The following is a 57,671-nucleotide window of genomic DNA, read 5'->3' on the forward strand; positions in this document are numbered from 1 at the left end:
TTACAAATAACTGCATTTAATAACTCTCCTACAACTTAACTTGCCAAGCAATGGTTTCATTCGCGCGAATAGGCACCACTTCGTCGTTACCAAAAGCCATGGTGGCCGGTACAGTCCATGCGGCTTTAACTAGGGTTATTTTATCAGTGTTTACCGGTAAATTATAAAATTTAGGACCATGTAAACTAGCAAAACCTTCAAGCTTATCAAGCGCACCGGCTTGTTCAAATGCTTCAGCATATAACTCGATAGCAGCATGTGCGGTGTAAGCACCGGCACAACCACAGGCATTCTCTTTTGCATGTTGTGAATGCGGCGCAGAATCTGTACCTAGAAAAAATTTATCACTGCCACTGGTTGCCGCGGCAACTAAGGCGTCTTGATGAATATTACGTTTTAATATTGGCAAACAATAATAATGTGGACGAATACCGCCCACTAACATGTGGTTACGATTAAATAATAAATGATGAACGGTAATGGTTGCGGCTACGTTGTCACCCGCTGCTTTAACAAAATCAACCGCATTTTTGGTGGTGATATGCTCTAACACTATTTTTAATGTCGGATGCTTTGCCACTAGTGGCCGCAATATAGTATCGATAAAGACCGCTTCACGGTCAAAAATATCAATATCGTGACTGGTTACTTCGCCATGCACCAACAACGGCATGTTCTCGCCTTCCATCGCCGCAAATACGGGGGCAAGATTGTCGATGTTAGTTACGCCAGATGAAGAATTTGTTGTGGCTCCTGCTGGGTAAAGTTTGGCCGCATAAACAATACCTGAGGCTTTTGCCGCTTTAATATCTTCTGCGCTGGTTTGATCGGTTAAATACAACACCATTAGCGGTTGGAACTGTGCACTCGGCTTTGCCGCCATAATACGCTGATGATATTGACGCGCTAATTCAGCATTGGTTACCGGTGGTACTAGGTTTGGCATAATAATAGCGCGGCCAAAATAGCGGCTAATATCAGCAACTGTGTTATTTAAGCTGGCGCCATCGCGCAAATGTACATGCCAGTCGTCTGGTCGAGTAATGGTTAATGTGGTCATTTTCTTTCCTAATGTCATCTATTCATCTGCTACTGCCGTTAGTAGGCAATATGGCTTATCACTTATTAGCTTAGCTTGAGCTAATACTAGTATTCGTCTTCTGAGCTTTCTGAACTTTCTGTGCTTAGCCCTGACGTTATGCCTTGGCCTTGGCTCGCGCTCTGGTTAGCATTACTTTCTAATAACGCTAGTAGTTGATCTTTTAAATTTGGCGGCACTTTATAAATGGTAATACTTTCATTGGCTGGATTATAAACCACATCTTGGCCAAAATGACTACGCTCGAAACTTAAACTGATACCGTTACCATAACCCGCATATTTAGTGACTTTATTTACTATGGCCTGATCATGAGGAAACGATTCCTCAATGGGGTATGATTGCTCTTGGCAAAACTTATAAAAGTCTTGGCCGCTCTCTTCGGTTTTAATCACATCACTTATTTCTTGCAATGAAACATCTTGCGCCGACTCTTTTTGCTCTTTGCAGTAACTTAAGAGTTCTTTACGACTGTGTTGTTTTTCATTGGCGTCAAATTGATTAACCGCAACATAATCTTCAACCGCTTGCACTAAAGTTTGGGTTTGTTCTTTTGAGTTTAAGCCTTCTTCACAGCTTAAAAAATCTAAGAAAAAGTCAGACACTTTTCTGCCCGCGCGACCTTTAATAAAAGAAATATAACGGTTACCTTGGGCATTATTCTGATAATCGAATAAATCGATACGAGCCGCTAACTGAAGCTTATTGGTATCAAGGTGTTGATCAGCTGAAATATGTAAATCACCGTCAACTGAATAATGTTCAGAAATAGGAATTATCGCCGCCAGTAAGTAGCGTCCACCCATATATTCGTAATGACAAACAATTAAATAACCGGTTTCTGCCAGGTCATATTTTTCTAATTCATTTTTAAGTAAATTTCCCGCTTGGCTACTAAATTCATGAAAACTTTGTGAATCACCTAAATAGCTTTCCATAATATCAACAAATCGGGCTTTGTCGCCTTGGGCTGGCATAGCAGAAAAATGTCCGTAGGCCTTACTGCCTTTGCTGTTGTAAATTTTATGTAGTGCATCAACAAAACTTTCAATTTTGCTGCTAGCTGCAACATTCTCAGGACCTAACCTGAGTACAACTTCGCCAGTTTCTTCTTTTTTGGTTAAAAAATGCAGTGCAATATTCGAAATTATTAAGCTCATAGATAAAGGTCAGTATTATATTGTTCGGGCATTTGATAAACTTATGTCTGTTTATTAAATTACCATTAAGTGTATAAGATGCCCATTGTATCCAAGTATTCCAACGAACGTGTAGAAAAAATTATTAAAGATTTGCTTGATGTACTCGTTAACGAGTCTGCAACCCCTGATCTAGCGCTAATGTGCCTAGGAAATACCCTAACAGAAATTATTACAAATAATGTGCCGAAAAAGGAACGAGAGGCAATAGTAGACAATTTTACCAAGGCATTAAAACAATCTATACAAAATTCTAAATAAAACGTATAAATAATTAGCGACATTCATAAAAAATAATAAGAGAATTAAACGACGCAATGGTTTCATTTGAATCAAAACCCTATAGTAAGCGACTATTACAGTTAATTAGCTGGAGCCACTGGTTCACTTTTTTTAATATTATTGCGGCGATCTTATTATCGTCAATTTATGTATTTAGTGAAGCAATGCCTGACACTTTGTTAGGGCAAACCTACTTAGTCACCACTTGGTTAAGCCATATAGCTTTCTTAACTTTTATGAGTTTTGTGCTCATTTTGTTTCCAATCACCCTGTTGTTTCCTCGAACCCGATTTATTCGGGTGGTCGCTTCTATCATTTTTAGTGCCCAGTTATTGCTTTTACTGCTCGACGCATTTATCTATACCCGCTTAGGCTATCATTTAAATATTTCATCAAGTGCGCCCATACTTGACCTTATTAATAACGAAATACAACAAAATAGCCGAGCGTTCTGGTTTGTTAGTCTAGTATTGACCATGGTGATATTATCGTTTGAACTGATAGCGTCAAATTATGCTTGGAAGCACCTAAAAGAATTACAAAAAACTATTTTTGCGCGCTTTATCGTTATTCCTCTGGTGAGCTTTTTCTTTTTTAGTCATATTATTCATATTTGGGCTGATGCCAACCTGGAATATGACGTATTACGCCAAGACACAGTATTGCCCTTGTCTTATCCATCAACCGCCAAAACCTTATTAACCAAATACGGTATGTTCGATCAAGTGGATTATATTGCCCGTCGCACTAGCCCGCTTGCCTTTACAGATGCCGTACCCCAGTACCCGCTTTATCAAGGCCAATGTCTCAATGACACCAAATTAAAACAGTCGGTTTTCATGGTGATTACAGATCAAATATTGCAAACTCAACAACTAGATAAAATAAAACAAAGAGCCAAGCAAGGTGTACTATCGCTAGACAATCATATTGATAACGCGTCACCAAAAGAAGCCTGGTTTAACTTGTTTTATAGCTTGCCAAGTATTTACAAAAAAGCCTTGTTCGAACAGCAAGCACAACCGCTATTATTTCAAATTATGGCTCAGAAAAATTTAGCCACATCACTTACTATTGTCGGTGAAGACCACAATGAAGCCTCAGTCATTAATACCGATGGTTTGTTAAGCCTGACCCATAAACTATTTCCAACAGTAACAAAACTAGCCGATATATCGAGTTTGATATTTGCGGATAAACTCAATAGTTATGCCCCAGGTTTACACGTGTTTTATTTTAAAGGTAACAATAGCTATCAGTTTGAACTGTTTTTAGACGCTTTAATGTCGGTGCAAAATAACCAACGAGGCGATAAGCAACTCAAGGATATCCTTTGGATCAGCTCTATTGGTAATAGCACCACAGAAACAAGTTTATCGATTAAACCTGCGTTACTGGTTTTACCGGCAAGTAAAAATAGATCGATTGATAAACTCACGAGTCATATGGATATGCAACCTACGCTGATTAAAAACTGGCTAAACTGCAATATTAAAGCAACCAGCTATAGCAACGGTACTGATATCAAAAAATTAAATAATGACCGTATTATTGCTAATACCATGGACAACGGCATTGTAGTGTTTAATAAAGATAAATCGATGTTTGTTGATCAAAATGGTAACTTTCAAAGTTATTCTATTCAACTGGCCGCCCCTATTACGGCAAAGCCTGATTTTCCATTAATGATTGATGGTGTTCACTTTATTAAGCAATTTAGTAAACAATTCGATGAACAAGTGGATAAACAATTGAATAACGTACAATAATTAGACGCTTAGCTCAATTGATGATGTTTTTTAATTGCATTCGAGCGATAAATCATTAATATAGCCCACATAAGCTTTTATCCCCATTAAGCTTATCAATCGGGGTATAGCGCAGCTTGGTAGCGCGCGCGTCTGGGGGACGTGAGGTCGCAAGTTCGAATCTTGCTACTCCGACCACATTTCAACTATTAAAGCCCTGTTTTTACAGGGCTTTTTTGTAACTGTTATATGTTAACTCGATGTAATACCCAGTTGATTAATTATCTACTCATGTTTTATCGCTTATTGACCAAGATAAATGACCAAGATAAACCTTAACAGCTAATTTTAGGTATATCTCGCCACTTACTCGTAAAGCTTGGCGAAAGAAATTCACGTCGCATATGCCACTTATCAATTTTACCTTGTGCGGCTAATTGCAAAGTATCATTACCGTAACGATTATTTATCCCGTCATAACAGCGCATCAGCTCTGGATCATCTTCATTTAGCGAAAACAAATCACCTTGTTGAAATTGAGTATTTTCAAGCTCAATGGCTCCTACCCCACAACGATAAAAGTTAACACCGCCGGCATAAACACAATCAAAAACGGCTGATATAGCGTTCGCGATACTTAGGGTGTTATCTGTTGCCACTAAAAATTCATAAATTATCGATTTGTGGTAATAATTATCATCATGAGGGGAGCTAGCAGCGGATATCACCAGACGTTTTACGCGCGAATGCTGTTGCCTTAATTTACGACCTACAATGGCGCCGTGGCTCACTAAAGCCGCTTTTAATTGATGTTCTTCATTTATCCGTTGACCAAAGCTTCTAGTGGAAAATATTTCTTTTTTTGCCTGCTTAACTTCATCCCAGTTTAAACAAACCATACCGTTTAACTCGTTAACCGTTCGTTCAACCATAACGCTAAATTGGCTGCGCATAGTTTTAGGTGACTGGTTGGCTAAATCCCAGGCGGAATTTATTCCCAACACGTTTAAACGCTTGCCTAATCGACTACCAATACCCCAGACGTCAGTAACCGCCATTTTTGATAATATGTCTTTACGTGACGTGACATCATCCACAACTGCCACACCGTTATAGCCCGGCAACTTTTTAGCCGCGTGGTTTGCGGCTTTCGCTAATGTCGGCGTTGAGCCAAAGCCAACACCCACCGGCAAACGCGTTTCCTGCCAAACCGCACGTCGTATTTCATGGCCATATTTATGCCAATCATTAATAATTTGGTTATAGTTTTTAAATTGTAGAAAAGACTCGTCAATCGAGTAAACATATTGGTTATCGCAGAAACGGCCAATAACATTCATCATTTTGTCACTGAGATCCGCATATAGCTCATAGTTAGACGAGCGAACAACCACATGGTGTTTGGCTAAAAAATGTTTAATTTGAAAATAAGGTTTAAATTTTGGTATACCTAAACGCCGACCAATTGGACACACAGCACATATACAGCCATCGTTATTTGTTAGTACGACCACAGGCCGATTTCTGATTGAGGGGTCAAACACCTTCTCACAAGACGCGTAGAAAGATACGGCATCAACTAACGCATACATGCGCTTAACTCCCTTAGCTGTCGATGCAAACGAATTGAACGGGTAACGACTCCCTCTATTTGAAATTCATCCTCAGGTGTAATGCTGACCGGTTGATGCTTGAACGATGCGGATAATAGCCTAGCGTTCTTTTTATCAATAAGTTTACAAGTAAAACAGCCATTGTAATTCGCCACAATAACATCACCATCTTTTACTGGCTCGCTACGATCGACTAGCAATAAATCACCATCAAAAATGCCAACCTCTTGCATCGACTGCCCTTGCGCCAAACCGATAAAAGTGGCATCGGGGTGTGCTATCAAGAGTTGATCTAACGATAAGCAGAGTTCTTTATATTCAGCTGCAGGTGATTCAAAGCCGGATATACCCGCCTCAATAAAAATCGGAATAACTTTCATAAAATACAACCTATACTGTACATTTAACCAGTATAGGTTAAGGCGTAAAATTGAGGAAGCTTTTTGTTAACTGCTCATGCCGTTTTTCTGATGGATAAAGTAAAGTTATCGCTTGTCACTTTGTCTACATTAACTTTGTTTAAATTAACTTTGCTCTAAATTATTTTATAACTCAGTATCAAGCACAACTTGACTGAAACTTCACCACGCCCTTTTAACCTGGCAATTTTAAGTGTTAGTTTACTAAAGTACTACAAGCTACTAGACTAAAGTGTAATAGCTCATTTTTTTATATATTATTTACTAAAATTATATATTATTTTATTAAAATGTAATTGCACACCACGTAATATATTGTTTATTATAATGTTATGGAGCACATAATAAATGTACCTTAATGAAAAATAAAATAAAAACCACTAAACCAAGCACTGCCAGTGAATCCCGTCGTTTGAATGCTCTAAAAAAACCAGAAAATATTGTCGGCATTGGTGCTTCTGCTGGCGGTTTAGAAGCATTGGAAGATTTTTTTACTCAGGTCAAAACGCCTTCCCATATGGCGTTTGTTGTTATCCAGCACCTAGACCCCTCTCACAAAGGTATTATGGCTGAGTTATTGCAACGTACTACGCAAATGATAGTCAAAGAAGCTAGCAACCACATGAAAGTAGAGAGAAATTGTGTTTATGTAATTCCTCCTAACAAAGATTTATCCATTCTGCACGGCTCATTATTTTTGTTTGAGCCCGTGCTGAATAGCGGATTACGCTTACCGATTGATTTTTTCTTTCGATCGCTTGCCAGTGATCAGCGCGAACATGCTGTGGCTGTTATTCTTTCTGGCATGGGTTCTGACGGCACCCTAGGTTTGCACGCCATTAAACAAAATGCTGGACTGTCTCTGGCCCAGTCGCCCGAATGTGCAAAATTTTCTTCCATGCCTCAAAGCGCCATTAATGCAGAATTAATCGACATCATTGCCCCCGCTAAAGAATTACCCGAACATATACTGAGTGGGCTCAAACATGACCATCGTATTGCCTCAAAGGATATTGAACCAAAGTTAGAAGTCAAATCAAAAAGTGCATTGGAACAGATCGTTATTATCTTGCGTGAACGCACGGGAAACGACTTCTCACTGTACAAGAAAAACACCATCTACCGTCGTATTGAACGGCGTATGAACCTACATCAACTTGAAGATATAGCGCTTTATGCGCGTTATCTGCGCGAGAATCCACAAGAACAAGACCTATTATTTAAAGAACTGTTAATTGGGGTAACCAATTTCTTTCGCGATAAAGACGTTTGGGCGCAACTCAAGTCAACCTCGCTGCCAGCACTATTAGAAAATTATCCTGAAGGTAAAGAACTTCGAGCTTGGGTTACCGCCTGCTCGACCGGTGAAGAGGCTTATTCACTCGCCATGACTATGATGGATGTCTTAGATGAGATTAAGCCTAAAGCGCGTTTTAAACTACAAATTTTTGCGACCGATCTTGATGAAGATGCTATCAATATTGCCCGGCAAGGCTTTTATCCAGCAAGCATTGAGGCGGATATAACGCCCACACAATTGGCGCGTTATTTCATTAAAGATGATAGAGGTTATCGTATCAATAAGAAGATACGTGACATGATCATCTTTGCACCCCAGAATATCATCATGGATCCACCATTTACCAAGTTAGATATTGTTACCTGCCGTAATCTGCTAATTTACCTTGGACCAGAATTACAAAAAAAGTTAATTCCATTGTTCCACTACGCATTGAATTCTCATGGTATTTTGATGTTGGGCAATGCCGAAACCATAGGTAATTTTACCAACTTGTTCTTAGCACTTAACGATAGTGCACGGATTTTTACCCGTATCGATATTTCCAAAAAACGAATGGATGTCGACTTTCCCTCAAGGATATTTCCTGTTATATCTTTGATACACAATGAACCCAAGAGAACCCGCGACATGAGTAAAGACATCATTAACCTACAAACGCAGGCAGACCAAATCCTACTACAAAATTACTCGCCTGCAGCGGTATTGGTTAATGCTGCCGGTGATATTATGTATATCAATGGTCGCACGGGTAAATATTTAGAAGCCTCGGCGGGTAAGGCCAATTGGAATATTCACGTGATGGCGCATGAAGAACTCCTCATGCACCTTAACCTCGCGATGAAAAAAGCGCAGACACAAGAAGCGCCAGTTATTATTGAAAACCTGATGGTAGGCAAAGAAACCATTAACTTAACGGTGCAAGCCATTGCTAAGCCAAAAGCTTTAATGGGTTTGCTGATGGTGGTTTTTACCAAGGTGTTAGCACCGACCGCGCAGCCGAGTAAAAATCGGGGTAAAGCAGCAGAAAATAATCAGCTAGAACTGCAACATGCGCGCGATGAGATAGAAGCAACTCGCGAACAAATGCAGGCGGCACAAGAAGAACTCAGGTCCACCAATGAAGAGTTACAATCAACCAATGAGGAATTGCAATCCACCAATGAAGAATTGACCACTTCTAAAGAAGAAATGCAGTCAATGAATGAAGAGTTGCAAACGGTTAATACCGAACTACAATCTAAAGTTGATGATTTGTCATGGGTCAACAACGACATGAAAAACTTGCTTAATAGCACAGAAATAGCAACGGTGTTTCTTGATAATGGGCTACGTGTAAGACGATTCACCAACTACGCCACCCACCTATTTAAGCTGATCCCTGGTGATGTCGGTCGACCACTGTCTGACATAGTTACTGAGCTCGATTATACTTCACTACAAAAAGATGCGCGGGAAGTGTTAGACACACTGATTTTCATAGAAAAAGAAATAACCGCCAGCAATGATCGTTGGTTTAAGGTGCGTATTATGCCTTATGCCACACAAGAAAACGTGATTGACGGCGTGGTCATTACCTTCACTGACATTAGCGAAGCCAAGCTGCTTGAGTCACAGTTACGTGAAGTGAATCCAACTATATGAACGATCCTACACAGCCAACCAAACGGTTAGTCAAACTCTCACCCCAAGAGTTACGCAAGCTTGCTGAAATACAAGTGAAAAAAAACAAGGACAACAAACAAGCTGCTCTTAACGAAGCTAGTGTTCAAAAACTGTTACACGAACTGCAAGTTCATCAAATTGAATTGGAGATGCAAAATGATGAGTTACAGCAAGCGCGGATAACTGAACAATTACATTATCGCTACACTGAGTTATTTGAGTTTGCACCCATTGCTTATTTTATTTTTGATCAGAGAGGTAAAATTACTCAGGTCAATTTACGAGGTTCGAACTTATTGGGTATCGAACGCGTTCACTTAGTAGGAAAAAGCTTTGTCAACTACATCACAATACCCCATCGCAATAATTTTAAGGATTGTCTGGCAAAAGTATTTCAGCATAAGGGCATACAATCTTTTGAGATATTAGTTCACGCTAACAATACAACACGTTGGCTAAGTATCGAAGCTAATCTGGGCATTACAGGTATTGACTGTCTTGCTGCATTGATTGACGTTACCGAAAAAAAACAAGCTGAGAATGAGCAAAAACTGGCCGCCAGTGTTTTTACTTATGCTAGAGAAGGCATCATGATTACCGATAATAAATCTAATATTATCGATGTTAACGACAGTTTCACCCGTATAACAGGTTATAGTCGTGAAGAGGCTATTGGGCAAAACCAACGTTTTCTCCAATCAAGCAAGGAGACCCCTGAGTTCTTTTATGGCATTTATCAAGCACTGAAAAAAGATCGCAATTGGTCTGGTGAAATTTGGAACAGACGTAAGAATGGTGAAGTGTATGCTGAAATGGCTACGATTAGTGCGGTCTGTAATGAGCATGGTATCGCGACCCATTATATCGCCTTAGTTAACGATATCACCCCGATGAAAGAGCATCAAAATCAACTAGAGAAAATAGCACATTACGATGTATTAACTAACTTACCTAATCGAGTATTGCTAGCTGACCGATTATCTCAAGCCATGTTACAGTGCAGTCGTCACAAGCATTTACTGGCAGTGGTTTTTCTAGATTTAGACGGTTTTAAAGCGGTTAATGATACGCACTGTCATGACGTAGGTGATGAACTACTTATTGCCCTCTCAGTTCGTATGAAAGAGGCGTTACGCGAGGGTGATACCTTAGCCCGTATTGGTGGTGATGAATTTGTGGCTATATTAACTGATTTAGACAAAGTTGAGGATTGCGAGCCGGTATTAGAACGCTTGTTGTTAGCCGCGTCTGAGCCAATTACTGTCACTAATGTTATCTTCCATTTATCAGCTAGTATTGGCATAACAATTTACCCACAAGATAATGCCAATGCTGACCAGTTGGTACGCCATGCCGATCAAGCTATGTATGTAGCTAAAGGGTCAGGTAAAAATTGTTATCATTTGTTTGATACCGCTCAAGATGACGCGGTTAAAATGCATCAAGAAAACCTAGAAGCTATTCGTAATGCCTTAGACCATCATCAATTTGTACTTCATTATCAGCCTAAGGTTAATTTGAAGACTGGCATAGTGACAGGTGTTGAAGCGCTTATTCGTTGGCAACATCCTCAACGAGGGTTATTAAACCCTATTGATTTTTTACCCGTTATTGAAAATAACCCGATGAATATTGAGGTGGGTGAATGGGTTATTGATAGCGCACTGACACAAATCAGCGAATGGAAAAAAATGGGTCTGAGCCTCCTAAACATAAGCGTAAACATTGCTGCGGTTCAATTACAACAGTCTAGCTTTACACAGACCTTAACCTCATTACTCGCAGCCCACCCCGATGTTGAACCTCGCTATTTAGAACTAGAAGTGCTGGAAACCAGTGCGTTAGATGATATTAACCATATCTCAAACATCATGCATGACTGTATCGCGCTGGGTGTAAACTTTGCCTTGGATGATTTTGGCACCGGTTATTCATCACTCACTTATCTTAGGCGTTTACCCGCCAGCATGATTAAGATAGACCAGAGTTTTGTCCAAGACATGCTAATTGACGTTGAAGATTTGGCCATTGTTGAAAGCGTAATAGCTTTAGCTAAGTCATTCAAACGTGGCGTAATTGCTGAAGGCGTTGAATCAATTGAACATTGTAAGGCTATACTAGAACTGGGCTGTGACTTAGCTCAAGGTAATGGTATTGCCAAACCTATGCCAGCAAGCGATATTCCTGCTTGGGTTAATCAGTGGAATCCTGATGTGAGTTGGCAAACGCAATAAGCTTAAAAACCTCGCAGTAACAGGTCTTTTTTTCTATAAAAGTTCAGGTAACCTTAGGCCCACTTTATGGCTGCAGCACTTCATGGTTGTAGCACTATATTCAAAAACCAAAGAAAGAGCTTATCGCCAACAAATTTATTAATTTTTCACCTGTAAATACCCTAGGTAGTCATCTCCTTCATTGTCGCCAATATCATAAACTAGCGATTGTTTGACAACATGCGATTGTATTCTCTCCTGCCTTACCGCCATTTAATAGCAATCACATTAAGTTATTGCTCACTTGTGAAGGGTATCAATTAGCATGGTCTGACTTGGCAAAAATTGCTGGTTTTCCAGTAATTTCTAACAAATCGATACGCTTTAGTAGCGGAATACGATTCGCAGAAATGTCAGCAATAGTGACACCATCTAGCACATCCATAAATGCATGAGTTGCTTCCTGAATTTTTTTAGATAGCTTGCAAATACCAATCAACGGGCAGGTGTTTTTCTCAGGGTTAAAACACTCCACTACATCTAATGGCCCTTCGGTAAGACGCACAACATCACCGACAATGATCTCTTCTGCCGGGCGGCTTAACCGAAAGCCACCATTACGTCCTCGCACTGTTTCTAAATAACCGGCTTTGCCTAGCTCGTGCACCACTTTGACAATGTGCGGGCGTGACACGCCATGAATGAAAACCACGTCATCTACCCGCACTAGTTCAGGGGCTTTAAGTGCGGCCAACTGTAAACAACGCATCGCATAGTTGGTATAACTGGTTAATTTCATCAGGTGCTCTCTATTTTTATGTTGGGCTTTTATTGATTGTCACATTTAAAAGTTATATTTTCAATATTGCTTTTATTGCCACATCAGTTTAACATATATTTAAAATACAACTTATATGAGCACTATAGTTATGTTGGAAAGCTTCACTGCGGAGACCCTTGCCAGAATGCAGTTTGCATTCACTGTCACCTTCCATATTATATTCCCAGCCTTTTCGATCGGAGTGGCCAGTTATCTAGCGGTATTGAATGGCTTGTGGCTAAAAACACATGATCAAACTTACCTTTTTTTGTTTAACTATTGGAAGAAAATTTTCGCGGTTGCCTTTGGCATGGGCGTAGTTTCCGGTATTGTGATGTCGTATCAATTTGGCACTAACTGGTCGGTGTTTGCAGATAAAACTGGGCCAATACTTGGGCCACTTATGGCCTATGAAGTACTCTCTGCCTTCTTCTTAGAGGCGGGTTTTTTAGGCATCGCTTTGTTTGGACGTGAGCGCGTGGGTAATGGACTACACATGTTCGCTGTTTGTATGGTCGCCTTTGGTACTTTGATGTCAGCCACTTGGATTTTATCGGTCAACTCGTGGATGCAAACGCCTGTTGGCTACAGCATTAATGACGTAGGGCAATTTATTCCAGAAGACTGGTGGCAGATTGTCTTCAACCCTTCTTTTCCGTATCGTTTAGTACACATGGTATTGGCTGCCTTTCTGACAACCGCGCTGGTGGTTGGTGCTGTTGGTGCATTACACCTGCTAAGAAACAAGGCTGATGCCGCTGCACGTCGTATGTTTTCAATGGCAATGTGGATGTTAATTGTTGTCGCCCCCTTACAAATTGTTGTGGGAGACTTTCACGGTTTAAACACTTTAGAGTATCAACCAGTCAAAGTTATGGCGATGGAAGGACACTATGACAGCCACCCAGAAGGTGGACCGCTGATCTTATTTGGCATCCCTAACCCACAAGAAAAAAGGATTGATTACGCTATTCAGATACCCAAACTCTCTAGCTTGATCTTAAAGCATGACTTAAACGCCCCGCTTGCAGGTTTAGATACTATTCCTGATGAAGACGAACCCCCTGTTGCAGTGATATTCTGGAGCTTCCGTATTATGATTTTGCTAGGTTTTTCCATGTTAGGACTGGGCGTATGGAGCTTATGGCGACGCATTCGCGGCAAGCTTTATGATGACGATTTGTTAAAGCGGGCGGCAATTGTTATGGGCCCCATGGGATTTGTTGCCGTTCTGGCAGGTTGGGTTACTACTGAAGTCGGCCGTCAACCTTTTACCGTTTACGGACTATTGCGTACAAGCGACAGTCTTGCACCGATTGATGCGCCTGCAGTTGCGGTATCGCTAATCGCATTTATCATCGTTTATTTCTTTGTCTTTGGTGCAGGTACTTTTTATATATTAAGACTGATGAATAAACCGACAGCTACGTCAGACCTTGAGATAAATGACGGCCCTACCCGGACCGCACAAAACCAATTTATTGCAACAACTGCCGCAGACCTTAAGTCGGGTGCGCAAGGAGACAATCGTGGAATTTGAATTATCGTTTATCTGGGCTATGATTATCGCCTTCGCCGTACTCACTTATGTCATTTTAGATGGCTTTGATCTGGGCATAGGTATTTTGTTTCCGTCGGCTAAATCAGAGCAAGACAAGTCCGTTATGATGAATACTATTGCCCCCGTTTGGGACGGTAATGAAACTTGGCTCGTCATGGGAGGCGGTGGTTTATTTGCCGTTTTCCCTCTAGCCTATGCCATTATTATGCCAGCCTTGTACATGCCTATTATACTGATGCTGTTAGCACTGATTTTCAGAGGCGTTGCCTTTGAATATCGCTGGCGAACTGTTCGTTGGAAGCCTGTTTGGGACTTTGCCTTCTTCGCAGGCTCGGTTATAGCAGCCTTTACTCAAGGTATTTCGCTCGGGGCCTTGGTGCAAGGTATTGAAGTGGCAAACCGCGCCTACGCTGGAGGCTGGTGGGATTGGCTAACCCCGTTTTCACTATTAACCGGCTGTGCCGTTGTCATTGGCTACGGCTTACTGGGCTCCACTTGGTTAATTATGAAAACAGAAGGTGAACTACAAGCTAGAATGCGCGGTTATGCAAAATGGTTAGGCATTGCTACCCTAGGTTTTATTGGTGTTGTCAGTATCCTCACCCCGTTCAAAGACCCCGCTTATTTTCAACGTTGGTTTACACTGCCAGGTAGCATTTTTAGTGTGTTGGTTCCCGCTTTAGTTGGATTGTGTACTTGGTTGCTATTTATGGGTTTGAAACAAAACAAAGAAGCGCAACCATTTCTCGCCTCACTGGGCTTATTTGTCCTCAGTTTCATCGGTATTCTTGTTAGTTTTTACCCTAATATTGTACCGCCAAGTCTAACAATTGCTGAAGCAGCAGCGCCTGATTCAAGTTTAAGATTCACGCTGGTGGGGACGATGGTTTTAGTGCCACTTATTTTAATCTATACCGCTTATGCATATTGGGTGTTCAGGGGCAAAGTAAAACCTGAAGATGGCTATCACTAATGGCTTTGCAAAAATGGAAAAAACTAGCTTGGTTTGTTGGCATTTGGCTTGCTGGGGTTTTAGCACTGAGCATTGTAGCTATGCTGATAAAGTCAGTAATTCTTTAACGGTTTGCTGTATCGGGTCTGACTAAAACTTGCTTGGTTTGTTGAATTAAACCGAGCAGATTTTGGTTGCTGAGACGTCCAACCTATCACTACATTTTAACCATTAAGAATAAGAAAGTAATTAATCAATTTGGTATGAGTGTTCATAGCGGCCTTGGAGTGAAAGTGCGCTAGTAAGGCACAAAATAAAAGGCGGCTGAATAAATTCAGCCGCCTTTACATATCAACAAGAACGATCAATAAATCATAAGATATTTATTAACGGATCGTATTAAGATTACGCTCGCTTTTTATCGAGATGATAAGCCTTAATTTACTGCTGTTATTTTCCTTTTTTACCTTTTTTACCTTTCTTTGATTCACAGCTTGTAGCGGCATAAGCCATTTCATTAGTACCATTAGTGCTCATGTAAACTTCATTGACTTTGACACTGTCATGTTTTTTATGACAACGTTCTATTTCGCCTTGGAAATTCAAGGTTGCCATGCCACCTTCTGAACTCAACACTTGAAGGTCTTCGCCAGGTACTGGTGCTGTGCCATTGCCATCATTGAAATATGATGAGCCAACACTACCATCGTCATTTTCTATGCCAACGGTTAAGTTTGCAGGAATAAGCGGCAAGTCAGCATAAACAAACCAAATGTTTGAGGTATTCGTTTCTACCCAAACTTGGAAAGTAGAAGTGGTAGGGTCACCAAAAAATGGCACGTTTTCCCATTCATAAATAGTGAACTGTCGTGGTCCTGCATCCAGTACAGCTACATACCAATTACCACCTGCAGCAAGATTTAAGTCTGACCAAAATGGCGCTAAAATATTATTAGGCAGTGAAACGTTGGGTAAATTTTGGTTGGACGCTCCAGCAGCAGAGCCACTGGCGGTGCCTACTTCAATGGTGCCATTCACCGACCAAATAACACTAGAGTAGGTTTGTCCATTGTAATCAAACGAGGGTACGTTCAGGGAGAATGAACCATCATCACAGTTTGCCGGACAACCAAAGGGTACAACTCCGAAGGCTCCTAACGAGAAGTAGCCAAAAGGTGCTGGTGAGCTTTGTAAATTAAGGCCACCCACGTCAAGGAAAACGCTCCAGTCAACTTGATTATCATTTACGTTAACAGGAGATGCTTCTGAGCCATTAGTAATAGCGCTACTGACTGAGCCATCTACTAAACTCATGCCTACAGGTAACATGTCAGTAATATCAATAACATCAATTATTTGACCGTTAGTTACCTTGATTTCATAGTTAAGCACGTCACCTTCTTTCGCCGATGCCATATCGACAGTTTTTGACAAGTTAGGCGTTGAGCTTCGATTGGCGTTAGCGGCAATCGGCATGTGCAAGTCAACATAATGATGGCCCGACGATTTTAGCTTTAACTCACCAAAATTCCAGCCTGCTGGCGCTAATGTGGTGTCAGCCGTGATAGTTATAGTAGCGCTTTCACCTTGATGTAGTGAAATATTTTTAGGTGAAACGCTTACCTCCATGGTGTTACTTTTACCACTTAGCTTCCAATGCCCGTGTTTGTCACCTGTATGCGTAACCACACGGGTCCAGCTACAGGTTCTTACACAGTTGCTTTCTTGCATACTGGCAATGTTTAAGGTACGAGGATCTCCGCCGGTATCTGGGTTAGCGGCAAGAAAGTTTGCAGGCGTCTCACTTAACACTAAGCCTGAGCGTAATACTTTATTGAGTTGTACTCTACCTGCACCAACATCAAAGGGGTCTGCTGAAGTTATGCCATCATCTTTTAGAAGATGCTTAGTTTTAGAGGTCATCATTAAGGCAGATTTTATTTCATAAGGGGTCCAGTCGGTCAGCATGCCTACTAAAGCACCACTACCGGCATTATGCGGACTTGACATAGACGTGCCCGATAAAAAGGCAAATTCAGGCGAAGGTGTTACGCCGTCAGTATTAACTGCTGCCATAATGTCGACACCAGGAGCACCAATATCAGGCTTTAATATATCAAGGGTAGTATTTGGACCACGTGAACTAAAACCAGCAGTGACATCGCCATTAGCTTTATCAAGATTAAGTGTATAACCTTGAATAGAGCCGATAGTATTGGCATTTGATGCAAGCCAGTTTTTCAGTATTTCACCATTAGTGAAACCTAAATGTACCCCAGGTAAAAAGTGAGCATCGCCAACAACGGCTTCACCGTTAGCCGCAGCATTGGCAAGTACAAAGCCACCAGCCCCACCTGCTAGCACATTAGCACCTTTTGCTGTACGTGCTATAGCACCACGATCACAAACCACTATTTCACCATTGAAATGACCTGCTGGAAATGGCACTAAGCATTGCTCCGGTGTGGCATCGTTTTGCGAACCATTTGCTGTTGGGAAGTTACCCGCAAACACGATAGGAGCAGGACCATAACCACGGGTAAAGCCCTTACCAAAAATATTTGCTAAAACATCACCATCACTGGACATATCCACTACCGCGTTTTCTATTTTTCGGTTATGTGTCATTGCTGCGGTAGTACTTACCCAGGGAGAGTTATGGGCAACCGTTGCCGCACCTGGGCCACTATTACCGGCAGAAGTTGATACATAAATACCGGCAGCCGTCGCATTTAAAAAACCGAGTTCTACGGGATCACTATAAGGGTTTTCTCCCCCTGAAATAGAATAGTTTAATGATTGAATACCATTGGGCAGATTAGAAGCATCTACTACCACTTGGTCAATGGCGGCTAATAACGCTGAACCCGGGCAGCTGTCAACACAAACATCATACATAATAATATTTGCATGAGGAGCAACACCTGATATATCACGAGTTAAATCAGTTGTTGGCGCATACATAACCGCAGGTTTTACAAAGTTTCCTGCTGTGGTACTGGCCGTATGACTACCGTGACCATCACTGTCTTCAGGCGAGTTAGGATCGGCTGGTGTTTGCACCATATCCCAAGCACCTATCAGTTTGTCATTACAAAACCCTGGGTTAGTTTCACAATAGCTACCTGGCAGGTAATTGCCAGATCCTAATGGATTTTCATGATCATAACCATCACCGCCTATATCAGAAAATGAAGGATGATCATGATTAATACCGCTATCTAAGATGGCTACCACAGCGCCTTCACCCATTGAGCCTTGCATGTGATAACCGTGGTTACCATGTTGTTTACCATCACTATGACTACCTTGCCAGATTTTATCTGCCCCTATCCATTTTGGACCTACATCAGTCAAAAGATATTCAATGCGCTCTTTGCTGACACTAATGACATTGGGTAAGGTAGCCAACATTTTAGCTTCTTGTTGATTGAGCTCCATCGCGACACCATTAAAGGCATGTTGATATTTATATTTCACATCAACTTTACGACCAAAGGCACGTTCAGAATGTTCGACTAAATCCACTTGCTTGGTTTTTAAAAACTTAGCATATTGTTTACTTGCTTTTGAATTGGCATTGAGTGACTTCACTCCTAAAGTTGCCGGGTTTGTGGCGCTAAATGCTTCAATACCACCTTTATAGCTTGCTACTGAAGGTGCATTCATTCTGACTATATATATCGACTTTTTATGGTCTGCTGACACTTTTTTATAGTTTTCATTAATAGAAACAATACTCTTAGCCTGAAAGTCGTGCGCGGTTATATTTATCTTTTCAGCATTGGCCGAAAGCGCTACAAACATACCGAGAAAAAAGCTAGATAGTCGTTTTATATTATGTAAATTATAGGGGGGGATCTTTTTACTTATCATTGTTTATATCTCCAATTATTTGAAATAATTTCCGAGAAGCGCACAACAAAAGCGCTAATACATCACGGTAAAATATAATGTAATAAAATGAATATTTACCTGTTTCTACCAAAATATTTTTTTAATTAATATCAATCACACCATTACAATTTATTTAAGTTACCTAAAGGTCAGTGCTTGTATTTAGCCACTAGCACTGACCTTTAAACCTTAAAAGGCCTTAGATATTATTTAAAAACAAGCAGAAATAATGGCTTATTTCTCCCGATACAACTCATATTTTGGTGTTTGTGTTAAATATCATAATTTCAATTATATTTTTGCTTTTATGAACGAAAGTCGTTCTTTATATACAAAAGCAATAATTATACTTTGATTAATCATTTTTTAATTAACAACTCGTTATAGAAAGCAAACATTACGTTCGTTGTTAAGTGTAAAAATATGACAATTAGCTATAATTTATTACTGTTTATATAGTAAACACTTGAACTAACTCAGAGCTAGGGTAAGTCAATTTGCATAAAAACCACATTAAGATCTAGCTCAATGAGGTTTTCAATAAGACAGAATGACCAATATTGGTCAAACATGAAACATCTAGCTACATCTTGTAATGATAGTTTTTCTTACTCATTTAGCCATCTTGCTCAACCAAATAATTTTAGTCAGCGCTATCACAATTTCTTTCCACTGCGCGATGACTCAATCGCCTATATGTTTTTAAATGAAAGTATTGGCAAAGTGAATTAACTACATTCATAGTTTGATAAGCTCAAAACAGTATGACTATAGGCTTAACGGCGCTATTAGTGTGCGCTTTTCAACATAATTTAATGCCGCTTGTAGGGCTTCATGGCGATAGGTATAAGTGTTTTCTTTAGGCACCATAGCTAATAACTCAAATTTTTCTAATTGTTTTCGCGTTTGCTGATTTGGGCACAGTAAGAACACGGCACAATTTGCCTCTCGGGCATCTTTAATCACATTTTCAAGCGCCAAACCGACGGTGACATCGAACATAGGTACGTCGGTTAAATCAAGAATCATCGCTTCATAATCACTGACACGGCTATGTTGACGAGCAATAGCTTTTGAGACACTAAAAATCATCGGCCCTGAAAGATAAAAAAATAGCACTTTACCATTGGCGCGATCTAATAATACTCGTTCACCGTCGGTTAGCGGTACCACATCTTGATCTGTGTCACTGATCGCCTTTACTTGCTTGGCTTGTGCTCGACTCAGTTGTTCAATAATAAGGATGTTAGAGATAAATACGCCCAGCCCTACCGCTACAATCAAATCAACAAACACGGTTAATAACATAACGCCATACATAATCATCATGCCTTGTAGGCTGACTTTATGGGCGCGTTGAATAAAGCTCCAATCTAAAATATTTAAACCAACATAAACCGCAATACCGGCTAATACGGCCATCGGAATAGGCTCGGTTAGGCCACCTGCAATTAATACCACCAGTGTTAATACCAGTGCCCTCACCATGCCTGATAACGGCGAACGCGCGCCAACTTGAATATTAGTAACTGTGCCCATAGTGGCGCCAGCGCCAGGTAAAGCGCCAAATAATCCTGAGATCATATTGGCAAGCCCTTGGCCACGTAGCTCCTTATCTGAGTCATGCTCTTTTCGGGTCAGTGAGTCACCAATAACCGCGGTTAATAAAGTATCAATACAGCCTAGCGTGCCTAAAACAAGAGCATCAACCACCATGGTCATAAACATGTCAGCCGTAAAGTGTGGAATAACTAAAGCAGGTAAACCTGCAGGAATTTCTCCAATACGGCGAATACTGTCGATATCAAAAAATACAATGGACAATAAAGTCACGGCTACTAAAGCAACAAGTTGTGCAGGCACGTATTTTCGATACTGTTTTGGGAAGAAAAATAATACCGCTAAGGTCAGTATGCCAAGTAATAACTCGCTAAAATTAATATTTGATAGGATATTAGGCAGTGCTGATATTGTGCCTAAAACTCCACCGGCTGGGGCAGCTTGGCCTAACAGTGGTGACAGTTGTAAAATAATTAAGATCACACCTATACCTGACATAAAGCCAGATATAACACTGTAAGGCATTAAGGTAATGTATTTACCCAACTTAAGTGTGCCGATTAATATTTGAAAGGCACCCGCCATCATGACCACAGTAAATGCCATCGCCATGCCTGATTCAGGATATTTCGCCATCATACTGGTAAGCACAGCGGTCATGATCACTGTCATCGGCCCGGTAGGCTCTGAGATCAGCGATGTTGACCCGCCAAATAAGGCCGCAAAAAAACCAACTAAAATAGCCCCCCAAAGCCCGGCTTCAGCACCGGCTCCTGACGCTACGCCAAAAGCGAGCGCCAAGGGTAAAGAAATAATAGCGGTTGTGACACCACCAAAAATGTCACCTTTGAGATTTATATCGTTAAAGCGCTCACCAAACAAAACTTGATTCCTTGCCTTTGTTTAAATTAACTAATTCTAGCAAAACTTTAATGAGATAAGTACAGAAATAGCTTTAGATCAACGCTATTTAGATTGCCACAATAAGACACATTTATAATAGTGATTTAAACCATAATGGCGAACATTACTGCGTGCAAATCCTACCCGAGATATAGTTAATATTAAACGAGATAAAATTAATCCCGTAAACTGCTATTAGTTTATCTATCACACGCAATGACAGCATGCATAGCCTTCTTTAAAAGGGTGAAATACCTCATACTGCGCTTCGCCAATGGTTAGCTATTATGATGTTTGGGCTTGTGTCTGATATGAATTAAAACCCCATCAATAAACAGAGTGTTAAAGGTTTTTCCAACAAGCTCTATTTTGATGCTAATGCTGATGAAAAGTTTACTTTTTAATTTGTTGAAAAAAAGATAAAAAAAATCCAATAACTAGGTATTGGATTTTATGATAAAACTTTCATTAACGCTGATTAGTTTATGTTGGTACAACCTTTCATATAAGGTTGTAAAACCGTGGGTACATTAATACTACCGTCAGCTTGTTGATAGTTTTCTATCACAGCAACTAGCGTGCGACCCACTGCCAAACCTGAGCCATTGAGTGTATGAACAAGCTCTGTCTTATTAGTTTCACTATTTCGATATCTAGCTTGCATTCTACGGGCTTGGAAATCTGCCATGTTTGAGCAAGATGAAATTTCGCGATAGGTATTTTGTGCCGGTAACCATACTTCAATATCAAAAGTTTTTGTCGCACTAAAGCCGATGTCACCGGTACATAACACAACAGTACGATAAGGAAGTTCTAATTTTTCAAGAATTTTTTCTGCATGACCAGTTAACTCTTCTAAAGCTTTAAAAGAATCTTCAGGTTTAACAATTTGTACCATTTCAACTTTGTCGAACTGATGTTGGCGAATTAAACCGCGAATGTCACGACCATAAGAACCCGCCTCACTACGAAAACATGGGGTATGAGCACACATTTTAATGGGCAATTCTTGTTCGTCAACAATCTCGTCACGCACTAAGTTCGTTAACGGAACTTCAGCAGTTGGGATCAAAGAGAGTTTTTTATTGTTGAGTTCGGTATGGAATAAATCTTCACCAAATTTTGGTAACTGGCCAGTACCGTATAAAGATTCATGATTGACCAAGTAAGGCACATACATTTCTTGGTAGCCGTGCTCTTCACTGTGCACATCTAACATAAATTGTGCTAGTGCTCGGTGTAATTTAGCAATTTGACCGCGCATAACAGCAAAGCGCGTACCCGCAAGCTTGGCACCACTTTCAAAGTCTAAACCTTTACCTAGAGCAGTGGCAACGTCAACATGATCTTTTACTTCAAAGTCAAATACACGCGGCGTACCCCAACGTTTAATTTCTACATTGTCGTCTTCACTTGCACCGGCAGGCACTGACTCATGAATTAAATTAGGTATGGCTGAAGCGATAAGGTCAATTTGCGCCAACACTTGCGTTTGTGCTTCTTTCGCGGCTTCTAACTCATCACCGAGTTTACTCACTTCGGCCAACAAGGGCTGAATATCTTCGCCACGGGCTTTCGCTTGACCTATCGACTTAGAGCGAGTGTTACGCTGATTTTGCAAATCTTGCGTGCTAATTTGGATCGCTTTACGTTGCTCTTCCAACATAATTAATTGCGCGGTGTCTAATTTATATCCGCGTTTAGCGAGCTCAGTTGCGGTATTTTCGATGTCTGTTCTAAGTAATTTTGGATCAAGCATGATATATCAGTGTTTTCTTTGTTATTTACTTGTTAAAAATAGATACAATATACATACCTAATGCCGCTGCAAAAATGCATAAACTGACATTAAGTAAGATGTTTATTGTCGCTTTAAATATGTCGCCTTGTTGTATTAATAACAAGGTATCTAATGAGAAGGTCGAAAAGGTGGTAAATGCGCCTAAAAAGCCAATACCAATAAGTGTTCGATAAATACTAACCTCAATAACACCTTGTTCAATTAACCCATAAAGTGCTCCCATGATCAGGGAGCCGGAAATATTAACCGCCAGCGTCGCAAAAGGGAATCCTTTTCCGAGCCAATTGAAAATTAATTGTGAAATGTAAAATCTAAAACTCGCACCAAATGCACCCCCTATGGCGACAAATAGATATAAATAAAAGTTGCTTAGCGTATTAGTCATAACGTTTTTGGTCACTTTGTTGGTCTAACTGGTTTAAATAATTTAACTTATCACGCAGTTGCTTTTCTAATCCGCGATCTGTGGGTTGGTAAAGTGTTGTTTGGGCTATTGCTTCTGGAAAGTAATTCTCACCGGCAGCAAAACCACCAACTTCGTCATGAGCGTAACGATATTCTCCACCGTGCCCTAATTCTTTAGTAATAGCGCTGGTCGCATTTTTTAAATGTAGCGGTACGTCAAGGTCACTGGTTTTAGCGGCCAAAGCTTTTGCTTGATTGAATGCGGTATAAACGGCATTACTTTTCGGCGCTAATGCCATATAAACTGTAGCTTGTGCAATCGCTCGTTCGCCTTCACTTGGACCAACACGTTGAAAAGTATCCCAAGCGTTCAGGGCTAATTGCATCGCCCTTGGATCAGCATTGCCAATATCTTCACTGGCAATCGCTAACAACCGACGAGCAACATACAGCGCATCACCACCACCGGTTAAAATACGGGCATACCAATATAGTGCGGCGTCAGGGTCTGAGCCGCGAACTGATTTATGAAAAGCGCTAATTAAATCATAAAAGGCATCACCACCTTTGTCATACAGGGCAATTTTATTACCCGCTACTTGAATGAGCTGGGCTTTATTCAGTATTTGTTGGTTATTTTCAACGTTAGTAATTTCTAAACAGTTCTCAAAGAGGTTAAGTAACCTACGGGCATCACCATTTGCCAAAGCAATAAGTTGCTTTTTTGTTGCCTCGTCAATAATAATATCAAAGGTTGAGCTTTGCTCTTGATAACTTATCGCACGGGCCAAGACATTACTGAGGTTGCTTTCACTGAGTTTTTTTAAGGTGTAAACACGAGCTCGCGATAATATCGCCTGATTGAGCTCAAAAGCCGGATTTTCAGTGGTTGCACCAATAAAAATAATAGTGCCGTCTTCAATATGTGGTAAGAAGGCATCTTGCTGACTTTTGTTAAAACGATGAACTTCATCAACAAATAGTACGGTTCTACGTTGTTGGTGGGTAGCACGGTCTTTGGCATTTTCAATCGCCTGTCGTATATCTTTAATGCCTGACGTTACTGCAGAAACTCGTTCAATATCGGCATTGGCGTGATTGGCAATAATTTCTGCAATCGTGGTTTTACCTGTGCCAGGTGGCCCCCAAAATATAAGGGAATGCACCTTACCTTGCTCGATAGCCAAAGCTAATGGCATGCCTTTAGCTAAGATATGTTCTTGGCCTTCATACTCAGCAAGCGATTTAGGTCTTAATTTTGCTGCTAAAGGCTTAAAACTGTCATCTTCAGCAAAACCTAGATCAAGTGAACCATTAGCGTTGATCATCTAAATAAACACCTTCGGGAACAGAAAACGTAAATAAATTCGCCTTAGGCGCTTTATCTTGATGTGTTAGGGTAATGACACTTAATTGGCCCGTGGCATCAAGAATATTAAACGCGGCAAGTTCGAGGTGGTTAAGCTTTTGTACAAAGCTAAGTTCTAAACTTTTAACACGAGCATTTTCATTGTTAGCGCTGATTAAATAACGATTATCTGTTAACTGCTTTACGCTATAATCTTGCCATAGCTGCTCGTCATTACTGGTGATTAATAAAATGGGTGTATTAGCTATCGCACTTTCTAAGGTATAGACACTGACCTGTTCAACAAACGGGTCATAAAACCACAGGTTTTTACCGTCTGAAACAATCAATGACTCATCGGGCATGATGGTTTGCCAATTTACTAAATTGGGTTTGCTAACGGCAAGTAACCCACTGCCTTGTTGTAATTTATTGCCCGCTTCATCAAAAATTTGCTGATTAAACTCAGCGCTAAAAAATTCAATTTTAGCTAATATTGCCATTAATTCACGTTTACTGTCATCGGCCTTTTTTTCAGCGGTATGAGATTCGACATTGCTAGTCGTCATGCTCACTTCATTGTTGGCAACACTGCTCTCTGCACTGGTTTTTACTGTGGTTTTTAGCTCTGCTATCACTTCACTTTCAGCACTTAAAGCAAGGCTAGTCGTTGATAATGCGGTACTAAAAAGTGTGGCGATGACCACAGCATTTTTTATCAATTTTGTCTTGGTTAGCATATTATGGCTCCTTAATTGGCGGTGGCGCTAGTACTTCTCGTGCGCCATTATTGCCCGGTTTGGTTACGACACCATGTATTTCCATTTGCTCGACAATACGGGCTGAACGGTTGTAACCAATTCTAAATTTACGTTGAATACTGGAAATAGAGACTCGGCCATTTTCAGTAATAAAGGCGATGGCTTCGTCATATAAAGTATCGAGTTCTTCTTCGCTGTCAGCGTCTGCTTGTTCACCTGGTAAAAGAATGTCTTGGTCTGAGCCGCCTGACAAAATGTCTTCGATATAATTAGGCTCAGCTCTTGATTTCCAATCATTGACTACCGCATGCACTTCGTGATCATCAACAAAGGCACCATGAACTCGAATAGGTACAGCTTCACCTGGCGGTAAATAAAACATATCCCCCATACCCAATAACTGATCAGCACCTTGCTGGTCTAGGATAATACGAGATTCAATACGAGATTGCACTCTAAGCGCCATACGGGTTGGAATATTGGCTTTAATTAAGCCAGTAATAACATCGGCTGATGGACGTTGCGTGGCTAAAATTAAGTGAATACCTGCGGCACGGGCTTTTTGTGCTATTCGAGCTATCAGTTCTTCTACTTTTTTACCCACTATCATCATCATGTCAGCAAATTCGTCAACAATAATCACGATTGATGGTAATTTACCTAAAGTAGGAGGTGTTTGCGTAAAAGCATCACTAGCTTGCCATAAGGGGTCAATCAGTGGTTCTCCCGCGGCGATGGCTTTAGCGACTTTGTCGTTATAGCCCTTAAGATTTCTCACCCCGAGTTTCGACATTAATTGATAACGACGTTCCATTTCACCTACACACCAACGCAAGGCGTTAGCGGCTTCTTTCATGTCAGTGACCACTTCAGAAAGTAGATGAGGAATACCGTCATAAACTGATAATTCAACTTGTTTAGGGTCAATCATGATCATACGGACATCTTCCGGCGAAGATTTATACAATATGCTGACAATCATGGTATTTACCGCAACAGATTTACCCGAACCTGTTGTACCTGCCACTAATAAATGCGGCATTTTCGCTAGGTCGGCAATCACAGGTTCGCCAGATATATCACTACCGATGGCCATGGCTAAATTTGATTTTGAATTAGCAAACTTGTCGCAAGCAATCACATCGGAAAAGAATACGGTTTCGCGATGTTTATTAGGTAATTCAATACCAATAACTGATTTACCTTCAATAACTTCTACCACACGCACACTTTTAGCTGATAACGAACGGGCTAAATCTTTCGATAGGTTGGTAATTTTACTGGCCTTAACACCTGGTGCTAAGTTTAATTCAAAACGGGTAATGACCGGACCAGGAAAAACACCCACCACTTCGGCTTTAATGCCAAATTCAATAAGTTTTGCTTCCACTAAGCGAGAAACTAGGTCTAGTTGTTCTTGATCAATCGGATTTTTAACCCTGTCGGTACGATCTAACAAATCTAATGACGGCATGTCATGATGGTTTGGCGCTGCGGGCTTATCATTTTCTAATTGCTGGTAAATTTTGTCATGCAATGTGGCCGGCTCTTCAACAATAATTTTTTCAACTGGCTCAAATGCCGCTGCAATTTCATCAGCACTGACGTGTTCTTGCACATTGATGGCTAGCGGCTCACCCATTAACTCGTCGATATCAACATAGGGTTCTTTTTCACGGGTGTTATAAGCACTGTCGTCATCACTTTTGGCAAAAATACTCTCATATTCTGTATCACTGATGGTCTCCAGCGCTTTTTTTACTTCTTCCGGCTCTTTCTCAAAAGCAATATAATGCTCAGTTACACTACTGTCAGTGTCACTATTATCACTGTCATTATTATTTTCCATATTTAAATCTTGTAATACTTGTTCAGTGTCATCAGATATTGCTGCTTTGGACTCTTGTTCAGGCTTAGTGCCTAAATGTTGCTTGATCAGCGCGGGTATCGTTAAGCAGTATTCAATGGCGATAATGGCGTACTCCCCTACTCTGTCAATAGCCTTAAGCAGCGAAATTCCTGTTAGCAAGACGAATCCTGAACCGCAAAATGTTACAAATAACAAGGTGCTACCAATGAATGATAAATACGGCAAGAGTGAGTTACTTAATACATCGCCTAGAATACCGCCAGCAGAGAAGTAAAAAACATCGTCAAAATTCATACTGGCAATCGAGGTTATGCCAATATAAAACAAGATGAAACCAATAAATTTCAAGCCAAGTGTAAGGTAATCTAGTCGGATTAATTGGTGATATTTTTGAAATAATAGCCAACCGATAATTGCGATAACAAAAGGTAAACTGTAGGCAACTAAACCAAATAAGTTTAATAACAAATCAGATAAATAAGCCCCCACTGCACCACCTAGATTACGCACAGAACTTTGATAACCTGTTTGTGACCAACCAGGATCTGCGGGATCAAAACTAAAGAGCGCCAACATGATAAACATGGCAAAGACGCAAAAGACTAAAAGTCCTGCTTCGAGGAGACGTTGAACGCCGTTTAACTTTGGAGATGGAGAAGACAAATGCACACTCTTGAAAAAATTATCATTATATTAAGCTTAAAATACCAAAAATTAGCGATGAATAAAACGTAATACCGAACATTAGCGCTTTATTGGCAAGAGATTTGACGATTTTACCTCTTCCATCACGACATAAGTTCTACTTTCACTCACCGCAGGCAGTCTTAATAAGGTATTACCGAGTAACTCACGATAAGCGGCAATATCAGCCACACGTGTTTTCAATAAAAAATCAAAATCCCCTGAGACCAAATGACATTCTTGAATAACATCTAATTCATGAACCGCTTTGGAAAAGTCATCAAATACATCTGGGCTAGTTTTGGTTAACGTAATTTCAACAATGACCAATAACGCGGCATCTAATTTTTGCGGATTTAGCATGGCCTGATAACCGAGAATAAAACGGTCATTTTCCAGACGTTTTACTCGCTCTAAACAAGGCGTAGCACTTAAGCCAACCCTTTTTGACAATTCAATATTAGATAAACGGCCATTTTTTTGTAGTTCAATCAAAATATTTTTGTCTATACGATCAATTTTTTTAGCTGTTGATGAACTCATATATAATTCGCTATAAAATAAAGCATTAACAGGATTATACCCTAATTTAGTGAAAAAAACGATAGGTTAATCCGCTATAAAGTCATTATACTAGCTCCATATTTTACCGCAGAGATAAAGCTATGATTATTGGTGTACCTAAAGAAATAAAAAACCACGAATACCGTATTGGACTAACTCCAGCAGGTGTTAAAGAGTTAGTTGTAAATGGCCACAACGTTATCGTTGAAAATAATGGTGGAGCAGAAATCGGTTTTGATAATGAGCAATACATTACCGCCGGTGCAAAAATTATTGATACCGCAGCAGAAATTTTTGCTACTGCTGACATGATCATCAAAGTAAAAGAGCCACAAACCAATGAGTGTAAAATGCTTCGCCCTGGCCAAGTACTGTTTACTTACTTACATTTAGCCCCAGATCCAAAACAAACAGAACTGCTTGTCGCTTCTGGCGCTACTTGTATTGCCTACGAAACAGTGACTCAACATGGCGGTGGCTTACCTCTTTTAGCACCCATGTCTGAAGTGGCCGGCCGTATGTCTATTCAAGCAGGTGCGCACGCATTAGAAAAAGCACAAGGCGGTTTGGGCGCATTATTAGGTGGTGTACCTGGTGTTGCTCCTGCCAAAGTACTTATTATTGGTGGTGGCGTTGTTGGTACTCAAGCAGCCCGTATGGCTGTTGGTATGGGCGCTGATGTGACCATTTTAGATCGCTCTTTGCCACGTCTTCGCCAGTTAGATACAGAGTTTGATAGTCGTTTAAAAACAGTCTATTCAACGGCTGATGCTATGGACCAGCTTATTGTTGAAGCTGACTTAGTTATTGGTGCAGTATTGATCCCTGGTGCTGCAGCACCTAAATTGGTTACGGCACAACACATTAAAATGATGAAGAAAGGCGCTGTTGTAGTTGACGTTGCCATTGACCAAGGTGGTTGTTTTGAAACATCAAAAGCAACTACTCACCAAGACCCAACTTATATGGTTGATGATGTCGTACATTACTGTGTCGCTAATATGCCTGGTGGTGTCGCAAGAACATCAACGCTGGCTTTAACCAATGCTACTATGCCATTTACAGTTACTTTGGCAAATAAGGGTGCTAAACAAGCAATGCTTGATGACGTACACTTAATGGCTGGTTTGAATGTTTTAGGTGGAAAAGTCACTTATAAGCCTGTTGCTGATGTACTAGGTTATCAGTATGTTAGACCAGAAGACGCTATAGCAACATTATAGGCTTTACTGGATAACATACTTAAAGCCGCTAGTTAATAGCGGCTTTTTTTATTAGCGATTCTAATAGCGCCAAGATTACAAATCTATGGGCCATTTGTAAAAATAGCCTTGCAGTTTTGCAAAATAAGTTATTAATTATAATTATTTCTTTGTTGCTCTCTTGAGATAATCACTTAGAATCCCAACCATTGTCACATCAACGTATTTTATTTTTTGGAGTAGTTCATGAGCGAAGCAAGACATTGCCCGTTACTCATATTGGGTTCAGGCCCTGCAGGATATACCGCAGCTGTTTATGCCGCACGAGCAAATTTAAAACCTGTGATGATTACAGGTTTACAACAAGGTGGTCAATTAACCACCACCACTGAAGTAGAAAACTGGCCCGGTGATGCCGATGACCTAACAGGCCCAGCATTAATGGACCGTATGCAAAAACATGCGGAAAAATTTGATACTGAAATTATTTTTGACCACATCAATGAAGTTGACTTTAGTGAGAAACCGTACAAATTAAAAGGTGATTCTGGCTATTATACTTGTGATGCCCTTATTATCTGTACTGGCGCCTCAGCGCAATACCTAGGGCTACCTTCTGAAGAAGCCTTTATGGGTAAAGGTGTTTCTGCCTGTGCAACCTGTGACGGATTTTTCTATAAAAATCAAAAAGTTGCAGTTGTTGGTGGTGGTAATACCGCGGTTGAAGAAGCCTTATATTTATCAAATATTGCCTCTGAAGTTCACTTAATTCACCGTCGTGATACCTTTCGCTCAGAAAAGATTTTGATCACACGTTTAATGGATAAAGTGGCCAACGGTAATATCATATTACACCTAGACCGTACGTTAGACGAAGTACTAGGTGACAATATGGGTGTAACAGGTTTACGCCTTAAAGACATGAAGTCAGATGCTACCGAAGAACTTGATGTTATGGGTGTCTTTATCGCGATTGGCCATAAGCCAAATACTGATATATTTAATGGCAAACTTGAGATGAAAAACGGCTATTTAACTATTCAAAGTGGTACGAATGGTAACGCGACACAAACCAGTATTGAAGGTATTTATGCGGCTGGCGATGTTGCTGACCATATATACCGTCAAGCTATTACTTCAGCTGGTGCTGGTTGTATGGCAGCACTAGATGCCGAGCGTTACCTCGACGCAAAAGGTAGTCGCTAGTCAATGAAACGAGCTATTCCTTGGTTATCTTCGAATAGCTCAACTTTCCCTGATTTATCTAGCGCCTTAGATGAACCAAACGGTCTTCTTGCTTTCGGCGATGACTTATCACCCCAGCGAATTATTCAAGCTTATCAACTCGGGATTTTCCCTTGGTTTAGTGATGGCGATCCGGTGATGTGGTGGAGTCCAAATCCACGTGGGATTATTAATATTGCTCAGCTTAATATTAATAAAACACTACAAAAAATACTTAAGCGCGAGCTTTTTAGTGTCACACTCAATAAAGATTTTAAGCAGGTTATTGAGCTATGTGCTGATGCACCCTTTCGCTGTGAGGAAACTTGGATTGTTAATCCAATGCTATCAGCTTATAAAAAACTACATGCTCAAGGTAAGGCCCACTCGATTGAAGTTTGGCAAAATGAGCAATTAGTGGGTGGATTATATGGTGTGGCCGTTAACGGTTATTTTTCTGGTGAATCAATGTTTTACCGAGAAAGTAATGCCTCAAAAGTAGCCTTGGTGTATTTAGCTAGCTTACTAAAATCAATAGGTATTGAGCTTGTTGATTGTCAAATGTTGAATCCTTTTTTAGCGTCAATGGGTTGTATTGAAGTATCCAGAGAACAATTTATTACCCAGCAAGTAGCGGCAAAAGCTATCGTACCGCCAGCCAACTTTTGGCAACCTAGGCCACTAACTTTAGCCTGATCCAAGATACCCACTTATAATATTTTTGTTAAGCATTATTTTATAGTTTGCCTAGATAAAATCAAAATATTCCATAAGTTAAACTCATCAGTAAATCAAGGCAAGTTGCTCAATGGGTAATGGCTGATTATTGCGATTGAGCGCACAAAGCCGTGGTGTATTTTAACCAGCAAAAGTGAGCAATAATTTAATGAAATTGGTATAAATACTAGCCAAGGGCATACTGTTCAAATAATGCGCTAGCTTATATAAGTATAAGTATTAATAGCGGCTTAAATTTGATATAAAGTTTATAATAAATAAAAATAAAAAATTCATCTGGCACAACTCATTAATTAAGGACAAATAATTGAGAAAAAATCTTTATTGGTTATATTTAATCTTAGTTGTGTTTCACTCAAATTTTGCCTTCTCTTTAGACACGGCTGACATTGAGCAAAAGCTTAGCCGACAAAGTACGGTTAATCCAAAAGCAGTATTCTACAAAATTGAAGCTTTATTAGCAGATCCAGATATCCATATTGCTTTAAAAGCAAAACTGATGGTCATGCAATCTGATATTGCTTACGTTATTGACCAAACTGAAAGTATTCTTAAATACTCAAAGTCGGCTTTAGCAACCGGCTTGTTAATTGAGCCTTGGCACACTAGAGTGCTGATTAGCCAATCAAGAGGATATTATCAGCGCGGGCAATTTAAAGAATTTTTTGCCACTGCAAATATGGCCGTTATCAAAGCAGAACAATCAAATTTATCAAATTATAAGGTGGCCGCCTTAGTAGAAAGAGCTTTTGCCTATCACTTATTAGACGATAATGAAGAAGCAAATAAAGATTTAAACCTAGCGTTAAAATATCTAGAATTACTGCCTAGCGTCTTTGATAAAGCAATAATACTTCAGCGATTTAGCGCCGTAAGTAAAGGCCTGGGTAATATAGAAATAGCTAAAAAATACCAAGGTCAAGCCAATGATATTTATAAAAAAAATAATGCCGCTCATTATTTATCTGTTGGTTATTATAATCTGAGCCGAATATATCAAGAAACTCAAGCTTGGGACGAAGCAGGTAAGTTAATGCTGAAGTCTTATCGTTGGGCCTTAAAAGACAACAATAAGCTCAATCAAGCATTTTCATTATCTTGGCTATCAGAGTATCAAAGTAACTTAGAAAATCACTCACAAGCAAAAAAATATTTAAATAAAGCTATTATTGCTGCTGATGCAAGTACTTCAGAGCGGGTAAAAATACATGTTCGTAAAAATATGGCCCGTATCTTATGTCAAAACAAAGAATTTCAAGCGTGTAAAACCTTGCTACTGGAAACCATTTTATTTGCAAAGTCTTATGAAATGCACCGTGATCAAGTGGAATTAATGCGAATATTGGCAGAAACATACTATCAACTGGGCGCGTTCGAGAAAGCCTATTTAATCTTAAAAGAAGCTAATTTAATCTAACTAAAATCTGTTTTAAACTAGATAAAAAATCACCCTTCCTGCTATTTACAATGGCTAATATTAAATGTTTTTCAAGACAACTACCCTTATTTATTATTGTTACTGTGGTTTAAATCCACAACAAGTATTGGGCAACCTGAAAATCACATTGTTGACCAGCACTAGCTGCTTACCTCTTTTATGCTGTCACAGTACCCTATAATAAACCTATCAATTACTAACCGTTAAAAGTTCTACCGAGTAAGCTTTTTTTTGTGCCTGACATATATTGCTCTTGGTCGATAATATAGTCCTATATCGCTCTATCAGTTTACATCGACGTAAAAAACTTACTCATGCCACCTTTTCGCACCAGGATGTCAGTGATTATAAATGTAGTGAACCATTACCGAGGTGGTGATGAACGGCCATTTAGTGATCAATAACTCGCCTTGAATTGAACGAGTTATTCTCGTTGAATCGTGGTCAATTATTTAATCCATTAGGTCTTATATTTCACCATCACTCGGTGGCAAAATTGCTATAATGATTAAGTCACATTGCTTTGCAATGATTATATTTCATCTAAAAATTCAGTTACGGGTAGAGTATTAATGAGTTTAAATTATAAACTGGGTATTACAAAGTCGTTTCCTTGTAATTACCTACCTGAACAGGAAGAGCGACTATTAATCGCTGTTGATGACGTCCTACATGATCGTGAACATTATGGTTGGCTAATGCAGCAAGGTTTTAGGCGCAGTGGTAATGATATTTATCGTCCCCATTGTATTGCCTGCCAAGCATGCCAATCACTACGTGTGCCAGTTCAAGACTTTAAGCCCTCAAGAAGCCAAAAACGCTTATTAAAAAGTAATCAGCTATTCAAGGTGATGTTAAGTAAAAAAGTTAAAGAAAACTACTACCCACTGTATGAACAATACATTAATACTATTCATCACGATGGCAGTATGTTTCCAGCATCAGACGAACAATTTCAAAGTTTTACTCATAACAATATTACTGAGCCATATTATATTGAAATTTGGCATGACCAAGTATTGATCAGTGTTGCCGTAACCGATGACATTCCTAATGGCTTATCAGCGGTTTATACCTTTTATCACCCAAGCTATAGAAAGCAGGGGCTTGGTGTTTTTTCAATTTTAAAACAAATTGAAATTGCAGCTGAACTTAAACGAGAGTTTCTCTACCTTGGTTACCAAATAGAGCAATGCAGTAAAATGAATTACAAAAATCGTTACCATCCCCACCAAATATTGGTCGAAAATCAATGGCAAACCGTAAATAAATAACACTATAGCTTTACATTAGCGCTGCAATTCGGCATTATCTGCGCAGCTTTTTGTTTACGCACTAATTTAGAGGTTCGGCGCCCAATGGCGAAAGAAGAAAATATTGAAATGCAAGGTACTGTTTTAGATACTTTGCCAAATACTATGTTCCGTGTTGAATTGGAAAATGGTCATGTTGTTACTGCTCATATTTCTGGGAAAATGCGTAAAAATTACATTCGTATTTTAACTGGCGATAAAGTCACTGTTGAATTAACACCATATGACTTATCTAAAGGTCGTATTATCTTCCGTGCTAGATAGAAATTAATTATTTCAGTTTTAGAAGTGCTTTAGTAATATGTAGTAAAGCAAACTTTTATGACTAAGATTTAATTAACGCCAATTAAGTAATGACAAAAAACCGAGCTTGCTCGGTTTTTTTATGTCTGAAAATAACCCTCAGCTTTTTTGTTCTGCACAACAACTAATACCCGCTAAATGATCCAAGTGAGCCATTATAAGTAAGCCTAAAGTACCGACATCCCTGTCGGTACTGATGTGTTCACATTGACGTTAAAGAACGCTGATACACTAAACAAATTTAAGGGCTTAAGCATCAAAGCTTAGTGTTCAACTAATTCTTTTTTTGATTCATAGTTAATCACCAACTTGTCTTTCTTCACCGCGACTTTAGCTACGCCACCTTGTGTTAGCTCACCAAAAAGCAATTCGTTAGCTAATGGTTTTTTCAACTGCTCTTGAATCAATCGAGCCATAGGTCGTGCACCCATTGTTTTGTCATAACCTTTAATGGCCATCCACTTCTTAGCATCTTTAGTGACCTCTAACGAAACACCCTTTTCATCAAGTTGAACCTGCAGTTCGACAATAAATTTATCAACAACTTGCTGGATAACTTCATCACCTAAGTGATTAAACCATACAATATTATCTAAGCGATTACGAAACTCAGGCGAAAATACTTTGTTTATTTCGTCCATAGCATCAAGACTATTATCTTGTTGTTTAAAGCCAATAGATTGTTTCACAGTGTGTGCTACGCCCGCATTAGTTGTTAACACTAAGATAATATTTCTAAAATCGGCTTTACGGCCATTATTATCCGTTAAGGTACCATGGTCCATAACTTGTAATAGTATGTTGTAAACATCTTCATGTGCTTTTTCTATTTCATCTAACAACACAACGGCATGGGGATTTTTAATCACTGCATCGGTTAATAAGCCACCTTGTTCATAACCAACGTAACCTGGAGGAGCTCCAATTAAACGACTTACCGCATGTTTTTCCATATATTCAGACATGTCATATCGCAGTAGTTCTACGCCCAGCACTTTAGCTAATTGTTGAGTAACTTCTGTTTTACCAACCCCTGTTGGACCAGCGAAGATAAATGAACCAATAGGCTTACGTTCATTGCCTAAACCTGCTCGCGACAAGCGAATAACAGAGGTCAATTCGTCAATAGCATGATCTTGTCCAAAAACAACCAATTTTAAATTACGGTCGAGTGTTTTTAAACTATCAATCTCTGATGACGACACTGATTTTTCAGGAATACGTGCCATTTTGGCGATAATATTTTCAATGTCGTTATTATCGATCACTTTTTTACGTTTATCTGCAGCAACCAGTTGTTGACGCGCTCCGGCTTCATCAATAACGTCAATGGCTTTATCGGGTAAAAATCGATCATTGATATATTTGGCAGAAAGCTGTGCCGCTGCCCTTAAGGCGCTATTCGTGTAACGAACACCATGATGCGCTTCGTATTTATCTTTCAAACCGTGCAAGATTTTTGTGGTGTCGTCCACACTGGGTTCAACAACATCTATTTTTTGAAAACGACGCGCTAATGCACGATCTTTTTCAAAAATACTTTGATACTCTTGATACGTGGTAGAACCCATACAACGTAACTTGCCTGATGAAAGTAAAGGCTTGATCAAGTTTGACGCATCTAACATGCCACCAGACGCAGCACCCGCTCCTATAATGGTGTGAATCTCATCAATAAACAGAATGGCGTTGCCGTCTTGTTCTAACTCTTTTAATAGGGCTTTAAAGCGTTTTTCAAAATCACCACGGTATTTAGTACCCGCTAATAATGCGCCCATATCAAGAGAGTAAATAGTTGCATCAGCTAAAAACTCTGGCGCTTTGTCAGAAACCAATAAATTAGCTAAACCTTCAGCTATCGCTGTTTTACCAACACCTGCTTCACCAACAAATAAAGGGTTGTTTTTGCGGCGGCGACTTAGTACCTGTAATGTCCGCTCTAATTCGTTATCGCGGCCTATTAGTGGGTCTATGTTACCTTTTAAGGCTTCTTCATTAAGATTAGTAGCAAAGTTATCAATCGTGCGTGGCTCTTCTTCACCTGCCGGCGCTTGCTCTTCGTTATGACTATTTTCTTGTTCAACTTTAGCAATACCGTGAGAAATAAAGTTAACAATATCTAAGCGACTAATATCAGATTTCTTTAAAAAATAAGCCGCTTGCGATTCTTGTTCACTAAATATTGCAACGAGTACATTCGCACCATTAACTTCACTTTTACCCGATGACTGAACATGAAAAACGGCCCGTTGTAATACGCGCTGAAAACCTAGCGTGGGTTGAGTTTCTCTTTCTTCCTCACCGGAAGGAATAACCGGGGTCGTATCGGCGATGAAGGCTAACAATTCTTTTTTTAAGTTTGCCATATCAGCGCCACAGGCTTTTAAAGCCTCAATGGATGATGGATTATCTAACAACGCCAACAATAAATGCTCAACCGTCATAAATTCATGGCGAGACTCTTTAGCCTGACGAAAAGCCATATTTAACGATACTTCTAAATCTTTATTCAGCATAGGTTACTCCAATTTAAATCTTGCGTTTTTACACTTTTTCCATAGTACATTTAAGCGGATGTTCATTGCTTGTTGCGTAACTCAACACCTGATCAACTTTTGTTTCTGCTACTTCAGCAGTAAAGATGCCACAACGCCCTTTCCCTTTATAATGAATCGCTAACATAATCTCTGTCGCTTGCTCCGAGTTCATGTTAAAAAATTTACACAACACATCAATGACAAAGTCCATTGGAGTATAGTCGTCATTTAATAACACTACTGTATACATTGGGGGTTTCTGAAATTTTTCAACAACCTCATCATCAAGAACGTTTTGATCGTCTATTAACTCTTTCCATTTACTCATAATTCTATATTAGTCTGTCAGTTAAATTTTTGCTTTAAGATTTGAGAAAAATAATAACTAAAAACATCAAAAATCATAATATAACACTTGACTATTTTTATTTATTATCTACGATTTACTTTGGTGACTGTTTTTTAGTCTCCAAAAGTTAATACTAATACTTTAAAGAGTACTTTAAAGAATGCTTTAGATAAAGCATACCTAATTACCGATGATTTTAGAAGGATGTTGAAGTATGGCTCACGGTACAGTTAAGTGGTTTAATAATGCAAAAGGGTTTGGTTTTATTCGTCCAGAGGATGGTGGTGAAGATATTTTTGCCCATTATTCAACGATTCAAATGGAAGGATACCGCACATTAAAAGCGGGACAGGATGTAAACTACGAATTAAACGGGGGGCCAAAAGGTGACCACGCGGCAAGCATTACGCCATCAGAAATAGAATCAGACGACTAAGTTAAGTTAAGTTAAATTTACTTTGTGGCTTAAAGTAAAAAACACAGCAACTTGGCTGTGTTTTTTTATGGTTAGCGATTATCAACAATAAAATATTTTGACTCTACCTATAACCTATTTCCAGTTTATATATGTGTTCGATTTACCTGTGATCAATTTACATGTGATCAATAATACAATCACCAAATTCAGAACAAGTCACCAATGTCGCATCATCCATTAAACGCTCAAAGTCATAAGTTACTGTCTTAGCGTTAATCGCACCAGACATCCCTTTTAACAATAAGTTAGCGGCTTCTGTCCAACCCATATGTCGTAACATCATTTCTGCAGATAAAATAACTGACCCAGGGTTAACCTTATTAAGTCCAGCATATTTTGGTGCTGTACCGTGTGTTGCTTCAAAGATAGCGACTTCATCATTTAAATTAGCGCCTGGTGCTATACCAATGCCACCCACTTGTGCCGCTAAGGCATCTGACAAATAATCACCATTTAAATTTAAGGTAGCAATAACGCTATATTCTGCTGGACGTAATAATATTTGCTGTAACATCGCATCAGCAATAACATCTTTAATGATGATTTCTTTACCTGTTTTAGGATTGATAAGGCTACACCAGGGACCACCATTTAATAGATCAGCGCCAAACTCTTCTCGGGCTAATTCATAACCCCATTCTTTAAAAGCCCCTTCAGTAAACTTCATGATATTACCTTTATGTACCAAAGTAACCGACTCTCTGTCGTGATCAATAGCGTATTGAATAGCTTTTCTTACTAATCTTTGTGTACCTTCTTTAGAAACTGGCTTGATACCGATACCACAATTTTCTTCGAAACGAATTTTTGTAACACCCATTTCTTCAGTTAAAAATTTGATCATTTTTTTAGCCTGATCACTGCCCGCTTGATATTCGATACCCGCGTAAATATCTTCAGAATTTTCTCTGAAAATCACCATGTCAACTTCACTAGGTTTTTTAACTGGGCTTGGTACGCCAGTAAACCATTGAACCGGGCGCTGGCACACATACAAATCTAGTATTTGTCTCAAGGCAACATTCAATGAACGCATACCACCGCCAACTGGTGTGGTTAGTGGGCCTTTAATTCCAACTTTGTATTCTTTGAACATGGCTAAAGTTTCATCGGGCAACCAAGTTTCTGAGTCATAAATTTGTGTTGCCTTTTCTCCAGCATACACTTCCATCCAATGAATTTTCCTATCTCCGCCATAAGCTTTATTCACGGCAGCATCAACCACTTTCATCATAGGGGGTGTTACATCGACACCTATGCCATCACCTTCAATAAATGGAATGATGGGATTGTTAGGTACTTTTAACAAACCTTGCTCTGAAGTAATTTTAGCACCTTCACTAGGAATATTTACATGGTTCGACATATGAGCTCTCCAAAATTTACTGATAAAATAGCCGTTTGCTAATTTCTTAATCTTAAAATAATAGAAAAAGAGCAATGACACTAATACTGAAATCGTGATAATGAAAATCATCAAGATGAATAATTAAAACGCTTGTATAAATAAAATGCAAACTTTTATCACAAATAAAGCCATCACTTGCAATAAAACTTTCACTGTACGGGTTAAAATTTTGGCAAAAAAAAACTAGGCAAGCGCCTAGTTTTCAAAATTTATTGATAAATTACGCTTAGAGTAAATTCGATAAAATTGTATTCAATGTCGCACTTGGACGCATGGCTTTTTCGGCTAATTCTCTGTCAGCAAAGTAATAACCATTAATATTCATACTAGGTCCTTGAGCAGCATTAAGCTCTGCAACAATTTTTGCTTCTTGTTTAGTCAGTGCTTGAGCAACAGCAACAAAACTTGATTTCAAGCTTTCATCGCTTGTTTGTTCTGCTAGTGCTTGTGCCCAATACATCGCTAAGTAGAAATGAGAACCACGGTTATCCAATTCTTTAACACGACGTGATGGTGATTTGTTTTCTTGCAAAAATTTAGCCGTTGCTATATCTAAAGTATCCGCTAACACTTTTGCTTTAGTATTGCCCGTTTTGATGCTTAAGTGCTCTAAAGAAGCCGCTAACGCTAAAAACTCACCTAATGAGTCCCAACGTAAGTGATTTTCTTTTTCAAACTGTTGCACGTGTTTAGGGGCTGAACCGCCGGCGCCTGTTTCGAATAAACCACCACCATTCATTAATGGCACAATAGAGAGCATTTTTGCACTCGTGCCAAGCTCTAAAATAGGAAATAAATCCGTTAAATAATCACGTAATACGTTACCGGTAACTGAGATCGTGTCTTCACCTTTAGCGACGCGCGCTAAAGTGTAGTCACAAGCTTTAACCGGTTCCATAATCTGAATGTCTAAGCCAGTAGTGTCATGATCGGCAAGGTAGGTGTTAACTTTTTTGATCATTTGTGCATCATGACCACGGTTTTCATCTAACCAGAAGATAGCTGGAACATTTGTTGCTCTGGCACGAGTTACCGCTAATTTCACCCAATCTTGAATCGGCGCGTCTTTAGCTTGACACATTCTCCAGATATCACCTTCGCTCACTGCATGTTCTAGTAGCGTTGTGCCATTGTCGTCAACAACACGCATAGTACCTTCACCGGACATGGTAAATGTTTTGTCGTGTGAGCCATATTCTTCGGCTTTCTGCGCCATTAAGCCAACATTAGGTACTGAACCCATGGTTGTTGGGTTGAAGGCGCCATTTTCACGACAAAAATCTACAACAGAAGAAAATACACCAGCGTAGTTACGATCTGGGATCATAAATTTGGTTTCTTTTAACGTACCATCTGGCGCCCACATCATACCTGATGAACGCAGTGCTGCCGGCATAGAGGCATCAATAATAACATCGCTTGGTACGTGTAAATTGGTAGTACCTTTGTCTGAATCAACCATAGCTAATTCAGGACGAGTGGCATATACCGCAGCAATATCCGCTTCAATTTCAGCTTTCTTTTCTGCTGATAAACGGCCAATTTTCGCATACACATCGCCAATACCATTATTGGCATCAACACCTAATTGATTAAAAGTAGCACCGTGCTTGGCAAAAACATCTTTGTAAAACACTTTAACGGCATGACCAAACATAATCGGGTCAGACACTTTCATCATAGTGGCTTTCAAATGTAGAGAAAGTAAAACACCTTCAGACTTTGCTTTGTCAGTTTCAGTAGCAAAAAAGTCAACCAGTGCCTTTTTGCTCATCAGTGAGGCATCAATGACTTCTTTATCTAATAACGCTAAATGCTCCTTTAATAAGGTTACGTCACCATTAGCACTGACAAATTCAATTTTAACATTGGTTGCGCCATCAATGGTTACTGATTTCTCACTACCGTAAAAATCGCCTGATTGCATATGTGCTACGTGTGATTTAGTCGTTGGTGACCAAGCGCCCATTGAGTGCGGATTAGTCCGCGCATATTGCTTAACTGAGCTAGGGGCACGACGGTCTGAGTTACCTTCTCGTAGTACAGGGTTTACCGCTGAACCTAGCACTTTAGCGTAAGTGAATTTAATCGACTCTTCAGCTTCATTTTGCGGCTCTTCAGGATAATTAGGTAAATTATAACCTTTGGCTTGCAATTCTTTAATCGCTGCTTGCAATTGAGGGATAGACGCAGAAATGTTCGGTAACTTAATAATATTAGCTTCTGGTGTTTTGGCTAATTCGCCTAACTCAGCTAAGGCATCGTCCATACGCTGCTCAGCAGTTAAGTATTTAGGAAAGTTAGCTATAATACGACCGGCAAATGAAATATCACGAGTTTCAACATCTATAGCAGAAGACGCAGCAAATGCTTTCACGATAGGTAAAAAAGAATGCGTAGCTAAAGCTGGTGCTTCATCGGTAATAGTATAAATAATTTTTGATGTATCTGTGGTCATTTAAAAATCCTTTGATGATTTGCCATTTATCGATAAAATGAATGGTCATTTGAAATTGAATGGCTCTTCATTTTATCGATAAAAGATATATTTTTCGCGCGAATAGTATCGGAATTCAGAGCGCATTAAAATAGATGAATTATTACTAGTCTATATTTCACAAGGTGAAAATTAGTGACAATAAAACAAAATCAAACAGTTATGAGAAAACACAAGCGAAAAACCACAAAGGTACGACCAGTTGACTTTAAGTCAGAAATCGTGCTTTTTAATAAACCTTTTGATGTATTGTGCCAATTTACGGATGATCAAAATCGAAAAACACTCAAAGACTTCATTGACGTTAAAGATGTTTACGCGGCCGGTCGTCTCGATCGAGACAGTGAAGGACTACTTTTATTAACCAATGATGGAAAGCTTCAGCATAAACTCGCTAATCCAAGCCAAAAAACAGATAAAACCTATTGGGCGCAAGTTGAAGGTGTACCAACAGAAACCGATATTTTGGCACTTCGCCAAGGCGTTGAATTAAAAGATGGCCTAACAAAGCCCGCTATAATCGAGATAATAGCCCAGCCTAACATTTGGCCGCGTGTTCCGGCCATTAGAGAACGCGCAGCGATCCCAACGACCTGGTTAGAGATAACCATACAAGAAGGAAAAAACCGTCAAGTAAGAAGAATGACGGCTCACATCGGTTTTCCAACCCTGAGGTTAATTCGCTATCGTATCGGTGAATGGACCTTAGATGGCATTAATAATGGTCAATATAAGAGAGTCAATCATGGATAGTCTAGTATCAAACACACCCGTAGCAAGCCCGCACGGCAGCGAACAATTCAAACCTAACACCACGGTTGCCGTGGTAGTTGCCTGCCAAGATAAATTTCTCTTGGTTGAAGAAATAGAGCAGGGTAAAACAGTTTATAATCAACCTGCTGGGCATTTAGAAGCCGATGAAAGCTTAATAACTGCCGCCATGCGAGAGTTACAAGAGGAAACAGGATTAAGCCATTCGCCTGATCACCTTTGCGGAATTTACTATTATTATCGGCAATCGTTAAACCTGTATTATTTACGCTTTTGTTTTGTTATTGAGCTTGAATCGCTAGTATCATGCCAACCACAAGATGAAGAAATTATAGCCTGCCATTGGTTTACTTTAGCAGAAATTAAAGCAAAATCAGCACAATTACGCAGCCCTTTAGTCCTAGAATGTATTGAAGATTACCTTAGCGGTAAAAAAATCCCCTTAAGTCACTTAAAATCTAATCTTTAATCTTTCATCACGCTAAATGACCATGCTATAATTCCGCGCCATTTTCTATTGAAATCTAGTTGTCATGACCTCAAACGAACATGTAAATGTAAACTCAATAACGCCAAACGAAAAGTTACCGCAAGATACTAAAGTAATAGTGGGTATGTCGGGTGGTGTTGATTCATCGGTTTCTGCTTATTTATTAAAAGAACAGGGCTATCAAGTCGAAGGCTTGTTCATGAAAAATTGGGAAGAAGATGACGACGATGAGTATTGCGCCGCGGCAGAAGATTTAGCGGATGCGCAAAGTGTTTGTCAGAAACTAGGTATTAAGCTTCATACTATCAATTTTGCGACTGAATACTGGGACAATGTTTTCGAGTATTTTTTAGCTGAATATAAAGCGGGTAGAACACCCAACCCTGATATTATGTGTAATAAAGAAATTAAATTTAAAGCTTTTCTTGAGTTTGCTTGTGAAGACCTAGGCGCTGATTACATCGCTACCGGTCATTATGTACAACGTAAATTTAACGACGGTAAATGGCAGATGCACCGTGGTTTAGACAGTAATAAAGATCAAAGTTATTTTCTCTACACCTTGAGTCATCAGCAAGTAGGTAGAACACTTTTTCCGGTTGGTCATATTGAAAAACCACAAGTAAGAGCTATCGCTGAACAAGCAGACTTAATCACCCATAACAAAAAAGACAGTACCGGCATTTGTTTTATTGGTGAACGAAAATTTAAAGACTTTCTGGGCAAATATTTACCGGCGCAACCCGGTGTAATAGAAACACCAGAAGGAGAAGCTATTGGTGAGCATGATGGTTTAATGTATCACACCCTAGGTCAACGCAAGGGCTTACGTATTGGCGGTCTAGCCAATGCGGGTGACGCGCCATGGTATGTTGTTGACAAAGATCTTAATCGTAATGTATTGGTTGTTGGACAAGGACATGATCACCCTCGCCTATTTTCTAAAGGCTTAGTAGCAAATCAATTACATTTAGTTGAGCGAGTTGAATTAACTACGCCAATAAGTTGTACGGTAAAAACCCGTTACCGACAAGAAGACGTCGCTTGTAATCTTTCACCTATGGCCAATGGTGAATATTTAGTGATGTTTACTGAGCCGCAAAGTTCAGTAACACCCGGTCAATCTGTGGTGTTTTATCAAGATGATATTTGCCTAGGTGGCGCTATTATCAACTCCCTTATTCGTTAATATAAGGCATACATGAATAATTTAGAAAAACAAACTATTACCATGGCAGCAGTCTGCCAAGCCTCAGTTTTAGTGCAGAAAATAGCGCGTACTGGCACAGTAGAAGAAGCTGAACTCGCTATCATGCTCAACAGTATTATGGTGACTTCACCCGAAAGCATTTTGGAGGTTTATAGTAACGATGTTGCCCATTTAACATCGGGATTAAAAGCCTTAATTGAGCAGTTAGGTAATCAAACCAGCAAAAAAGATCCAGAGCTAACCCGCTATGTGGTCAGCTTATTAGGTTTAGAGCGACGTTTAGCCAATAAAAAAAATCAATTATCGCTACTGGGTGAACGTATTGAACAAAGCCAACGTCAGCTCGCACATTACGAGATTACCAGTGACACGCTCATTGCTAGTTTAGCCAGTATTTATAGCGACTTACTCAGCCCAATAGGCACGCCTATTCAAGTGGCGGGTGAACCAAGTTTGCTCAAGCAACAAAGTAATCAGCATAAGATCCGCGCCTTACTTCTCGCGGGTGTTCGCTCAAGCGTGTTATGGCGTCAAGTGGGCGGCAAGCGTAGAAATATATTATTTGGGCGCACAAAACTGGTGGCGTGTGCACAACAATTACTTAAAGAACTTTAAAATTAACTTCAGGAAATTACTATGGAACTTTCAGCATTAAGTGCAATATCACCGGTTGACGGGCGTTATGGCAGTAAAGTTAAATCATTGCGCCCTATTTTCAGCGAATTTGGCTTAATTAAATACCGTGTTACGGTCGAAGTACGTTGGTTACAAAAGTTAGCAGCGACCGCTGAAATTATTGAAGTTGCGCCTTTTTCTGCTCAAGCTAATACGCTATTAGATGCCATTATTACTGAGTTTTCTGAAGCCGATGCCCAAAGTATTAAAGACATTGAAGCCACTACCAACCATGATGTAAAAGCGGTTGAGTATTTCCTTAAGGAAAAAATTAGTGGTAATGCTGAATTACATGCAATAACAGAGTTTATCCATTTTGCTTGTACTTCAGAAGACATTAACAACCTTTCACATGGCTTAATGTTAACAGATTGTCGCGAACAAGTATTAATGCCCATGATTGACGATATTCTTGGTGATATAAAAGCATTAGCGGTTGAATATAAAAATATTCCCATGATGTGTCGTACCCACGGTCAACCCGCATCTCCTAGTACACTAGGTAAAGAAATGGCCAATGTTTACATGCGTTTAAAACGTCAACGTGAGCAGATTTCACAAGTTGAAATGCTAGGGAAGATTAACGGTGCTGTCGGTAACTATAATGCCCATTTATCGGCTTACCCTGAAGTTGACTGGCACAAGTTTGCTAATGAATTTGTTAACTCATTAGGTTTAAGCTTTAATGCATACACCACGCAAATTGAACCGCATGATTATATAGCAGAGTTATTTGATGCGATTGCCCGTTTTAACACCATTTTAATTGATTTTGACCGCGATGTTTGGGGCTATATTGCCATTGGTCACTTTAAACAAAAAACTATTGCCGGTGAAATTGGCTCTTCAACCATGCCACATAAAGTTAACCCGATTGATTTTGAAAATTCAGAAGGTAACTTAGGTATTGCCAACGCTTTATTTACCCATTTAGCCCAGAAGTTACCAATATCTCGCTGGCAACGTGACCTTACCGACTCTACCGTTTTACGTAACTTAGGTGTTGGTTTTGCCCATACCTTAATTGCTTATCAAGCAACACGTAAAGGTATCAGCAAACTACAAGTGAATGAAGCGAACTTATTAGCTGAACTCAACTCAAATTGGGAAGTGCTTGCCGAGCCAATTCAAACCGTTATGCGTCGTTACGGCATCGAAAAGCCTTACGAAAAACTAAAAGAGTTAACCCGTGGCAAACGTGTTGACGGTGATTCTATGCGTGCGTTCATCATGACGTTAGAACTACCAGAAGCGGCAAAAGCACAACTGTGTGAAATGACACCTGCTTCTTACATTGGCCGCGCAGTAACATTTGTTGACGAACTCAACTAGTTACACCTAGCACTTAGTTTTGCTGATATAAAAAAAGGGATCCAATAGGCTCCCTTTTTGTTATTCAGTTTTTAAAAATCAGCCATTAATAGCAATGCAAATAAGGTTTCACTATGAATGTAGACTCGTTAAATTGGGGTGATTTAACTCCAGAAATATTTCTTGCACAATATTGGCAGAAAAAACCATTATTGATCAAACAAGCTTTTGCTAATTTTAAAGACCCAATAAGTGCAGACGAACTGGCGGGATTGGCCATGGAAGCTGAAATACAATCGCGTATCGTCAGCACTAACAGTAAAGACGACTGGCAAGTTGACCATGGCCCTTTTGAAGATTTTTCTCAATATGGTGAGTCTAATTGGACACTATTAGTACAAGCAGTAAACAACTGGTCGCGGCCGACACATAATCTACTTGCGCCCTTTGCTTTTATTCCAAGCTGGCGTATAGATGACGTTATGGTCAGTTTTTCAACCCCTAATGGCGGTGTTGGTGCGCATTTAGATCAATATGACGTTTTTATTATTCAAGGCAGTGGCAAAAGGCGCTGGCAAGTCGGTGCACCCGATAGTAGCTTAGAAAGCTTACTACCTCATGCTGATCTTAAACAAGTTTCAAGCTTTGAAGCGATTATTGATGAAATAACAGAAGCCGGCGACTTGCTTTATATTCCACCAAACCACCCACACAAAGGTCTATCAATAGAGAATTCAGTTAATTTTTCTATTGGTTTTCAAGCACCATCAAGCCAAGAATTATGGTCAAGCTTTGCTGATAAACTCATTGATAACAATCTTGGTGAACAAAGGTTTAGTGATCCTGCAAGAGCCTTATGCCAATCGAACTTTACTATTACACCCGATGACAAAAAGCAATTAAAAGCCTTTATGCTACAACAGCTTGAGCAAGAAGAATTTTATGAACAATTTATTGGCCAATACCTAACACAGGGTCATCATGCCCTAGAAATTTTAGTGCCTGTCAATGACATAGATAAAGATAAACTGCTCGATATACTATCAGAGCCAGATATTTCATTTATGCCAGTATCAGGATTAAAGGCCGCAATAATAAATGATGTGCAGCCAACACTTTTTCTCAACGGAGAAAGTTTTCCATTAGAAAAACAAACCCTGGCACTAGCGCAGCAGTTAGCACAACAAAAGCCTTTAAGCACAAGTAAAATGAAAACGCTCAACACTTGTTTGAAAAACACTCAGCTGTTACTCGATGTTTTAAATAAAGGTTATTGGTATATAGAATAAAGCCCAAGTTATCAACGGAAAGTAGAGTTCAGTAACCGCTAACGGTTACTGAACTTAAAATGTCAGCTATTACAATTGCTGTAAGTACTGATATTATCTCTCTCATTGGCGCCACTATACTAGTCAACGGATCTTTTTCCCCTTACCTACCCTCACTTAACGCACAAGCGTTAACGCAAACTCATACCTTAAAAACTCATACCTTAAGAAATCAAGTAGGTGAGCAAACAAGTTTTACCTCACAAGACGGCTAAAAAATACAATTAAATACCAACAGCCTTATTAAGCAATTGAATATAACCCAAAATAGCGTTGACTTACCCTAGTTCGAGGCGAAGCTGGGTTTGATGTGGCTAAAGATAAAGTTCGTCCTTTCACCGAGACAGTGGGCGAAAAATATTTCAATGCACTTAATAAACATTACAAATAAATTAGAGGACTTCCCCTGCCTAGCTGTTTATTCATATTGCACACTGGGCGAAAGCAATTGCGTCTGAATATAACCTGGGTTAGTTATCCCTTGTTAACAAATATCATCCTAGCGATGTTATTAACAACAAACTACACTAATGTTGAGGATTTTATTCGTTTTTATATTAATAAAAAACGCGCTGACAAAGCCCTAATTACATTTGACCAAGCAACATCAAGCAAATGCATTAAAAGGTTATTATCGGATTAACTTTGGCCTAAAAAATCACTAAGTGGCTCAGGTTTAACTGCTGTTGTTAATAACTCTGGTCATCTGAGCATTCAAGTTGATTCACATAAAAAGAGAGATAACAATGAAAAATAAAAACATGCACGCCGCGCTAATTCCCCTTTTACTCGGGGCAGCAAGTCAAACAGCGCTTGCACAAGAAACTACTCAAGTCCAAGAAAGTGAAATAGAGAAAATAGCGATTATTGGTAGCCGAGTCGCTGGCCGCTCTGCCGAAGAATTACCGGTACCGGTCGATATTTTATCTGCAGAAGCATTAGCCAATACTGGCCAAACAGAAGTGGGTCGTATGCTTCAAGCTATTGCACCATCATTTAACTTTTCTAGCTCTTCCATCAGTGATGGTAGCGATGCATTACGTCCAGCAACACTAAGAGGCCTAGGACCAGATCAAACCTTAGTATTGATTAATGGTCGTCGTCGTCACCAAGCCAGTTTGATTCATATCAATACCTCTGTTGGTCGCGGCACAGCAGGAACAGATATGAATGCTATCCCTGCGGCATCTATTAAGCGCATTGAAGTATTGCGAGATGGTGCAGCCGCTCAATATGGCTCTGACGCTATCGCGGGCGTTATTAATATTGTCCTTAACGATGCTAGTGAAGGCGGTAAAGTTGCAGTATCTTATGGTGAATACTCAGAAGGTGATGGTGAAACAACCAATGTAGACCTTACTAAGGGGTTTAACTTAGGAGACAATGGTTACTTAAATACTACCCTAAACTTTAGAGATCGTGGTCTTACTAACCGCGCAGGTTTACATGGTTCATGTCAATTCTCCGGATGCACCGACTTACCTAATGGTCATTTATTATTAGGTGACCCAAGAGAAGCGACAGCTAGCAGGTCCACTTTTAGAATTGGTGATGCAGACTCTAGCCAGTTTGGTTTAACCATTAATACCGGTTATGAATTAGGTAATGGTGAATTATACGGCTTCATTACTTACTCAAATCGCGATAATGAATCCGCCGCATTTTTTCGCCACAACAACAATACCGGCGGTAATGCCTTACTGCAAGATGGCGATGCGACCATTCCTAGCGGCTTTTTACCTAAAATCAATACGGAAATAAAAGATTTCTCTTATAATATGGGTTACCAAACAGGGTTTTCTGATGGCTCATCTTTAGATTTTTCTTATACCTATGGCCAGAACAATATTGATTATGTCACCAGTGATACCATTAACTCTTCTTATGCTAATTCATTACGCTATAGCTCAAGTTTAACGGCGGATGAAATTCGATCTTCTATTCCGCGCGAAGCTTCAGCATACGGGTTAGAGTTATCGCTGCAAACCTTAAACCTTGACTATACCCAAGACTATGAGTTTTTTTCATTAGCCATGGGGGCAGAAATTAGAACAGATCAATTTATAGTCACGGCGGGGGATGAATATTCCTATCGTGATTATGATACTGATGATAAAGGCAACAGCTTATACGCAGATGACCGTTCTGCGGGTACGCAAGGCTTTGGTGGCACAGCACCGATGCAAGCGGTAGATGAAACGCGTGATGTCATTTCTTTTTATGTCGATGTTGAAACTGAAGTAACAGAAGACTTAATTGTCAGTGCTGCAGCCCGTTATGATGATTACCAAGGTTTTGGTGACAGTACTAATTTTAAATTAGCCGCAAATTGGTCAATAACTGAGACTATCGCCATTCGTGGTGCGATGAGTACGGGTTTCCGAGCTCCGTCAATGCAGCAACTTTATACCGATAATATTAGTACCCAATTTCAAAACGATCCGAACAACCCCGGCGGCGATCAAATTGCCGTACAGGTGGGTACTTTTCGTAATGACTCAAACCTCGCCAAAGCGATCGGTATTCCTGAGTTAAAAGAAGAAGAAGCAACCAATTTTAGTTTAGGTACTGTGATTAATCTTAGTGATGAAATTAACCTAACCCTAGATTGGTATTCAATTAATATTGATGATCGAATTGTGCTGAGTAATTCATTAGGTCAAGGTTTATCTCCGGCTCTAGATGCGGCATTAATTGCCTCTGGCGCGGGTGCTGGACAGTTTTTCCTTAATGGTGCTGACACTGAAACCAAAGGTATTGATATCATTGCTACTTGGAATACTGAGCTCTTAGGTGGTGACTTTAACTTAACCGCAGCCGCTAACTTTACTGAGACTGATGTAGTCAGTATCTATACGCCACAAAACAGTGCGCTAGGAGGGGTAAACCCAAGTGATGTTTTTTCAGAACAAGCTATTTCTATTATTGAAGAGTGGCAACCACAAGATCGTATTAGCTTAAGTAGTTTATATACTATCGATAATGTCAGTATCAATTTGTCCTTTAACCGTTATGGTGAATACACAGTGACCGATGGCGGTAGTCAAACCTATGGCGCTGAAGTATTAACTGATTTACGCATCAACTATCAGGTCACTGATGACTTGTCATTTAATATTGGCAGTAATAATTTGTTTGATGTTTACCCAGATAAAAATACCATAGGTAACTCACGCTCAGGCACAATAGAAGATGCAAGTGGCAATATTGTGGTCAGTAGCCCAGGTGTATTTACTTATTCACGTCGCTCAGCACCTTTTGGATTTAATGGCGCATTTTATTATGCAGGCGCTGAATTTAAATTTTAAGCTTATCGACTAGAAGCTAAGCTTAGAAGATAACGCCAAGCGCAGAATAATCTGCGCTTTTTATTTCAGTTTTTTTATTGCAGTCTTTGAAAATCAAGCCATCTTCATCGTTGGCGCTTAAAGTAGCAAACCGTTGCAATGTCAGTCTATTGCTCAACCCATAACTCGTCTTTAGCATGAAGCTGATACAGACCTTCCGCTTTATTGATTAGCAGCTTGGCATACTCGACTTGTTCCTCAACGTCACTTTTTAAAAGACTATCAGCCTGTATTTGCCATTTAAAAGTAAAGTGGCGTAATACGTTACGAGCCGGCTCGTTTTGTTCCAACACTAAATGGTCAGTCGGTAAATCGCCACTGATCACCCACACCTTGGTTTTATCTAACAAGTTAATTTTCCATACCGCCATTAAAGGGATCAAATAACGACTTTCAGTGTCGGCAACACTCTCGGTTACTAAGCCTTTCTCTGCAAGGTATTTAGTTGCTTTTAAATACTGCTCTCGAATCCAAGCTTGTTGTTGTTCTTGAGTCATGGCTAATTTGTCTGTCATGTTTAGGGTCTTTTTATTAATAAGTTAATATGTTAATAACGGGAAGTTTGTATGGATTAATTCACAGCAAAGTTCAAATTTATTTATAGCTTCACTAGCGAAGCATTTATCTAAATGATATTGTGCGCAGCGAATTATTACAACCCTAGTTGAAGTAAAATTAATACTTGAACTATTTTTAAGATCAATGGAGATTTCGATAGTGGCCGTTTTTGATTTAGTAGATTTTGATAACCATGAACAAGTTGTTTATTGTAGTGACGAAGCATCTGGGCTAAAAGCCATTATAGCCGTTCATAGCACAGCCTTGGGGCCAGCAGCTGGCGGTTGTCGTTTTTGGGATTATGCCAGTGATGAAGCCGCACTTAAAGATGTATTACGTTTATCTAAAGGCATGACTTATAAAAATGCCATGGCCGGTTTAAAACTAGGCGGTGGCAAAGGCGTTATCATTGGTGACGCCAAAACACTGAAATCAACCGCCTTGTTTAAAGCCTATGGCCAAGCGGTTAATAATTTAAATGGCCGTTACTATACCGCTGAAGACATTAATATCACTACCGCCGACATGGCGATTGTTAACCAAAGTACCGATTTTGTTTCTGGTCTTGAAGGTAAAAGTGGTAATCCCGCGCCATTTACCGCATTAGGTACATTTTTAGGTATCAAAGCAGCGGTTAAATTTAAGTTAGGTAAAGATGATTTAACCGGTATTAAAGTTGCAGTGCAAGGCTTAGGAAGTGTAGGTTATTCACTTTGTGAGAAATTGCATGCCGCTGGCGCTGAGTTAATTGTTACTGATATTAATCAGCTTGCGCTCGATAAAGCCGTTGCAGAGCTAGATGCTACTGTTGTTGGTTTAGACGAGATTTATAGCCAAGATGTTGATGTATACTCGCCATGTGCATTAGGTGCCTCAATTAACGATGATAGTATAGCGCAATTAAAAGCCACAATAGTGGCCGGTTGTGCTAATAATCAATTAGCCGAGTCTCGCCATGATCAAATGCTGACAGAAAAAGGGATTTTGTATGCCCCTGATTATGTTATCAATGCCGGTGGTATTATTAATGTTGCTTTAGAAATTTATCCAGAACCCTATTGTGCTGACAGTGCAACAAAGTTAGTGGAAAATATTTACAACACCTTGATGACTGTTTTTGAAACTGCGGAGGCTAATAAGATGCCAACGGGTTTAATTGCTGATGAAATGGCACGTAATATTATAGCTAACGGGACGAACTAGCTTTAACACCAATAAGCTATTCGCTTTCAGTATTGAGCTATCAGCATACAATTAGTCTATAAAATAAAAACACCGAGAGGTGCTTTTATTTTATAGACAGTAAGTTATGCCATGATCACATGAATAGAAAGCATGGCGATATTTCAGTTGATTTTATCAACACTTAGCCAATCTGGTTAAGTGTTGATGCTAACAATAGGCTATAAAACGTTTAATAAAGCCTGCACTGGATGCAAGGTTACCTTGTTATCTAAGCGCTTTATTTGACTACGACATGAATAGCCAGTAACCAATATTTGCTCAGTCGCCAAATCGGCTACTTTATTATGCCAACTCATTTGATACAGTGCTTTCGAGTTATCTAAATTAACTTTTTCATGACCATAGGTCCCAGCCATACCACAACAGCCCACTGACACACTGGATAACGACAAACCAAAGTGTTGGAATATATGCTGCCACTGCCCTTCACTACCCGCTAATGCGGTTTTTTCCGTGCAATGAGCAAAGAGCTTATAGTCTACAGAATTTTCGCTCTTAAACGCTTGTTCAATCACCCTGCTACTTTGTGATGCAATAATCGCTATTAGCCATTCATGTGCTAATTTAACCTCAAAATCGCCACGTTTATTACCTAATACCTGATTATATTCGTCCCTAAAACATAAGGCTAGTGAGGCGTCTAAACCCACCATAGGTATGTCGAGTTGATGAATTTGATTTAAAAATTCTGCCGTTGATTTAGCCGTTTTGGCAAACTTAGCTAAAAAACCTTTTACGTGTTGTGGCTTACCATTGGGCTTAAAGGGTAATAATATAGGTTCAAAACCAAGCTTTTTCACCAACAACATAAAGTCTTCAACCACTTTTGCATCATAAAACGAGGTAAATGGGTCTTGAACAATTAACAATGACTTCGCACGTTTATCCGCAGACAAGCTTTTAAGTGCTGATAAATCAAAGGCAGTAAATTTATGCTTAGTGACTCTTTGCGCTAATGTCGGTGTCGACAATAAAGGCGTGTCAACATAGCCGATAGTCACTTGCGAGAATTTATCGTAAATATTAGACGCCAAAACACTATTGACTATTTTTGGAGCTTTAGCCATGACTGGCGTCATTAATTCTACATTCGCCACTAAGTGATCTTTTAACGGTCTAAAATATCGCGAGTGATAAAGGTTAATAAATCTAGCCCTAAAATCAGGTACATCAACTTTAATAGGACACTGACTCGCGCAAGCTTTACATGCTAAACACCCTTGCATGGCTTCCATCACTTCATGGGAAAAATCATCGTTTTCAACAGTTTTAAACTGGCTATTGAAACGATTTCTCACCTTGTCTAATAATCTTTTTACTGACCAATGTTGTATGTTTTGCTCCAACGCCAGCACATCAACACCTTTAGATTCGACTAAGCGCAACCACTCACGCATTAAGCCAGCTCTGCCTTTGGGCGAATGCCTGCGATCTCGTGTTACCTTGCTTGAAGGACACATAGGGCTGTCTACATCATAGTTAAAGCACAAGCCATTACCATTACAGTCAAGCGCAGAACTGAAGGAGTCTTTTACCGTCACAGGTATTTGTCGGTCATAAAAACCACGTTTTTTGTCATCAACAGAAACTAGCTTGTCAGTGGAATGATAAGGCGTACAAATTTTACCCGGATTCATTTTATTTAACGGATCAAAAGCGGCTTTGATCTTTCTTAATTCGGTAAATAAAGTCTCACCAAAAAATTCAGGGCCATATTCACTGCGATAACCTTTACCATGCTCGCCCCACATTAAACCACCATATTTAGCGGTTAATGCCACCACCTGATCTGAAATTTCTCTCAGTAAAAGCTCTTGCTCTGGATCGCACATATCCAATGCAGGTCGAACATGTAAAACACCGGCATCAACATGACCAAACATACCATAATGCAAACCATGGCTATCGAGTAACTGTCTAAACTCAACTATATAGTCAGCTAAATTTTCTGGCGGTACGGCGGTGTCTTCAGCAAATGCTAACGGCTTTTGACTCCCTTTGGTATTACCTAATAAACCAACCGCTTTTTTACGCATGCCATATAACTTGCCAATACTGGCTAGATCTGAGGTAACTTGATAACCAATAACACCGGTTTTGTTGGCGATATCTTTATCAAGCTCCACGCATAAGGCGCTAACTTGCTCGGCAAGACCTTCAACACTCTCGCCGTTATATTCAACCATGTTGATGCCGTCCATTACGGCGCCATCAACATCTTGCAACATATCACTAACCAGTTGCCAAACAATATCTTGTTTAGCTAAGTTCAATACTTTACTGTCAATGGTTTCAACTGACGTCGCTTTAGCTTGCACTAGTCTCGGTGAATGACGCAACGCCGAGTCAAAACTGTCATATTTAATGTTAATCAGCGTTTTAGCTTTAGCTATCGGTGTTAGATTGAGTTTGGCTTCACAAACAAAGGCTAACGAGCCTTCAGAGCCAGTAATAATTCGGCTTAAATCTACTATCGATAAGTCATCATTAAAAACATGTTCTAGATCATAGCCGGTGAGGAATCGATTCAAACGAGGAAATTTTTCTAAAATTAATGCGCGATTATCCCCACAAGACTTCAGTACTTGTTGCATCAGTTTTGCTTCAGTACTGTCTTGCTGAGCTAGTGCCTGTGCTTGAGCAATGGTTTGGGGTTTTGTATTTAAAAATTCGCCATTCACTAATACGCTTTCAAGTGCTAAAACGTGGTTAGAGGTTTTACCATAAACTAACGAGCCTTGACCTGACGCATCTGTGTTAATCATGCCACCAATAGTGGCTCGACTGCTAGTAGATAAATCAGGAGAAAAGAAAAAACCATAAGGCTTAAGATAATCATTTAATTGGTCTTTAATCACCCCAGCTTCGACTCGAACCCAATTCTCTTCAACATTTATCTCTAAAATACTATTCATATATTTTGATAAATCAAGCACGATACCCGGCGTTAAACTTTGGCCATTAGTACCCGTACCGCCGCCGCGAGCACTAAACTTTATCGCGTCAAATTGCGCTTCGCTGCCCAGTAGCGTCACCACTTGAATGTCTTGCTTACAGCGTGGGTGCAGCACTAATTGTGGCAGTTGTTGATAAATACTATTGTCGGTGGCGTGCGCTAAACGTGCGCTATATTGAAAGTTTATATCACCGGTAAAATGTTTAGTCGCCAAGATTTTGGCAAACTCTTGATATAAAGGAGAAACTAACTCTTGAGGACTTAAGCGAGGTAACATAGGTGAAAAGTCTATTAACAATATTATGTGGCTAATATTATATCACGGCATATTGTCAATTTGATCAGTTAACAAAAAAAGCCTAAGAACTTTTTTATCATCGTCATGATAAAAAGCACCTAGGCTTGATTTAATGTAAAAGTAATGTAAACCCGCGCTACTTGAAGTCAACCTCAAGTCAACCTCAAGTAGCAGGTTTGTACCCGTATAAAAGGCTATTTATTTTTATTATGCTGTTCTGCTAAATATAACCAGGTGGGTAAAACAGTGTCAGGGTTCAGCGATAAACTTTCAATGCCCTTTTCAACTAACCATGCAGCAAAGTCAGGATGATCTGACGGACCTTGACCACAAATACCGACATATTTCCCACGTGCCTTACAGGCGTTAATCGCCATTTCTAACAAAATTTTAATCGCAGGATCTCGTTCATCAAACAAATGAGCCACTAAACCAGAGTCACGGTCTAAACCTAAAGTTAATTGCGTTAAATCATTAGAGCCGATAGAGAAACCATCAAAGTAGTCTAAAAATTGATCGGCTAATAAAGCATTCGATGGTAATTCACACATCATAATAATACGCAGTCCATTTTCACCACGTTTTAAACCATGCTCTGCTAGAATATCAATAACTGCAGCGGCTTCGCCAAGGGTGCGAATAAATGGGATCATAATCTCAACATGGGTCATGTCCATGTCGTTACGTACGCGTTTAATCGCCTCACATTCAAGCGCAAAACAATCTCTGAAATCTTTCGATATATAGCGTGAAGCACCACGGTAACCTATCATAGGATTTTCTTCTTCTGGCTCAAAACCTTCGCCACCGACTAAGTTTGCATATTCGTTTGATTTAAAATCAGACATACGCACAATCACTTTTTCTGGCGCATAGGCTGCAGCTAAAGTAGAAATACCTTCAGTTAGCTTAGCAATGTAAAATTCAACGGGGTTGTCATAACCGGCAATAATCTCGCGAATTTCTTCTTGAAGTTCTGCTGGTTGTTCGTCAAAGTTCAAGAGTGCTTTGGGATGAACACCAATCATTTTGTTAATGATAAATTCTAAACGCGCCAAACCAATACCGGCATGTGGCAAACGAGCAAAGGCAAAAGCACGATCCGGGTTACCCACATTCATCATTATTTTCAATGGTAACTCTGGCATTGAATCCACTTCTGAAGTGGTAACGGTAAAGTCCAATTGACCTTGATAAATAAAGCCTGTATCACCTTCAGCACAAGAAACGGTTACTTCGTCACCTGTAGATATTTTACGGGTCGCATCACCGCAACCAACCACCGCTGGAATACCCATTTCACGGGCAATAATTGCGGCATGACAAGTTCT

Annotated in this window: 43 protein-coding genes, 1 tRNA gene and 1 pseudogene (2 of these 45 cut by a window edge); 24 read left to right on the plus strand and 21 right to left on the minus strand. The window is 39.7% G+C overall.

Annotated features, from left to right (window positions below; translation table 11 throughout):
* The 3 genes from H4J41_RS13795 to yejK form a co-directional block, all read right to left on the minus strand.
* Positions 1-16: the beginning of a 6-carboxytetrahydropterin synthase gene (locus tag H4J41_RS13795; RefSeq protein WP_182136765.1), read on the minus strand. 866 nt of this gene lie to the left of the window's left edge; 16 of the gene's 882 nt are visible here — the first part of the coding sequence; its start codon is at positions 14-16; the stop codon falls past the left edge of the window.
* 12 nt (positions 17-28) lie between these two features.
* On the minus strand, positions 29-1,060 hold the full coding sequence (gene pyrC, locus H4J41_RS13800) for a dihydroorotase (protein ID WP_182136766.1): 1,032 nt from the start codon (positions 1,058-1,060) through the stop codon (positions 29-31).
* Positions 1,061-1,146: 86 nt separating this feature from the next.
* Complete coding sequence (yejK, locus tag H4J41_RS13805) at positions 1,147-2,259, minus strand: nucleoid-associated protein YejK (protein WP_182136767.1); 1,113 nt, start codon at positions 2,257-2,259, stop codon at positions 1,147-1,149.
* A gap of 78 nt (positions 2,260-2,337) precedes the next feature.
* Here yejK and H4J41_RS13810 point away from each other — a divergent pair, with 78 nt between their 5' ends.
* The 3 genes from H4J41_RS13810 (at position 2,338) to H4J41_RS13820 (ending at position 4,526) form a co-directional block, all read left to right on the plus strand.
* Positions 2,338-2,559, plus strand: a complete 222-nt coding sequence (locus tag H4J41_RS13810; RefSeq protein ID WP_182136768.1) for a DUF1414 domain-containing protein — start codon at positions 2,338-2,340, stop codon at positions 2,557-2,559.
* Positions 2,560-2,615: 56 nt separating this feature from the next.
* On the plus strand, positions 2,616-4,349 hold the full coding sequence (locus tag H4J41_RS13815; RefSeq protein WP_182136769.1) for a DUF3413 domain-containing protein: 1,734 nt from the start codon (positions 2,616-2,618) through the stop codon (positions 4,347-4,349).
* Between the two features lie 100 nt (positions 4,350-4,449).
* A tRNA-Pro gene (locus H4J41_RS13820) sits at positions 4,450-4,526 on the plus strand.
* Between the two features lie 137 nt (positions 4,527-4,663).
* Here H4J41_RS13820 and H4J41_RS13825 read toward each other — a convergent pair.
* Both H4J41_RS13825 and H4J41_RS13830 read right to left on the minus strand, forming a co-directional pair.
* Entirely contained in the window at positions 4,664-5,920 is a 1,257-nt protein-coding gene (locus tag H4J41_RS13825; protein ID WP_182136770.1) for a Y-family DNA polymerase, read from the minus strand.
* On the minus strand, positions 5,908-6,321 hold the full coding sequence (locus H4J41_RS13830; RefSeq protein ID WP_182136771.1) for a LexA family transcriptional regulator: 414 nt from the start codon (positions 6,319-6,321) through the stop codon (positions 5,908-5,910). Before H4J41_RS13830 ends, H4J41_RS13825 begins: the two co-directional genes overlap by 13 nt.
* A gap of 397 nt (positions 6,322-6,718) precedes the next feature.
* Here H4J41_RS13830 and H4J41_RS13835 point away from each other — a divergent pair, with 397 nt between their 5' ends.
* Together H4J41_RS13835 and H4J41_RS13840 are read left to right on the plus strand one after the other, a co-directional pair.
* Positions 6,719-9,304, plus strand: a complete 2,586-nt coding sequence (locus H4J41_RS13835) for a chemotaxis protein CheB (protein WP_182136772.1) — start codon at positions 6,719-6,721, stop codon at positions 9,302-9,304.
* Complete coding sequence (locus tag H4J41_RS13840) at positions 9,301-11,559, plus strand: EAL domain-containing protein (protein WP_182136773.1); 2,259 nt, start codon at positions 9,301-9,303, stop codon at positions 11,557-11,559. The genes H4J41_RS13835 and H4J41_RS13840 overlap by 4 nt, the downstream gene beginning before the upstream one ends.
* A 295-nt stretch (positions 11,560-11,854) precedes the next feature.
* Here H4J41_RS13840 and H4J41_RS13845 read toward each other — a convergent pair whose 3' ends face one another.
* Positions 11,855-12,337 carry an Rrf2 family transcriptional regulator gene (locus H4J41_RS13845; RefSeq protein ID WP_182136774.1) on the minus strand — a complete coding sequence of 161 codons (483 nt, stop codon included), beginning with the start codon at positions 12,335-12,337 and terminating at the stop codon, positions 11,855-11,857.
* 130 nt (positions 12,338-12,467) lie between these two features.
* Here H4J41_RS13845 and H4J41_RS13850 point away from each other — a divergent pair, with 130 nt between their 5' ends.
* From H4J41_RS13850 to H4J41_RS17835, 3 genes are read left to right on the plus strand one after another with little or no spacing between them, the layout of a single operon-like run.
* Entirely contained in the window at positions 12,468-13,898 is a 1,431-nt protein-coding gene (locus H4J41_RS13850; protein ID WP_404842467.1) for a cytochrome ubiquinol oxidase subunit I, read from the plus strand.
* Complete coding sequence (cydB, locus tag H4J41_RS13855) at positions 13,888-14,892, plus strand: cytochrome d ubiquinol oxidase subunit II (protein ID WP_182136776.1); 1,005 nt, start codon at positions 13,888-13,890, stop codon at positions 14,890-14,892. Before H4J41_RS13850 ends, cydB begins: the two co-directional genes overlap by 11 nt.
* Complete coding sequence (locus tag H4J41_RS17835) at positions 14,892-14,999, plus strand: DUF2474 family protein (RefSeq protein WP_182136777.1); 108 nt, start codon at positions 14,892-14,894, stop codon at positions 14,997-14,999. The genes cydB and H4J41_RS17835 overlap by 1 nt, the downstream gene beginning before the upstream one ends.
* 322 nt (positions 15,000-15,321) lie before the next feature.
* Here H4J41_RS17835 and H4J41_RS13865 read toward each other — a convergent pair whose 3' ends face one another.
* The 8 genes from H4J41_RS13865 to lrp all read right to left on the minus strand — a co-directional run bounded on the left by H4J41_RS13865 (position 15,322) and on the right by lrp (position 28,643).
* Complete coding sequence (locus tag H4J41_RS13865) at positions 15,322-18,747, minus strand: S8 family serine peptidase (protein WP_182136778.1); 3,426 nt, start codon at positions 18,745-18,747, stop codon at positions 15,322-15,324.
* Between the two features lie 789 nt (positions 18,748-19,536).
* On the minus strand, positions 19,537-21,210 hold the full coding sequence (locus H4J41_RS13870; RefSeq protein WP_182136779.1) for a SulP family inorganic anion transporter: 1,674 nt from the start codon (positions 21,208-21,210) through the stop codon (positions 19,537-19,539).
* A 499-nt stretch (positions 21,211-21,709) separates the two neighbouring features.
* Entirely contained in the window at positions 21,710-22,990 is a 1,281-nt protein-coding gene (gene serS / locus H4J41_RS13875) for a serine--tRNA ligase (RefSeq protein ID WP_182136780.1), read from the minus strand.
* A gap of 25 nt (positions 22,991-23,015) precedes the next feature.
* A complete protein-coding gene (gene crcB, locus H4J41_RS13880) occupies positions 23,016-23,417 on the minus strand; it encodes a fluoride efflux transporter CrcB (protein WP_182136781.1) in 402 nt (133 codons plus the stop codon).
* Positions 23,410-24,765 (minus strand): replication-associated recombination protein A, encoded by a 1,356-nt coding sequence (locus tag H4J41_RS13885; RefSeq protein ID WP_182136782.1) that lies wholly within the window; start codon positions 24,763-24,765, stop codon positions 23,410-23,412. The genes crcB and H4J41_RS13885 overlap by 8 nt, the downstream gene beginning before the upstream one ends.
* Positions 24,752-25,525 (minus strand): outer membrane lipoprotein chaperone LolA, encoded by a 774-nt coding sequence (gene lolA / locus H4J41_RS13890; protein ID WP_182136783.1) that lies wholly within the window; start codon positions 25,523-25,525, stop codon positions 24,752-24,754. The genes H4J41_RS13885 and lolA overlap by 14 nt, the downstream gene beginning before the upstream one ends.
* 1 nt (position 25,526) lies before the next feature.
* Complete coding sequence (locus H4J41_RS13895) at positions 25,527-28,085, minus strand: DNA translocase FtsK (protein WP_404842465.1); 2,559 nt, start codon at positions 28,083-28,085, stop codon at positions 25,527-25,529.
* A 75-nt stretch (positions 28,086-28,160) separates the two neighbouring features.
* Positions 28,161-28,643 (minus strand): leucine-responsive transcriptional regulator Lrp, encoded by a 483-nt coding sequence (lrp, locus tag H4J41_RS13900; protein ID WP_182136784.1) that lies wholly within the window; start codon positions 28,641-28,643, stop codon positions 28,161-28,163.
* Positions 28,644-28,765: 122 nt separating this feature from the next.
* Here lrp and ald point away from each other — a divergent pair, with 122 nt between their 5' ends.
* The 6 genes from ald (at position 28,766) to infA (ending at position 34,843) form a co-directional block, all read left to right on the plus strand.
* Positions 28,766-29,887, plus strand: coding sequence for an alanine dehydrogenase (gene ald / locus H4J41_RS13905; RefSeq protein WP_182136785.1), 1,122 nt, complete (start codon positions 28,766-28,768; stop codon positions 29,885-29,887).
* A gap of 225 nt (positions 29,888-30,112) precedes the next feature.
* Complete coding sequence (gene trxB / locus H4J41_RS13910; protein ID WP_182136786.1) at positions 30,113-31,072, plus strand: thioredoxin-disulfide reductase; 960 nt, start codon at positions 30,113-30,115, stop codon at positions 31,070-31,072.
* 3 nt (positions 31,073-31,075) lie between these two features.
* A complete protein-coding gene (gene aat, locus H4J41_RS13915; protein WP_182136787.1) occupies positions 31,076-31,786 on the plus strand; it encodes a leucyl/phenylalanyl-tRNA--protein transferase in 711 nt (236 codons plus the stop codon).
* Between the two features lie 349 nt (positions 31,787-32,135).
* Positions 32,136-33,245 (plus strand): lipopolysaccharide assembly protein LapB, encoded by a 1,110-nt coding sequence (locus H4J41_RS13920; protein ID WP_182136788.1) that lies wholly within the window; start codon positions 32,136-32,138, stop codon positions 33,243-33,245.
* A gap of 593 nt (positions 33,246-33,838) precedes the next feature.
* On the plus strand, positions 33,839-34,540 hold the full coding sequence (locus tag H4J41_RS13925) for an arginyltransferase (protein WP_182136789.1): 702 nt from the start codon (positions 33,839-33,841) through the stop codon (positions 34,538-34,540).
* Positions 34,541-34,624: 84 nt separating this feature from the next.
* Positions 34,625-34,843, plus strand: a complete 219-nt coding sequence (gene infA, locus H4J41_RS13930) for a translation initiation factor IF-1 (protein ID WP_011043571.1) — start codon at positions 34,625-34,627, stop codon at positions 34,841-34,843.
* Between the two features lie 302 nt (positions 34,844-35,145).
* On the opposite strand, the gene clpA is transcribed toward infA, so the two are convergent.
* Both clpA and clpS read right to left on the minus strand, forming a co-directional pair.
* Positions 35,146-37,398, minus strand: coding sequence for an ATP-dependent Clp protease ATP-binding subunit ClpA (clpA, locus tag H4J41_RS13935; protein ID WP_182136790.1), 2,253 nt, complete (start codon positions 37,396-37,398; stop codon positions 35,146-35,148).
* Between the two features lie 28 nt (positions 37,399-37,426).
* On the minus strand, positions 37,427-37,747 hold the full coding sequence (clpS, locus tag H4J41_RS13940) for an ATP-dependent Clp protease adapter ClpS (RefSeq protein WP_182136791.1): 321 nt from the start codon (positions 37,745-37,747) through the stop codon (positions 37,427-37,429).
* 235 nt (positions 37,748-37,982) lie between these two features.
* Between clpS and cspD the strand changes: the two genes are divergently transcribed.
* Positions 37,983-38,204, plus strand: coding sequence for a cold shock domain-containing protein CspD (gene cspD, locus H4J41_RS13945; RefSeq protein WP_182136792.1), 222 nt, complete (start codon positions 37,983-37,985; stop codon positions 38,202-38,204).
* A gap of 157 nt (positions 38,205-38,361) precedes the next feature.
* Here cspD and icd read toward each other — a convergent pair whose 3' ends face one another.
* Complete coding sequence (icd, locus tag H4J41_RS13950) at positions 38,362-39,612, minus strand: NADP-dependent isocitrate dehydrogenase (RefSeq protein WP_182136793.1); 1,251 nt, start codon at positions 39,610-39,612, stop codon at positions 38,362-38,364.
* 268 nt (positions 39,613-39,880) lie between these two features.
* The gene (locus H4J41_RS13955) at positions 39,881-42,112 is read right to left on the minus strand and encodes an NADP-dependent isocitrate dehydrogenase (protein ID WP_182136794.1); all 2,232 of its coding nucleotides are present in this window, start codon (positions 42,110-42,112) and stop codon (positions 39,881-39,883) included.
* Between the two features lie 201 nt (positions 42,113-42,313).
* Between H4J41_RS13955 and H4J41_RS13960 the strand changes: the two genes are divergently transcribed.
* The 8 genes and pseudogenes from H4J41_RS13960 (at position 42,314) to H4J41_RS13995 (ending at position 51,244) form a co-directional block, all read left to right on the plus strand.
* Positions 42,314-42,904 (plus strand): pseudouridine synthase, encoded by a 591-nt coding sequence (locus H4J41_RS13960; RefSeq protein ID WP_182136894.1) that lies wholly within the window; start codon positions 42,314-42,316, stop codon positions 42,902-42,904.
* Positions 42,897-43,391 carry an NUDIX hydrolase gene (locus H4J41_RS13965; RefSeq protein WP_182136795.1) on the plus strand — a complete coding sequence of 165 codons (495 nt, stop codon included), beginning with the start codon at positions 42,897-42,899 and terminating at the stop codon, positions 43,389-43,391. The genes H4J41_RS13960 and H4J41_RS13965 overlap by 8 nt, the downstream gene beginning before the upstream one ends.
* Before the next feature lie 64 nt (positions 43,392-43,455).
* Positions 43,456-44,601: a tRNA 2-thiouridine(34) synthase MnmA gene (gene mnmA, locus H4J41_RS13970; RefSeq protein WP_182136796.1), complete on the plus strand. Its 1,146-nt coding sequence runs from the start codon at positions 43,456-43,458 to the stop codon at positions 44,599-44,601.
* A 12-nt stretch (positions 44,602-44,613) separates the two neighbouring features.
* Positions 44,614-45,237 carry a high frequency lysogenization protein HflD gene (gene hflD, locus H4J41_RS13975; protein ID WP_182136797.1) on the plus strand — a complete coding sequence of 208 codons (624 nt, stop codon included), beginning with the start codon at positions 44,614-44,616 and terminating at the stop codon, positions 45,235-45,237.
* A 21-nt stretch (positions 45,238-45,258) separates the two neighbouring features.
* Positions 45,259-46,629 carry an adenylosuccinate lyase gene (gene purB / locus H4J41_RS13980; protein ID WP_182136798.1) on the plus strand — a complete coding sequence of 457 codons (1,371 nt, stop codon included), beginning with the start codon at positions 45,259-45,261 and terminating at the stop codon, positions 46,627-46,629.
* Between the two features lie 113 nt (positions 46,630-46,742).
* The gene (locus tag H4J41_RS13985) at positions 46,743-47,897 is read left to right on the plus strand and encodes a cupin domain-containing protein (protein ID WP_182136799.1); all 1,155 of its coding nucleotides are present in this window, start codon (positions 46,743-46,745) and stop codon (positions 47,895-47,897) included.
* A 59-nt stretch (positions 47,898-47,956) separates the two neighbouring features.
* Positions 47,957-48,151, plus strand: a complete 195-nt coding sequence (locus tag H4J41_RS13990; RefSeq protein WP_182136800.1) for a hypothetical protein — start codon at positions 47,957-47,959, stop codon at positions 48,149-48,151.
* A 176-nt stretch (positions 48,152-48,327) separates the two neighbouring features.
* A pseudogene (locus H4J41_RS13995) lies at positions 48,328-51,244 on the plus strand (TonB-dependent receptor plug domain-containing protein).
* Between the two features lie 146 nt (positions 51,245-51,390).
* Here the strand turns inward: H4J41_RS13995 and H4J41_RS14000 are convergent.
* On the minus strand, positions 51,391-51,798 hold the full coding sequence (locus H4J41_RS14000; RefSeq protein ID WP_220460848.1) for a DUF4826 family protein: 408 nt from the start codon (positions 51,796-51,798) through the stop codon (positions 51,391-51,393).
* Positions 51,799-52,000: 202 nt separating this feature from the next.
* On the opposite strand from H4J41_RS14000, the gene H4J41_RS14005 reads away from it, so the two are divergent.
* Positions 52,001-53,044, plus strand: coding sequence for an amino acid dehydrogenase (locus H4J41_RS14005; protein WP_310649808.1), 1,044 nt, complete (start codon positions 52,001-52,003; stop codon positions 53,042-53,044).
* Positions 53,045-53,244: 200 nt separating this feature from the next.
* On the opposite strand, the gene H4J41_RS14010 is transcribed toward H4J41_RS14005, so the two are convergent.
* Positions 53,245-56,319 carry an FAD-binding and (Fe-S)-binding domain-containing protein gene (locus H4J41_RS14010; protein ID WP_182136803.1) on the minus strand — a complete coding sequence of 1,025 codons (3,075 nt, stop codon included), beginning with the start codon at positions 56,317-56,319 and terminating at the stop codon, positions 53,245-53,247.
* A gap of 215 nt (positions 56,320-56,534) precedes the next feature.
* Positions 56,535-57,671: the end of a phosphoenolpyruvate synthase gene (gene ppsA / locus H4J41_RS14015; protein WP_182136804.1), read on the minus strand. Its footprint extends 1,245 nt past the window's final position; 1,137 of the gene's 2,382 nt are visible here — the last part of the coding sequence; its start codon lies off the right edge, out of view; it ends in the stop codon at positions 56,535-56,537.

Origin of the sequence: Colwellia sp. MB3u-45 (genome assembly GCF_014077005.1) — a bacterium.
Classification (GTDB): Bacteria; Pseudomonadota; Gammaproteobacteria; order Enterobacterales; family Alteromonadaceae; genus Cognaticolwellia.

What these genes read in the sequence shown, in the direction of transcription:
- pyrC (WP_182136766.1), bottom strand. Translation starts at nt 1,060, where the DNA reads ATGACCACATTAACCATTACTCGACCAGACGACTGGCATGTACATTTG.
- yejK (WP_182136767.1), bottom strand. Translation starts at nt 2,259, where the DNA reads ATGAGCTTAATAATTTCGAATATTGCACTGCATTTTTTAACCAAAAAA.
- H4J41_RS13810 (WP_182136768.1), top strand. Translation starts at nt 2,338, where the DNA reads ATGCCCATTGTATCCAAGTATTCCAACGAACGTGTAGAAAAAATTATT.
- H4J41_RS13815 (WP_182136769.1), top strand. Translation starts at nt 2,616, where the DNA reads ATGGTTTCATTTGAATCAAAACCCTATAGTAAGCGACTATTACAGTTA.
- H4J41_RS13825 (WP_182136770.1), bottom strand. Translation starts at nt 5,920, where the DNA reads ATGTATGCGTTAGTTGATGCCGTATCTTTCTACGCGTCTTGTGAGAAG.
- H4J41_RS13830 (WP_182136771.1), bottom strand. Translation starts at nt 6,321, where the DNA reads ATGAAAGTTATTCCGATTTTTATTGAGGCGGGTATATCCGGCTTTGAA.
- H4J41_RS13835 (WP_182136772.1), top strand. Translation starts at nt 6,719, where the DNA reads ATGAAAAATAAAATAAAAACCACTAAACCAAGCACTGCCAGTGAATCC.
- H4J41_RS13840 (WP_182136773.1), top strand. Translation starts at nt 9,301, where the DNA reads ATGAACGATCCTACACAGCCAACCAAACGGTTAGTCAAACTCTCACCC.
- H4J41_RS13845 (WP_182136774.1), bottom strand. Translation starts at nt 12,337, where the DNA reads ATGAAATTAACCAGTTATACCAACTATGCGATGCGTTGTTTACAGTTG.
- H4J41_RS13850 (WP_404842467.1), top strand. Translation starts at nt 12,468, where the DNA reads ATGTTGGAAAGCTTCACTGCGGAGACCCTTGCCAGAATGCAGTTTGCA.
- H4J41_RS17835 (WP_182136777.1), top strand. Translation starts at nt 14,892, where the DNA reads ATGGCTTTGCAAAAATGGAAAAAACTAGCTTGGTTTGTTGGCATTTGG.
- H4J41_RS13865 (WP_182136778.1), bottom strand. Translation starts at nt 18,747, where the DNA reads ATGATAAGTAAAAAGATCCCCCCCTATAATTTACATAATATAAAACGA.
- serS (WP_182136780.1), bottom strand. Translation starts at nt 22,990, where the DNA reads ATGCTTGATCCAAAATTACTTAGAACAGACATCGAAAATACCGCAACT.
- crcB (WP_182136781.1), bottom strand. Translation starts at nt 23,417, where the DNA reads ATGACTAATACGCTAAGCAACTTTTATTTATATCTATTTGTCGCCATA.
- H4J41_RS13885 (WP_182136782.1), bottom strand. Translation starts at nt 24,765, where the DNA reads ATGATCAACGCTAATGGTTCACTTGATCTAGGTTTTGCTGAAGATGAC.
- lolA (WP_182136783.1), bottom strand. Translation starts at nt 25,525, where the DNA reads ATGCTAACCAAGACAAAATTGATAAAAAATGCTGTGGTCATCGCCACA.
- lrp (WP_182136784.1), bottom strand. Translation starts at nt 28,643, where the DNA reads ATGAGTTCATCAACAGCTAAAAAAATTGATCGTATAGACAAAAATATT.
- ald (WP_182136785.1), top strand. Translation starts at nt 28,766, where the DNA reads ATGATTATTGGTGTACCTAAAGAAATAAAAAACCACGAATACCGTATT.
- trxB (WP_182136786.1), top strand. Translation starts at nt 30,113, where the DNA reads ATGAGCGAAGCAAGACATTGCCCGTTACTCATATTGGGTTCAGGCCCT.
- aat (WP_182136787.1), top strand. Translation starts at nt 31,076, where the DNA reads ATGAAACGAGCTATTCCTTGGTTATCTTCGAATAGCTCAACTTTCCCT.
- H4J41_RS13925 (WP_182136789.1), top strand. Translation starts at nt 33,839, where the DNA reads ATGAGTTTAAATTATAAACTGGGTATTACAAAGTCGTTTCCTTGTAAT.
- infA (WP_011043571.1), top strand. Translation starts at nt 34,625, where the DNA reads ATGGCGAAAGAAGAAAATATTGAAATGCAAGGTACTGTTTTAGATACT.
- clpA (WP_182136790.1), bottom strand. Translation starts at nt 37,398, where the DNA reads ATGCTGAATAAAGATTTAGAAGTATCGTTAAATATGGCTTTTCGTCAG.
- clpS (WP_182136791.1), bottom strand. Translation starts at nt 37,747, where the DNA reads ATGAGTAAATGGAAAGAGTTAATAGACGATCAAAACGTTCTTGATGAT.
- cspD (WP_182136792.1), top strand. Translation starts at nt 37,983, where the DNA reads ATGGCTCACGGTACAGTTAAGTGGTTTAATAATGCAAAAGGGTTTGGT.
- icd (WP_182136793.1), bottom strand. Translation starts at nt 39,612, where the DNA reads ATGTCGAACCATGTAAATATTCCTAGTGAAGGTGCTAAAATTACTTCA.
- H4J41_RS13955 (WP_182136794.1), bottom strand. Translation starts at nt 42,112, where the DNA reads ATGACCACAGATACATCAAAAATTATTTATACTATTACCGATGAAGCA.
- H4J41_RS13960 (WP_182136894.1), top strand. Translation starts at nt 42,314, where the DNA reads ATGAGAAAACACAAGCGAAAAACCACAAAGGTACGACCAGTTGACTTT.
- H4J41_RS13965 (WP_182136795.1), top strand. Translation starts at nt 42,897, where the DNA reads ATGGATAGTCTAGTATCAAACACACCCGTAGCAAGCCCGCACGGCAGC.
- mnmA (WP_182136796.1), top strand. Translation starts at nt 43,456, where the DNA reads ATGACCTCAAACGAACATGTAAATGTAAACTCAATAACGCCAAACGAA.
- hflD (WP_182136797.1), top strand. Translation starts at nt 44,614, where the DNA reads ATGAATAATTTAGAAAAACAAACTATTACCATGGCAGCAGTCTGCCAA.
- purB (WP_182136798.1), top strand. Translation starts at nt 45,259, where the DNA reads ATGGAACTTTCAGCATTAAGTGCAATATCACCGGTTGACGGGCGTTAT.
- H4J41_RS13985 (WP_182136799.1), top strand. Translation starts at nt 46,743, where the DNA reads ATGAATGTAGACTCGTTAAATTGGGGTGATTTAACTCCAGAAATATTT.
- H4J41_RS13990 (WP_182136800.1), top strand. Translation starts at nt 47,957, where the DNA reads ATGTCAGCTATTACAATTGCTGTAAGTACTGATATTATCTCTCTCATT.
- H4J41_RS14000 (WP_220460848.1), bottom strand. Translation starts at nt 51,798, where the DNA reads ATGACAGACAAATTAGCCATGACTCAAGAACAACAACAAGCTTGGATT.
- H4J41_RS14010 (WP_182136803.1), bottom strand. Translation starts at nt 56,319, where the DNA reads ATGTTACCTCGCTTAAGTCCTCAAGAGTTAGTTTCTCCTTTATATCAA.